Annotated in this window: 54 protein-coding genes, 1 other RNA gene and 1 other annotated feature (2 of these 56 running past the window's edge); of the genes, 34 read left to right on the top strand and 21 right to left on the bottom strand. The window is 55.1% G+C overall.

Annotation, left to right across the window (positions count from 1 at the left end):
- From cyoA to KGA69_RS00525, 3 genes are all read right to left on the bottom strand, one after another.
- Positions 1–494: the 5' portion of a cytochrome o ubiquinol oxidase subunit II gene (gene cyoA / locus KGA69_RS00535; RefSeq protein WP_015704588.1), read on the bottom strand. 451 nt of this gene lie to the left of the window's left edge; the window shows 494 of its 945 coding nt (coding positions 1–494); its start codon is at positions 492–494; the stop codon falls past the left edge of the window.
- Positions 495–974: 480 nt separating this feature from the next.
- Positions 975–2,450: a muropeptide MFS transporter AmpG gene (ampG, locus tag KGA69_RS00530; protein ID WP_213292729.1), complete on the bottom strand. Its 1,476-nt coding sequence runs from the start codon at positions 2,448–2,450 to the stop codon at positions 975–977.
- Positions 2,451–2,494: 44 nt separating this feature from the next.
- Entirely contained in the window at positions 2,495–3,073 is a 579-nt protein-coding gene (locus KGA69_RS00525; RefSeq protein ID WP_045390841.1) for a lipoprotein, read from the bottom strand.
- A 381-nt stretch (positions 3,074–3,454) separates the two neighbouring features.
- Here KGA69_RS00525 and bolA point away from each other — a divergent pair, with 381 nt between their 5' ends.
- From bolA to KGA69_RS00480, 9 genes are all read left to right on the top strand, one after another.
- Positions 3,455–3,772: a transcriptional regulator BolA gene (gene bolA, locus KGA69_RS00520; protein WP_015367954.1), complete on the top strand. Its 318-nt coding sequence runs from the start codon at positions 3,455–3,457 to the stop codon at positions 3,770–3,772.
- Positions 3,773–4,117: 345 nt separating this feature from the next.
- Positions 4,118–5,416, top strand: coding sequence for a trigger factor (tig, locus tag KGA69_RS00515; RefSeq protein WP_015367952.1), 1,299 nt, complete (start codon positions 4,118–4,120; stop codon positions 5,414–5,416).
- A 312-nt stretch (positions 5,417–5,728) separates the two neighbouring features.
- Positions 5,729–6,352 (top strand): ATP-dependent Clp endopeptidase proteolytic subunit ClpP, encoded by a 624-nt coding sequence (clpP, locus tag KGA69_RS00510; RefSeq protein WP_003021624.1) that lies wholly within the window; start codon positions 5,729–5,731, stop codon positions 6,350–6,352.
- A gap of 134 nt (positions 6,353–6,486) precedes the next feature.
- On the top strand, positions 6,487–7,761 hold the full coding sequence (gene clpX / locus KGA69_RS00505; protein ID WP_015704591.1) for an ATP-dependent protease ATP-binding subunit ClpX: 1,275 nt from the start codon (positions 6,487–6,489) through the stop codon (positions 7,759–7,761).
- A gap of 183 nt (positions 7,762–7,944) precedes the next feature.
- Positions 7,945–10,299, top strand: coding sequence for an endopeptidase La (gene lon, locus KGA69_RS00500; protein WP_015367948.1), 2,355 nt, complete (start codon positions 7,945–7,947; stop codon positions 10,297–10,299).
- Positions 10,300–10,505: 206 nt separating this feature from the next.
- The gene (gene hupB, locus KGA69_RS00495) at positions 10,506–10,778 is read left to right on the top strand and encodes a nucleoid-associated protein HU-beta (RefSeq protein WP_002444653.1); all 273 of its coding nucleotides are present in this window, start codon (positions 10,506–10,508) and stop codon (positions 10,776–10,778) included.
- 214 nt (positions 10,779–10,992) lie between these two features.
- Complete coding sequence (gene ppiD, locus KGA69_RS00490) at positions 10,993–12,867, top strand: peptidylprolyl isomerase (RefSeq protein ID WP_045390838.1); 1,875 nt, start codon at positions 10,993–10,995, stop codon at positions 12,865–12,867.
- A gap of 148 nt (positions 12,868–13,015) precedes the next feature.
- The gene (locus KGA69_RS00485; RefSeq protein WP_045390835.1) at positions 13,016–13,381 is read left to right on the top strand and encodes a helix-hairpin-helix domain-containing protein; all 366 of its coding nucleotides are present in this window, start codon (positions 13,016–13,018) and stop codon (positions 13,379–13,381) included.
- Between the two features lie 110 nt (positions 13,382–13,491).
- Positions 13,492–13,893 (top strand): YbgC/FadM family acyl-CoA thioesterase, encoded by a 402-nt coding sequence (locus tag KGA69_RS00480; RefSeq protein ID WP_020079469.1) that lies wholly within the window; start codon positions 13,492–13,494, stop codon positions 13,891–13,893.
- Positions 13,894–14,813: 920 nt separating this feature from the next.
- On the opposite strand, the gene queC is transcribed toward KGA69_RS00480, so the two are convergent.
- Together queC and KGA69_RS00470 are read right to left on the bottom strand one after the other, a co-directional pair.
- Positions 14,814–15,524 (bottom strand): 7-cyano-7-deazaguanine synthase QueC, encoded by a 711-nt coding sequence (gene queC, locus KGA69_RS00475; protein WP_045393589.1) that lies wholly within the window; start codon positions 15,522–15,524, stop codon positions 14,814–14,816.
- Positions 15,525–15,590: 66 nt separating this feature from the next.
- Positions 15,591–17,291 carry an SgrR family transcriptional regulator gene (locus KGA69_RS00470; RefSeq protein WP_045393586.1) on the bottom strand — a complete coding sequence of 567 codons (1,701 nt, stop codon included), beginning with the start codon at positions 17,289–17,291 and terminating at the stop codon, positions 15,591–15,593.
- 107 nt (positions 17,292–17,398) lie between these two features.
- Between KGA69_RS00470 and cof the strand changes: the two genes are divergently transcribed.
- The gene (cof, locus tag KGA69_RS00465) at positions 17,399–18,217 is read left to right on the top strand and encodes an HMP-PP phosphatase (protein ID WP_213292728.1); all 819 of its coding nucleotides are present in this window, start codon (positions 17,399–17,401) and stop codon (positions 18,215–18,217) included.
- 44 nt (positions 18,218–18,261) lie between these two features.
- Here the strand turns inward: cof and KGA69_RS00460 are convergent, their stop codons facing one another.
- Entirely contained in the window at positions 18,262–19,314 is a 1,053-nt protein-coding gene (locus tag KGA69_RS00460) for a PLP-dependent cysteine synthase family protein (RefSeq protein ID WP_213292727.1), read from the bottom strand.
- A gap of 115 nt (positions 19,315–19,429) precedes the next feature.
- Here KGA69_RS00460 and KGA69_RS00455 point away from each other — a divergent pair, with 115 nt between their 5' ends.
- From KGA69_RS00455 to amtB, 5 genes are all read left to right on the top strand, one after another.
- Entirely contained in the window at positions 19,430–19,888 is a 459-nt protein-coding gene (locus tag KGA69_RS00455) for an Lrp/AsnC family transcriptional regulator (protein ID WP_015367940.1), read from the top strand.
- Positions 19,889–19,931: 43 nt separating this feature from the next.
- On the top strand, positions 19,932–21,701 hold the full coding sequence (locus KGA69_RS00450) for a SmdA family multidrug ABC transporter permease/ATP-binding protein (protein WP_047050757.1): 1,770 nt from the start codon (positions 19,932–19,934) through the stop codon (positions 21,699–21,701).
- A complete protein-coding gene (locus tag KGA69_RS00445; RefSeq protein WP_213292726.1) occupies positions 21,694–23,472 on the top strand; it encodes a SmdB family multidrug efflux ABC transporter permease/ATP-binding protein in 1,779 nt (592 codons plus the stop codon). Before KGA69_RS00450 ends, KGA69_RS00445 begins: the two co-directional genes overlap by 8 nt.
- A gap of 241 nt (positions 23,473–23,713) precedes the next feature.
- Positions 23,714–24,052, top strand: coding sequence for a P-II family nitrogen regulator (gene glnK / locus KGA69_RS00440; protein WP_015367937.1), 339 nt, complete (start codon positions 23,714–23,716; stop codon positions 24,050–24,052).
- A 32-nt stretch (positions 24,053–24,084) separates the two neighbouring features.
- Positions 24,085–25,374, top strand: coding sequence for an ammonium transporter AmtB (amtB, locus tag KGA69_RS00435; RefSeq protein WP_045393574.1), 1,290 nt, complete (start codon positions 24,085–24,087; stop codon positions 25,372–25,374).
- Positions 25,375–25,438: 64 nt separating this feature from the next.
- Here amtB and KGA69_RS00430 read toward each other — a convergent pair whose 3' ends face one another.
- Positions 25,439–26,926, bottom strand: coding sequence for a UbiD family decarboxylase (locus tag KGA69_RS00430; RefSeq protein ID WP_045393572.1), 1,488 nt, complete (start codon positions 26,924–26,926; stop codon positions 25,439–25,441).
- 119 nt (positions 26,927–27,045) lie between these two features.
- Here KGA69_RS00430 and KGA69_RS00425 point away from each other — a divergent pair, with 119 nt between their 5' ends.
- A complete protein-coding gene (locus tag KGA69_RS00425) occupies positions 27,046–27,936 on the top strand; it encodes a LysR substrate-binding domain-containing protein (RefSeq protein WP_045393570.1) in 891 nt (296 codons plus the stop codon).
- 33 nt (positions 27,937–27,969) lie between these two features.
- Here the strand turns inward: KGA69_RS00425 and tesB are convergent, their stop codons facing one another.
- A complete protein-coding gene (tesB, locus tag KGA69_RS00420; RefSeq protein WP_213292725.1) occupies positions 27,970–28,833 on the bottom strand; it encodes an acyl-CoA thioesterase II in 864 nt (287 codons plus the stop codon).
- Between the two features lie 220 nt (positions 28,834–29,053).
- Here tesB and KGA69_RS00415 point away from each other — a divergent pair, with 220 nt between their 5' ends.
- Entirely contained in the window at positions 29,054–29,566 is a 513-nt protein-coding gene (locus KGA69_RS00415; RefSeq protein ID WP_045393566.1) for a YbaY family lipoprotein, read from the top strand.
- 38 nt (positions 29,567–29,604) lie between these two features.
- Here the strand turns inward: KGA69_RS00415 and KGA69_RS00410 are convergent, their stop codons facing one another.
- Both KGA69_RS00410 and KGA69_RS00405 read right to left on the bottom strand, forming a co-directional pair.
- Positions 29,605–29,919, bottom strand: coding sequence for an MGMT family protein (locus KGA69_RS00410; protein ID WP_015367931.1), 315 nt, complete (start codon positions 29,917–29,919; stop codon positions 29,605–29,607).
- A 60-nt stretch (positions 29,920–29,979) separates the two neighbouring features.
- On the bottom strand, positions 29,980–30,378 hold the full coding sequence (locus KGA69_RS00405) for a hypothetical protein (protein WP_045393563.1): 399 nt from the start codon (positions 30,376–30,378) through the stop codon (positions 29,980–29,982).
- Positions 30,379–30,632: 254 nt separating this feature from the next.
- Between KGA69_RS00405 and ffs the strand changes: the two genes are divergently transcribed.
- From ffs to KGA69_RS00390, 3 genes are all read left to right on the top strand, one after another.
- Positions 30,633–30,729, top strand: an RNA gene (gene ffs, locus KGA69_RS00400) — signal recognition particle sRNA small type.
- 313 nt (positions 30,730–31,042) lie between these two features.
- Positions 31,043–31,300 (top strand): hypothetical protein, encoded by a 258-nt coding sequence (locus tag KGA69_RS00395; protein ID WP_015367929.1) that lies wholly within the window; start codon positions 31,043–31,045, stop codon positions 31,298–31,300.
- On the top strand, positions 31,297–31,512 hold the full coding sequence (locus KGA69_RS00390; protein ID WP_045393560.1) for a hypothetical protein: 216 nt from the start codon (positions 31,297–31,299) through the stop codon (positions 31,510–31,512). The genes KGA69_RS00395 and KGA69_RS00390 overlap by 4 nt, the downstream gene beginning before the upstream one ends.
- Before the next feature lie 132 nt (positions 31,513–31,644).
- Here the strand turns inward: KGA69_RS00390 and KGA69_RS00385 are convergent, their stop codons facing one another.
- Positions 31,645–33,072 (bottom strand): MocR-like transcription factor YczR, encoded by a 1,428-nt coding sequence (locus KGA69_RS00385; RefSeq protein ID WP_045393557.1) that lies wholly within the window; start codon positions 33,070–33,072, stop codon positions 31,645–31,647.
- Positions 33,073–33,159: 87 nt separating this feature from the next.
- Here KGA69_RS00385 and KGA69_RS00380 point away from each other — a divergent pair, with 87 nt between their 5' ends.
- Positions 33,160–33,774: a membrane protein YczE gene (locus tag KGA69_RS00380; RefSeq protein ID WP_045393554.1), complete on the top strand. Its 615-nt coding sequence runs from the start codon at positions 33,160–33,162 to the stop codon at positions 33,772–33,774.
- An 88-nt stretch (positions 33,775–33,862) separates the two neighbouring features.
- On the top strand, positions 33,863–34,216 hold the full coding sequence (locus KGA69_RS00375) for a DUF1428 domain-containing protein (protein ID WP_015367925.1): 354 nt from the start codon (positions 33,863–33,865) through the stop codon (positions 34,214–34,216).
- Between the two features lie 41 nt (positions 34,217–34,257).
- Here the strand turns inward: KGA69_RS00375 and KGA69_RS00370 are convergent, their stop codons facing one another.
- Complete coding sequence (locus tag KGA69_RS00370; protein ID WP_045393551.1) at positions 34,258–35,817, bottom strand: EAL domain-containing protein; 1,560 nt, start codon at positions 35,815–35,817, stop codon at positions 34,258–34,260.
- A 219-nt stretch (positions 35,818–36,036) separates the two neighbouring features.
- Between KGA69_RS00370 and KGA69_RS00365 the strand changes: the two genes are divergently transcribed.
- Together KGA69_RS00365 and ykgO are read left to right on the top strand one after the other, a co-directional pair.
- Positions 36,037–36,297, top strand: a complete 261-nt coding sequence (locus KGA69_RS00365; RefSeq protein WP_015367923.1) for a type B 50S ribosomal protein L31 — start codon at positions 36,037–36,039, stop codon at positions 36,295–36,297.
- Positions 36,298–36,299: 2 nt separating this feature from the next.
- Entirely contained in the window at positions 36,300–36,440 is a 141-nt protein-coding gene (gene ykgO, locus KGA69_RS00360; protein ID WP_003859006.1) for a type B 50S ribosomal protein L36, read from the top strand.
- On the opposite strand, the gene KGA69_RS00355 is transcribed toward ykgO, so the two are convergent.
- Complete coding sequence (locus KGA69_RS00355; protein ID WP_045393548.1) at positions 36,437–37,147, bottom strand: GNAT family N-acetyltransferase; 711 nt, start codon at positions 37,145–37,147, stop codon at positions 36,437–36,439. The genes ykgO and KGA69_RS00355 overlap by 4 nt on opposite strands.
- 102 nt (positions 37,148–37,249) lie before the next feature.
- Between KGA69_RS00355 and KGA69_RS00350 the strand changes: the two genes are divergently transcribed.
- Positions 37,250–38,704, top strand: a complete 1,455-nt coding sequence (locus tag KGA69_RS00350) for a MocR-like pyridoxine biosynthesis transcription factor PdxR (protein WP_213293123.1) — start codon at positions 37,250–37,252, stop codon at positions 38,702–38,704.
- On the opposite strand, the gene KGA69_RS00345 is transcribed toward KGA69_RS00350, so the two are convergent.
- The 6 genes from KGA69_RS00345 to acrA all read right to left on the bottom strand — a co-directional run bounded on the left by KGA69_RS00345 (position 38,679) and on the right by acrA (position 45,424).
- Positions 38,679–39,143 carry a YlaC family protein gene (locus KGA69_RS00345; protein WP_047047056.1) on the bottom strand — a complete coding sequence of 155 codons (465 nt, stop codon included), beginning with the start codon at positions 39,141–39,143 and terminating at the stop codon, positions 38,679–38,681. The two genes, KGA69_RS00350 and KGA69_RS00345, sit on opposite strands and share 26 nt — an antisense overlap.
- Positions 39,144–39,271: 128 nt before the next feature.
- A complete protein-coding gene (gene maa / locus KGA69_RS00340) occupies positions 39,272–39,832 on the bottom strand; it encodes a maltose O-acetyltransferase (protein WP_045393539.1) in 561 nt (186 codons plus the stop codon).
- A 131-nt stretch (positions 39,833–39,963) separates the two neighbouring features.
- Positions 39,964–40,182 (bottom strand): HHA domain-containing protein, encoded by a 219-nt coding sequence (locus KGA69_RS00335; protein ID WP_015367918.1) that lies wholly within the window; start codon positions 40,180–40,182, stop codon positions 39,964–39,966.
- A gap of 26 nt (positions 40,183–40,208) precedes the next feature.
- A complete protein-coding gene (gene tomB, locus KGA69_RS00330; RefSeq protein WP_045393536.1) occupies positions 40,209–40,583 on the bottom strand; it encodes an Hha toxicity modulator TomB in 375 nt (124 codons plus the stop codon).
- Between the two features lie 472 nt (positions 40,584–41,055).
- Positions 41,056–44,202 carry a multidrug efflux RND transporter permease subunit AcrB gene (acrB, locus tag KGA69_RS00325; RefSeq protein WP_045393534.1) on the bottom strand — a complete coding sequence of 1,049 codons (3,147 nt, stop codon included), beginning with the start codon at positions 44,200–44,202 and terminating at the stop codon, positions 41,056–41,058.
- A gap of 22 nt (positions 44,203–44,224) precedes the next feature.
- Complete coding sequence (gene acrA, locus KGA69_RS00320; protein ID WP_045393531.1) at positions 44,225–45,424, bottom strand: multidrug efflux RND transporter periplasmic adaptor subunit AcrA; 1,200 nt, start codon at positions 45,422–45,424, stop codon at positions 44,225–44,227.
- A 141-nt stretch (positions 45,425–45,565) separates the two neighbouring features.
- Here acrA and acrR point away from each other — a divergent pair, with 141 nt between their 5' ends.
- Together acrR and mscK are read left to right on the top strand one after the other, a co-directional pair.
- Complete coding sequence (gene acrR, locus KGA69_RS00315) at positions 45,566–46,216, top strand: multidrug efflux transporter transcriptional repressor AcrR (RefSeq protein WP_045393528.1); 651 nt, start codon at positions 45,566–45,568, stop codon at positions 46,214–46,216.
- A gap of 129 nt (positions 46,217–46,345) precedes the next feature.
- Positions 46,346–49,690: a mechanosensitive channel MscK gene (gene mscK, locus KGA69_RS00310; protein WP_045393525.1), complete on the top strand. Its 3,345-nt coding sequence runs from the start codon at positions 46,346–46,348 to the stop codon at positions 49,688–49,690.
- A 37-nt stretch (positions 49,691–49,727) separates the two neighbouring features.
- On the opposite strand, the gene rsmS is transcribed toward mscK, so the two are convergent.
- Both rsmS and priC read right to left on the bottom strand, forming a co-directional pair.
- Complete coding sequence (rsmS, locus tag KGA69_RS00305; protein WP_015704613.1) at positions 49,728–49,901, bottom strand: pleiotropic regulatory protein RsmS; 174 nt, start codon at positions 49,899–49,901, stop codon at positions 49,728–49,730.
- A 12-nt stretch (positions 49,902–49,913) separates the two neighbouring features.
- Positions 49,914–50,441 (bottom strand): primosomal replication protein N'', encoded by a 528-nt coding sequence (gene priC / locus KGA69_RS00300; RefSeq protein ID WP_045393522.1) that lies wholly within the window; start codon positions 50,439–50,441, stop codon positions 49,914–49,916.
- 69 nt (positions 50,442–50,510) lie between these two features.
- On the opposite strand from priC, the gene KGA69_RS00295 reads away from it, so the two are divergent.
- The 7 genes from KGA69_RS00295 to adk all read left to right on the top strand — a co-directional run.
- Positions 50,511–50,888, top strand: coding sequence for a DUF454 family protein (locus tag KGA69_RS00295; protein ID WP_213292724.1), 378 nt, complete (start codon positions 50,511–50,513; stop codon positions 50,886–50,888).
- 150 nt (positions 50,889–51,038) lie between these two features.
- Complete coding sequence (gene apt / locus KGA69_RS00290; RefSeq protein ID WP_045393521.1) at positions 51,039–51,590, top strand: adenine phosphoribosyltransferase; 552 nt, start codon at positions 51,039–51,041, stop codon at positions 51,588–51,590.
- Between the two features lie 92 nt (positions 51,591–51,682).
- Entirely contained in the window at positions 51,683–53,593 is a 1,911-nt protein-coding gene (dnaX, locus tag KGA69_RS00285) for a DNA polymerase III subunit gamma/tau (protein WP_045393520.1), read from the top strand.
- Positions 52,926–52,990: a sequence feature (DnaX frameshifting element), on the top strand. It overlaps the preceding gene by 65 nt.
- A 56-nt stretch (positions 53,594–53,649) precedes the next feature.
- Positions 53,650–53,982 (top strand): YbaB/EbfC family nucleoid-associated protein, encoded by a 333-nt coding sequence (locus KGA69_RS00280; protein ID WP_008805448.1) that lies wholly within the window; start codon positions 53,650–53,652, stop codon positions 53,980–53,982.
- Positions 53,982–54,587: a recombination mediator RecR gene (gene recR, locus KGA69_RS00275; protein WP_015367906.1), complete on the top strand. Its 606-nt coding sequence runs from the start codon at positions 53,982–53,984 to the stop codon at positions 54,585–54,587. Before KGA69_RS00280 ends, recR begins: the two co-directional genes overlap by 1 nt.
- 114 nt (positions 54,588–54,701) lie before the next feature.
- A complete protein-coding gene (htpG, locus tag KGA69_RS00270) occupies positions 54,702–56,576 on the top strand; it encodes a molecular chaperone HtpG (protein WP_045393519.1) in 1,875 nt (624 codons plus the stop codon).
- Positions 56,577–56,813: 237 nt separating this feature from the next.
- Position 56,814 carries a 1-nt sliver of an adenylate kinase gene (gene adk, locus KGA69_RS00265; RefSeq protein ID WP_015367904.1) on the top strand. 644 nt of this gene lie beyond the right edge of the window, so just 1 of its 645 coding nucleotides falls inside the window; the start codon is cut by the window's right edge — 1 of its three bases falls inside, at position 56,814; its stop codon lies off the right edge, out of view.

Genomic DNA, 56,814 nt, shown 5'->3' with positions numbered 1-56,814 from the left:
ACTTTAAAGTGTACCGGTACGTTCGCCGGGAAGGCGATTTCGTTGACGGTAGCGATACCCTGTTCCGGGTAAATAAAGAACCATTTCCAGTCCATCGATACTACTTCGATGGTGATTGCTTTCTCGTCGTGGACAAGCGGTTTGCTTGGCTCCAGAGCGTGAGTGGTTTTCCAGGTCAGAACGGCCAGGAACAGGATGATCAGAATAGGAACCGTCCAGACCACAGCTTCAACTTTGTTGGAGTGTGACCAGTTCGGGCTATACTTCGCATCTTTATTGCTCGCGCGATACTTCCAGGCAAATCCTACTGCCATTAAGACGGCGGGAATAACGACAATCATCATCAGGCCGAATGCCGTCAGAATCAAAGAGCGTTGCTCCAGTCCAATCTGTCCTTTTGGGTCGAGGAGTGCAGAATCACAACCACTGAGTAATACAGTACCTGCGATTAATGACATCCATCCCAAACTTTTATTGTATTTCCTGAGTCTCATTGAACGACCTCAATTCCACGGGATCTGGTGGCGTTTAAAGTGTACGGGCATTTTACGGTAAGGTTGCATTACTGTAAACACGATTGGATCTGTGTCAGTTCTGTGTTAGCGGGTTCTGCTTGGATTGTCACATATGTTACGGAATGTGACGTAATTGCTTGCAAAGCCTGATTTACGCTGGATCTATAACGAAAGGGATAAGAAAGGGAATGCTTATGGGGATACGGATATAAACATCGTAAAAATAACACAAATAATTAACAATTAATTATCAAATAAAAGACATAAAGAAAACGTTAAAATAAAGTAACGCTGCTGAATCGGTTAAATTAATTAAAGAATCGCGTAAAAATTGTCAATAATTTCCAGAAATCTAAAACGCACAAAACAACAAATCAGTTCTCAGGAAAAATAAAATCGCTAATAAGCCGTTATAATTACCTCAGGTAATTAAAACGGCTATTAACGGTTTGGCGAAAATTAAATCAGCTGCGTTTTGCGTAGCGCCATATAGTCCAGAATCGCGCCGAGCAAAATACCACCGATAGCGGTCAATGCGGCGACTTCCAGCAGGCCTGGCAGGAAGGAAAAAGAGGTGTAATCCAGCGCGTTCATCGCCAACAGCAGCAGCCATATCGCCAGCATCAAACAACCTACCGCCAGGATAACCAGCGCCAGAGCATAAGTTTGCGGGTATTGCGTGCGCGGCAAGAAGCTTTCCGTTCGCTGCGTATATTCCAGCGTACGCCGACACAGAAGCAGGAGCAAAATCCCCGGCACGGCGGCTACGACGGAGAAAAGATAAAACGTCGGCCAGCCGTTCGCTTCAACAAACCAGCCGGCAATCGGACCAACGTAAACGCGACCCACCGCCGACAGTGCCGACAGCAGCGCGAACTGAGTGGCGGAAAACGACTTGTTGCATAGCGTCATTAACAGCGCGACAAATGCCGCGGTGCCCATCCCGCCGCACAGGTTTTCAAAAAATACCGCCGCCGCCATCGAATAAAGATGTTTATCGGTTACCGAGAGGAGCCAGTATCCGGCGTTGGAGGCTCCCTGCAGCAGGCCAAAGATCAGCAGGGCGCGGAACAGCGTCAGGCGCTGCATCAGTACGCCGCCGTAGAGTGCGCCGACGATGGTGGCGAACAGGCCCAACGTTTTATTCACCATTCCGACTTCGCCGGCATCAAAACCGACGCCGCGTATAAGGAAAGTGGTGGTCAGGCTCATGGCGAAGGCATCACCGAGCTTATAAAGGACAATTAACAGCAGGATAAGCCAGGCGTTGTTGCGACCGAAGAAATCGCGCAGCGGCGCGGCGACGGCCTGTTCAAGAGATTTGGGCACCGGAATGACGTCGCTGGGCTCCGGCGCTAACAGCGTGGCGATAATGCATGGAATAAGTAACGCGGCCATCAGCCAGTACATACCTTGCCAGCCCAGCCAACGGTCGGCCAGCCAGAGCGCTAACCCTCCGGATACCAGCATCCCCAGGCGATAGCCGAGCACGCTGATGGCCGCACCGGCGCCGCGCTCTTCCGCCGGGAGGACGTCGGTTTTCCAGGCATCAAAGACGATATCCTGCGAGGCGGAGCAAAAAGCGATAACCACAGCCAACGCCGCCATCCAGCGCAACTGCGTTGCGGGTTCAAGAAAGCCCATCGCGGCGATGGCGACGAGTAGCGCTATCTGCGTCGTCAGCAGCCAGCCACGGCGACGGCCTAAAAACGGCGGCGTGTAGCGGTCCATTAATGGCGACCACAAAAATTTAAATACGTATGCCTGTCCGACGAGAGAGAAGAAGCCGATAGTTTTTAAATCGATATTTTCGACGGTCATCCACGCTTGCAGCGTGCCGGAGGTCAGCGCGAGAGGTAAACCAGAAGCAAAGCCAAGGATCAGCAAAATAGCTGATTTGGGCTGCTGAAAAATACGCAAATAGTGATTGGACATGGCATATAGAGCAGACCCGGCCTGATACCGGGCCTGCTATTTTATTAACGAGCGTTTTGTTTGATGAAGTCGTGAATGCTGGTGTCCTGCGCCATATCGGCGATGGTATCGGTCAGCACGCTATTAACCGCGTTTGCAATGTTCTCGTTGGAAGCCTGGAAAGCGCCCTCAACGGAGTAGCTGGAGCGGTAGTTTTTGGTCATCTTGTTGCCATTAGCTGCGGTGGCGATGATGGCGATATCCGCTTTAGTGGCGATGTTGTAACGCACGTTGCCCTGCGAGACGTCAGCATACAGTTTGTTAACAATGATCTGCAGATCGACGGCGCCATTTGGACCAATCATGTAGCCACGCGCGGTCATCTGCTTCTCAAGCACTTCCTGCAGCAGGAAGCGCAGATCGCGAGAGGCGGTCAGGGTGACCAACTGGTTGTTGCGGGTGACTTTCGCCAGCGCCTGATCGGTACGCTGGTCTGCGCCATTGATGCTGACGGTAACGCCCATCAGGCTCGGATCCTGCTGCGGCAGGGTGATTTTCGGCGATACTTCAATGGTCGTCGGCGGGGTGGCGCATCCTGCGAGTACAAACATCGCGACCAACGGGAATAGAATTTTCTTCAGCATGTTCAGGGTCTCAACGCACGGTGTTGTTATACCCGTCATAATTCAGGTTTCAGGCGCTACGGGGAATCGCGGGCGCTTTTTTCTGCAACTCGAAGTAGTTAGGGTGTTTAAGGAAAATTCCCGCCATCATAACATCGCCAACGGTGAGGGGAAGTGGCTACGAGTGGAAAATCATCGTGTTGTGCGTTTTATGACCTCGTCCCATTTCCGGTGGCGATTTGGCCGGGAGATTTAGCATTCATCATCAGTAAACCTGATACTTTTGCGTGAAAATATCAGAGGAATGCTAATTTTTTGTTGTTTTCTGCCAATGGAAGCGGTAAAAGCGGCTAACATTTAAAGGGAAAGGCGGCATCTCAGCGTTGTCGGAGGAGAAAATTCATGATGATACGTGAGCAGATCGAAGCAAAACTAAGAGCAGCGTTCGACCCGATGTATCTGGAAGTCGTGGATGAAAGCTATCGGCACAACGTCCCTGCGGGCTCTGAAAGTCATTTTAAAGTGGTGTTGGTGAGCGACCGCTTCACCGGCGAACGTTTCCTTAATCGTCATCGTATGATTTACGGTACGTTGACCGAGGAGCTGTCAAGCACCGTGCACGCCCTGGCGCTGCATACTTACACGATTAAAGAGTGGGAAGGGCTACAGGATACCGTCTTTGCCTCTCCGCCATGCCGCGGAGCGGGGAGCATCGCGTAAAAATCACATTTGCAACCGCTGGCGCTTTTCCAGTATGTTGCGTGAAGATTTAGCAAAAACGGCCTGCGGGCCGTTTTCTTTTGCCTGGAAAATGCGCAAAGTTCGCGCTTTTGCAGACAAATTTGAGCGGGAAATGTGAAAAACGCCGCAGCAGTAGGCGACAACCGTTCTCGACTCACAAAAGTGATGCCGCTATAATGCCGCGTCTTATATATGAATGTCTTCGGGATGATTCTGACGACAGGGAATGTGTTTCTGATTTGAAGAGGGCATCCCGGTTCTGCGAAGCCACCTACACGCGCTTCCAGAGTTGACCGAGCACTGTGATTTTTTTGAGGTAACAAGATGCAAGTTTCAGTTGAAACCACTCAGGGCCTTGGGCGCCGTGTAACGATTACTATCGCCGCTGACAGCATCGAGAATGCTGTCAAAAGCGAGCTGGTCAACGTAGCGAAAAAAGTTCGCATTGACGGCTTCCGTAAAGGCAAAGTGCCGATGAATGTTGTTGCTCAGCGTTATGGCGCTTCCGTTCGCCAGGACGTGCTGGGCGACCTGATGAGCCGTCATTTCGTTGACGCGATCATCAAAGAGAAAATTAATCCGGCTGGCGCGCCGAACTACGTTCCGGGCGAATACAAGCTGGGCGAAGACTTCACCTACGCGGTAGAGTTCGAAGTGTATCCGGAAGTTGAGCTGAAAGGTCTGGACGCAATCGAAGTTGAAAAACCGGTTGTTGAAGTTACCGACGCTGACGTTGACGGCATGCTCGACACCCTGCGTAAGCAGCAGGCGAACTGGAAAGAAAAAGAAGGCGCCGTTGACGCTGAAGATCGCGTTACCATCGACTTCACCGGTTCCGTAGACGGCGAAGAGTTCGAAGGCGGTAAAGCGTCTGACTTCGTACTGGCGATGGGCCAGGGCCGTATGATCCCGGGCTTCGAAGACGGTATTAAAGGCCACAAAGCTGGCGAAGAATTCACCATCGACGTGACCTTCCCGGAAGAGTACCACGCTGAAAACCTGAAAGGTAAAGCCGCTAAGTTCGTTATCAACCTGAAAAAAGTTGAAGAACGCGAACTGCCTGAACTGACTGCAGAATTCATCAAACGTTTCGGCGTTGAAGATGGTTCCGTAGAAGGTCTGCGCGCGGAAGTGCGTAAAAACATGGAACGCGAGCTGAAAGGCGCCGTGCGTAACCGCGTGAAATCTCAGGCTATCGAAGGCCTGGTGAAAGCGAACGACATCGACGTTCCTGCTGCCCTGATCGACAGCGAAATCGACGTACTGCGTCGTCAGGCCGCTCAGCGTTTCGGCGGTAACGAGAAACAGGCTCTGGAACTGCCTCGCGAACTGTTCGAAGAGCAGGCTAAACGCCGCGTAGTTGTTGGCCTGCTGCTGGGCGAAGTGATTCGCACCAACGAGCTGAAAGCTGACGAAGAGCGCGTGAAAGGCCTGATCGAAGAGATGGCTTCCGCGTACGAAGATCCGTCAGAAGTGGTTGAGTTCTACAGCAAGAACAAAGAGCTGATGGACAACATGCGCAACGTGGCGCTGGAAGAGCAGGCTGTTGAAGCCGTGCTGGCGAAAGCTAAAGTGTCTGAAAAAGCCACTTCCTTCAACGAACTGATGAACCAGCAGGCGTAATTTCGTCCGGCTGTTTAAAGTTCGCGCAAAAGCCCGTTGCCGAAAGGCGGCGGGTTTTTTTTATTGCAATGATAGGCTTAGGATGAGTGCTAAAACACATTTTCAGTGATAGCGTTACTCCAAAAGGTTGTTATGCTTGAATTATGGCTGCGCCATCCCCATAACCGGGTGACGTATCTGCATCCGCAGCGTCAGGAATAATGACCAGCTCAACGTATCAGTGCCCTGCGGATAGAAACTCTGGCTGATAATCCGTCCATAAGGTTACAATCAGTGCAGCAGGTTTTTTCAAAATTAATCCAGGAGACGGAAATGTCATACAGTGGCGAACGAGATAACTTTGCACCCCATATGGCCCTGGTGCCGATGGTCATTGAACAGACCTCACGCGGTGAACGTTCTTTTGATATCTATTCCCGTCTGCTCAAGGAACGCGTTATCTTCCTGACCGGCCAGGTGGAAGATCACATGGCTAATCTGATCGTGGCGCAGATGCTGTTTCTGGAAGCGGAAAATCCAGAAAAAGATATTTACCTGTACATTAACTCTCCGGGCGGCGTGATCACCGCCGGGATGTCAATTTACGACACCATGCAGTTCATCAAGCCGGATGTCAGCACTATCTGTATGGGGCAGGCGGCTTCGATGGGGGCCTTCCTGCTGACCGCTGGGGCGAAAGGCAAGCGTTTCTGCCTGCCGAACTCCCGCGTGATGATTCACCAGCCGCTGGGCGGCTATCAGGGTCAGGCGACGGACATCGAAATCCACGCCCGTGAAATTCTGAAAGTGAAAGGGCGCATGAATGAACTGATGGCGCATCACACGGGTCAATCCCTTGAGCAGATCGAGCGTGATACCGAGCGCGATCGCTTCCTGTCGGCGTCGGAAGCGGTGGAATACGGACTGGTAGATTCCATCTTGACCCATCGTAATTGATGCCCGTGGCGTAAGGGTGCCGCTATACTTGTTTTAACAACTGGGCGGCACAACGCGTCACCGCGACTTGCGCCTGAGAATGGCATTTGCGTCGTCATCTGCGGCACAAAGAACTTAAGAAGAGGTTTGGACTCATGACAGATAAACGCAAAGATGGTTCGGGCAAACTGTTGTACTGCTCTTTTTGCGGCAAAAGCCAGCATGAAGTGCGTAAGCTGATCGCCGGGCCGTCCGTGTATATCTGCGACGAATGCGTTGATTTATGTAACGACATCATTCGCGAAGAGATTAAAGAAGTCGCTCCGCATCGTGAGCGCAGCGCGCTGCCGACGCCGCACGAAATTCGCCATCATCTGGACGATTATGTTATCGGCCAGGAACAGGCGAAAAAAGTGCTGGCAGTGGCGGTATACAACCACTACAAACGTCTGCGTAACGGCGATACCAGCAACGGCGTAGAACTGGGTAAAAGCAACATTCTGCTGATCGGGCCGACCGGTTCCGGTAAAACGCTGTTGGCGGAAACGCTGGCGCGTCTGTTGGATGTTCCGTTTACCATGGCCGATGCCACCACCCTGACCGAAGCGGGTTACGTGGGTGAAGACGTAGAAAACATCATTCAGAAGCTGCTGCAGAAATGCGATTACGATGTGCAGAAAGCGCAGCGCGGCATCGTGTACATCGATGAAATCGACAAAATTTCCCGTAAATCGGATAACCCGTCGATTACCCGCGACGTGTCCGGCGAAGGCGTTCAGCAGGCGCTGTTGAAGCTTATCGAAGGCACCGTAGCCGCTGTTCCGCCGCAGGGCGGACGTAAACATCCGCAGCAGGAGTTCCTGCAGGTTGATACCTCCAAGATTCTGTTTATCTGCGGTGGCGCGTTCGCCGGCCTGGACAAAGTGATTTCCCACCGCGTAGAAACCGGCTCCGGCATTGGTTTTGGCGCGACGGTTAAAGCGAAATCTGACAAAGCCAGCGAAGGTGAACTGCTGGCGCAGGTCGAGCCGGAAGATCTGATCAAGTTTGGTCTGATCCCGGAATTTATCGGCCGTCTGCCGGTTGTTGCGACGCTGAATGAACTGAGTGAAGAAGCGCTGATTCAGATCCTGAAAGAGCCGAAAAACGCCCTGACTAAGCAGTATCAGGCGCTGTTTGGCCTCGAAGGCGCGGAGCTGGAATTCCGTGATGAAGCGTTGGATGCGATCGCGAAGAAAGCGATGGCGCGTAAAACCGGCGCCCGTGGCCTGCGTTCAATCGTTGAAGCCGCGCTGCTCGACACCATGTACGATCTGCCTTCCATGGAAGATGTCGAAAAAGTGGTGATTGACGAGTCGGTAATCGAAGGTCAGAGCAAACCGCTGCTGATCTACGGCAAGCCGGAAGCGCAGCAGGCATCTGGCGAATAATTCGCCAATCGACACAAGCAGTTAAGCAAAAAGGGGGGATTTTATCCCCCCTTTTATTTTTCCTGTGTTCCCGCCGTTGAATGTATGGAATACATCCCCATATACTGGATTACATATTAACGGCGACGCGTTAATGAAGGTGTCGTCGGCTACCTGGCGGACTTTAAACTAAGAGAGAGCTCTATGAATCCTGAGCGTTCTGAACGCATTGAAATCCCCGTATTGCCGTTGCGCGATGTGGTGGTTTATCCGCACATGGTCATACCCCTGTTTGTAGGGCGGGAAAAATCTATCCGTTGTCTGGAAGCGGCCATGGACCATGATAAAAAAATCATGCTGGTCGCACAGAAAGAAGCGTCGACGGATGAGCCGGGTGTAAACGATCTTTTCACCGTCGGGACCGTGGCGTCAATTTTGCAAATGCTGAAGCTGCCTGATGGCACCGTGAAAGTGCTGGTGGAAGGCTTGCAGCGTGCGCGTATTACTGCGCTGTCCGATAACGGCGAACACTTCTCCGCCAAAGCAGAGTACCTTGCTTCTCCGGTCATTGAAGAGCGTGAGCAGGAAGTGCTGGTGCGTACGGCTATCAGCCAGTTTGAAGGCTACATCAAGCTGAACAAAAAAATCCCACCGGAAGTGCTGACGTCGCTGAATAGCATCGACGATCCCGCACGTCTGGCGGATACCATCGCTGCGCATATGCCGCTTAAGCTGGCGGACAAACAGTCCGTGCTGGAGATGTCCGACGTGAACGAACGTCTGGAATATCTGATGGCGATGATGGAATCTGAAATCGATCTGCTGCAGGTTGAGAAACGCATTCGCAACCGCGTGAAAAAGCAGATGGAAAAATCTCAGCGTGAGTATTATCTGAATGAGCAAATGAAAGCCATCCAGAAAGAGCTCGGCGAGATGGATGACGCCCCGGACGAAAACGAAGCGCTGAAGCGTAAGATCGACGCGGCGAAGATGCCGAAAGAGGCGAAAGAAAAAACCGAAGCGGAACTGCAAAAGCTGAAGATGATGTCCCCGATGTCGGCGGAAGCCACCGTCGTGCGCGGCTACATCGACTGGATGGTGCAGGTGCCGTGGAATGCCCGCAGCAAGGTCAAAAAAGATCTGCGTCAGGCGCAGGAGATCCTCGATACCGACCACTATGGTCTGGAACGAGTCAAGGACCGCATCCTTGAGTATCTTGCGGTGCAGAGTCGCGTTAACAAGCTGAAAGGGCCGATCCTGTGCCTGGTTGGACCGCCGGGGGTAGGTAAAACCTCGCTGGGTCAATCTATTGCCAAAGCCACCGGGCGTAAGTACGTGCGCATGGCGTTGGGCGGCGTGCGTGATGAAGCGGAAATCCGTGGTCACCGCCGTACCTATATTGGTTCCATGCCGGGTAAACTGATCCAGAAAATGGCGAAAGTCGGGGTGAAAAACCCGCTGTTCCTGCTGGATGAGATCGACAAAATGTCCTCCGACATGCGCGGCGATCCGGCCTCAGCGTTGCTGGAAGTACTGGACCCGGAACAGAACGTGGCCTTTAACGACCACTATCTGGAAGTGGACTACGATCTCAGCGACGTCATGTTCGTGGCGACCTCCAACTCCATGAATATTCCGGCTCCGCTGTTGGACCGTATGGAAGTCATTCGTCTCTCCGGTTATACCGAAGATGAAAAACTGAACATTGCTAAGCGCCACCTGCTGCCGAAGCAGATCGAACGCAACGCGCTGAAAAAAGGCGAGCTGACGGTCGACGATAGCGCCATTATCGGCATTATTCGTTACTACACCCGTGAAGCGGGCGTTCGTAGCCTGGAGCGTGAAATCTCCAAACTGTGTCGTAAGGCCGTTAAACAGCTGTTGCTGGATAAATCGCTGAAACACATCGAGATTAACGGTGAAAATCTGCATGATTATCTTGGCGTGCAGCGCTTTGACTATGGCCGTGCGGATAGTGAAAACCGCGTAGGTCAGGTGACCGGTCTGGCGTGGACGGAAGTGGGCGGCGATCTGCTGACCATCGAAACCGCCTGCGTTCCGGGCAAAGGCAAGTTAACCTATACCGGTTCACTCGGCGAAGTCATGCAGGAGTCGATTCAGGCTGCGCTGACCGTGGTGCGCGCGCGTGCTGAGAAGCTCGGTATCAATCCGGACTTCTACGAAAAACGCGATATTCACGTGCACGTGCCGGAAGGGGCAACGCCAAAAGATGGTCCGAGCGCCGGTACGGCGATGTGCACCGCGTTGGTTTCCTGTCTAACCGGTAACCCGGTACGCGCCGATGTGGCGATGACAGGGGAAATCACCCTGCGCGGCCAGGTGCTGCCGATCGGCGGTCTGAAGGAAAAACTGCTGGCGGCGCATCGTGGGGGCATTAAGACTGTTCTGATTCCTTACGAAAACAAGCGTGACCTTGAAGAAATTCCGGAAAACGTTATCGCCGATTTGGATATCCATCCGGTACAGCGAATCGAGGAAGTTCTGACACTTGCTCTGCAAAATGAACCATTTGGCATGCAGGTTGTAAGCGCAAAATAGTGATATCGCGCAAATAGCGTTAAGAAAAGTGGGGCTGGTAAGTAAATTCGTACTTGCCAGCCTTTTTTTGTGTAGCTAACTTAGATCGCTGGCAGGGGTCATCGACAACTCTGTTGTAAGGGCATGACAGTCCTGATATAACTGCTGCGCGGTCGCGCCATGAAGGATTCTGGTGCGATATAAATTATAAAGAGAGGAAGAGAACAGTGAATAAATCTCAACTGATTGACAAAATTGCTGCGGGTGCGGACATTTCTAAAGCTGCAGCTGGACGTGCGTTAGATGCTTTGATCGCTTCTGTTACTGAATCTCTGCAAGCTGGGGATGATGTTGCGCTGGTAGGGTTCGGTACTTTTGCTGTTAAAGAGCGTGCTGCCCGTACTGGTCGCAACCCACAAACAGGTAAAGAAATTACCATTGCTGCCGCTAAAGTACCGGGCTTCCGTGCAGGTAAAGCGCTGAAAGACGCGGTAAACTAATCGGCTCTCCCGTCAGGGAATGTGACGAAGTACAAGGGCGCATCGCGAGATGTGCCTTTTTTATTTGTCCAGAACGCGACTTTATGTGTGTTTATGCGCACTTGTGGGCTGACAATTGCCCCGTTTTCTTGTCAAAATACGTCCTCACGCGCGGCAGCCATCACGTGCTATGCTGCGCGAGCAAAAGTCATCTACAGCGGAGCGTTGTTACACCATGATGGACAACCTACGCACGGCCGCCAACAGCGTCGTGCTCAAGATTATTTTCGGTATCATTATCGTCTCGTTCATTTTGACCGGGGTGAGTGGTTACCTGATTGGCGGCGGCAACAACTATGCCGCAAAAGTGAATGGTCAGGAGATTGGCCGCGCGCAGTTTGAAAATGCCGTTGCCAGCGAGCGTAACCGCATGCAGCAGCAGCTAGGCGATCAGTTCTCCGAACTGGCGGCCAACGAAAACTACATGAAGACCATGCGTCAGCAGGTGTTGAACCGCCTGATCGACGAATCGCTGCTGGACCAGTATGCTCGTCAACTGGGCCTTAGCATCAGCGACGACCAGGTGAAACAGGCCATCTTCCAGACCCAGGCCTTCCAGTCGAACGGCAAGTTTGATAACGAACGTTTCACCGGTATCGTGAATCAAATGGGCATGACCACCGATCAATACGCGCAAGCGCTGCGTAACCAGCTGACCACTCAGCAGCTGATCAACGCGGTAGCCGGTACCGATTTCATGTTACCGGGCGAGTCCGATCAACTGGCGGCGCTGGTCTCCCAGCAGCGCGTGGTTCGTGAAGCAACTATCGATGTTAACGCTCTGGCGGCGAAACAGACCGTTAGCGATGAAGAGATTAACGCCTTCTGGCAGCAGAACCAGGCCCGTTTTATGGCGCCGGAGCAGTTCCGCGTGAGCTACATCAAGATGGATGCCGCCAGCATGCAGGAAAACGCCTCTGACGAAGAAATTCAGTCATGGTACGACCAGCATAAAGATCAGTTCACTCAGCCGCAGCGTAATCGCTACAGCGTGATTCAGACTAAAACTGAAGCTGATGCGAAAGCGGTACTGGCCGAACTGCAAAAAGGCGCCGACTTCGCCACGCTGGCAAAAGAGAAATCCACCGACATCATCTCCGCGCGTAACGGCGGCGATATGGGCTGGATGGAAGAGGCTTCCACCGTGCCTGAGCTGAAAGATGCCGGCCTGAAAGACAAAGGCCAGCTTTCCGGGGTGATCAAATCTTCCGTAGGCTTCCTGGTGGCGCGCCTGGACGATGTTCAGCCGGCGCAGGTCAAACCGCTGGCCGACGTGCGTAACGACATCGCGGCAAAAGTGAAACAGGAAAAAGCGCTGGATGCTTACTACGCGCTACAGCAGAAGGTCAGCGACGCGGCCAGCAATGATAACGAATCCCTGGCGGGGGCCGCGCAGGTCGCCGGCCTGAAAGTGGTTGAGACCGGCTGGTTCGGTCGTAACAACTTACCGGAAGAGCTGAACTTCAAGCCGGTTGCCGATGCTATCTTTAATGGCGGTCTGGTGGGTGAAAACGGCGCGCCGGGTAATAACTCCGACATCATTACCGTTGACGGCGATCGCGCCTTTGTCCTGCGTATTAGCGAGCACAAAGCGGAAAGCGTTAAACCGCTGGCGGAAGTGAAAGCGCAGGTGACGGATATCGTGAAGCGCAACAAAGCGGAACAGCAGGCGAAACTGGATGCCGATAAACTGTTGGCCGACCTGAAAGCGGGCAAAGGCGATGAAGCGATGAAAGCCGCCGGCCTGAGCTTCGGCGCGGCGCAGACGCTGTCCCGTACCGGCCAGGATCCGCTGAGCCAGGCAGCCTTCTCCCTGCCGCTGCCGCAGAAAGATAAAGCGAGCTACGGCGTGGGCAACGATGCCAAAGGCAACGTAGTATTGTTGGCGCTTGATGAAGTGAAAGCGGGTTCTATGCCAGAAGAGCAGAAGAAAGCGATGGTGCAGGGTATTACCCAGAATAATGCGCAAATCGCATTCGAAGCGCTGATGAGCAACCTGCGTAAAGACGCCAAAATCAAGCTTGGCGACCTCGTCGACCAGCAGCAATAATTTCGCGCCGCCTCGCAAAACGAGGTAACGCGATGCAATACTCAAAGGCCGCTTTCGCGGCCTTTTCCATTTCCGCAATCTGCCTTTTGTACTCCGTTTTCGCAGCCGTTATCGTGACCTTGCTGTCTACAAACAAGGAGATAACAGCATGAACAGAGGAATGAAAATGGTTATTGTCGCCGTGTTGCTGGCTTGTACGGCGGGTTCTCAGGGGGCGCTGGCGGCATCGGCGAGCGGCAAGGCGGCATCGGCAAAAGAGACTATTCAGGCGCCGCAGACGAAAATGCCGGAGGAAGGGAAAACGACGGATAACGTCGGCGCGCGGGTCAGCATCAATAATGCCAGCGCGGAGGAGCTAGCACAGGCCATGAACGGCGTTGGGCTTAAGAAAGCGCAGGCAATCGTCAGCTACCGCGAAGAGTACGGGCCGTTTAAGACTCTCGACGATCTTAAACAGGTTCCGGGGATGGGCAGTTCGCTGGTAGAGAGAAATCTGTCACATCTGACGCTCTAATTTCACCCGCTGGTTTGCACAGTGGCAAATCTTTGCCATGCTAAAGAGGTTATGCCATCTGGTGTGACCTCTTACCTGATTAACAACAATAATAGTAAGGCATGTGCGCTATGCAGACTCAAATTAAAGTTCGCGGTTATCATCTGGACGTTTACCAGCACGTTAACAATGCTCGTTATCTGGAGTTTCTCGAAGAGGCGCGCTGGGATGGGCTGGAGAGTAGCCCGGCGTTTCACTGGATGACCAGCCATAACATCGCTTTTGTAGTGGTCAATATCAATATCAATTATCGCCGCCCGGCGGTACTCGGGGATGTACTTACCGTGACCAGTAAGCTGGAGCAGTTGAACGGTAAAAGCGGCACCTTAAGTCAGGTGGTGACCCTTAATCCTAACGGTGAAGTGGTGGCCGATGCGCTGATTACCTTTGTTTGCATTGATCTGAAAACGCAGAAGGCGCAGCCGCTGGAAGGGGAGTTGCGCGAAAAGCTCGACCAGATGAATTTACGCTAACAACAGCCGGACCGCGGAGAGCGGTGAATCCGTAGCCCCGGTAAGCGAAGCGCCACCGGGGAGGTTGAACTCAGGCTTCGTGCCAATTGTTTCCCGGAGGCGGCGCCTGACGCGCCTTTTCCGGGCTACCGGCTGGTGGGATGTTGTGAATTCGTAGCCCCGGTAAGCGAAGCGCCACCGGGGAGGTTGAACTCAGGCTTCGTGCTAATCGATTCCCGGAGGCGGCGCCTGACGCGCCTTGTCCGGCTACCGGCTGGTGGAATGCGGTGAATCCGTAGCCCCGGTAAGCGAAGCGCCACCGGGGAGGTTGAACTCAGGCTTCGTGCCAATCGATTCCCGGAGGCGGCGCCTGACGCGCCTTGTCCGGCTACCGGCTGGTGGGACGCGGTGAACCCGTAGCCCCGGTAAGCGAAGCGCCACCGGGGAGGTTGAACTCAGGCTTCGTGCCAATTGTTTCCCGGAGGCGGCGCCTGACGCGCCTTTTCCGGGCTACCGGCTGGTGGGATGTTGTGAATTCGTAGCCCCGGTAAGCGAAGCGCCACCGGGGAGGTTGAACTCAGGCTTCGTGCCAATCGATTCCCGGAGGCGGCGCCTGACGCGCCTTTTCCGGGCTACCGGCTGGTGGGATGTTGTGAATTCGTAGCCCCGGTAAGCGAAGCGCCACCGGGGAGGTTGAACTTAAGCTTCGTGCCAATCGATTCCGGGAGGCGGCGCCTGACGCGCCTTTTCCGGGCTACCGGCTGGTGGGATATTGTGAATCCGTAGCCCCGGTAAGCGAAGCGCCACCGGGGAGGTTGAACTCAGGCTTCGTGCTAATCGATTCCCGGAGGCGGCGCCTGACGCGCCTTGTCCGGCTACCGGCTGGTGGAATGCGGTGAATCCGTAGCCCAGGTAAGCGAAGCGCCACCGGGGAGGTCAATTTAAGCTTCGTGCCCCTGGCCCAGACCGGTTTTTTGCTTCATGATCGCCATCACGCCGGCCTTATTGCCCAGATACTGATTCAGGCCGTTGGCGCGCAGGTTGCAGGCCGCACACTGGCCGCAGCCGTCGCCCTTGATGCCGTTATAGCAGGTGAGCGTTTCGCGGCGAACCAGATCCAACTGGCCCCAATAATCGGCCAGCGCCCAGGTTTCGGCTTTGTTGAGCCACATCAGCGGCGTCTCAAAACGTATATCTTTTGCCATGCCAAGGCTAACCGCGTGGTGCAGCGCTTTAACAAATTCGTCGCGGCAGTCCGGGTAACCGGAGAAGTCGGTCTCGCAAACGCCGGTAATAATTGCTTCAGCCTTAACCTGATAGGCGTAGATCGCCGTCAGGGTTAAAAACAGAATATTGCGACCTGGAACGAAGGTATTCGGAATACCATCGGCATCCGGCTCGTAATCCGGTACCGGAATGCTATCGCGCGTCAGGCTGCTCACCGCCAGTTCGTTAAGCAGCGTAACGTCCAGCACTTTATGCGCCACCGCGCCCAGTTTTAGCGCCAGCTCGCGAGCCACGTCAATCTCGGCGCGGTGGCGTTGGCCATAATCAAAAGTGACGCAATGCACTTCGTCATACTGTTCCAGTGCCTGCACCAGGCAGGTTGTTGAGTCTTGTCCTCCGCTGAAGACCACTACGGCGCGTTTCATAGCAATTCCTGACTAAATAAGTGAGAGCGATATGGTACCGTCAGACGCTCGCGGCGACCAGCTCTCTCACGCCGATGATGCCGGTAGCCAGGCGCTGGCGAAGTCGAACCACCCTCGGGCATTGAGGCGCAGGCCGTTAACACCCGGCGGCGCGCTGATGCGGTAATTGTATTTGAATAACGGCGTCATGATGGCGTCATCCATCAGCGTATTGAAGACGTTGCGCAGGGCATCGTTGCGGCTACGTGCTTCGGGCTGCGCCTGGACGGCATCTAATGTTGCCTGCAGGTGCGCATATTGCGCCCCGGTCAGCAAATTAGGCCATAGCGTGTCGCAGCGCAGCCACTGTTCAAGGGTATATTCCGGCGCTTCGCCAATCAGGCGGTCGCCCATCATCATATCGGCCTGCGCCAGATATCGGCAGCCGTCCCAATTTTTGGCGTCGTGAAAAATGAGCGTCAGTTCGCAGCCGAGAGAGGCGAGGCGCCGTTTCAGCTGCTCAGCCATAGTGTGTAATTCGACCGGCAAATGATAGAGCAGGGTAAGCTGGCGAGGCAGCGGTACCTCATGGTTTTCCGGGCCCTGAGGAATGGACCAGCCGGGCAGTACCTCATGGCTCGGCGTGATCAGATCTTCATCCAGCGGTAGCGTTTCCAGCAACGACGAGCGGTGGATAATCGAAATCAGCCGCTGGGCCTGCGCTTTACTGAGACGTGGACTCTGACGCAGGGTCAAATAGCAGAAGCCGAGGCTGATGCTATTGCTCACCTGGCGCAGATTATTGAGCTCCTCAGGATCGCCGATGGTGATCTGTACCGGATGGCGACAGCTGGTGCCGAGATCGCTTTCGAATAGCTGCGGCGTGATCCAGTATTCTACCGCCTGGATCAGCGGATGCTGTAAATGGTAGCGGGGATGGTTTTCCAGACGAACCAGATCCGGGCCAAAAAGTTTCAATCGGAACGGGCCGCTGCCGATTGCCGGATCGTCAGGATGTGCCAGCACGCTGCAATAGCTGGCTAAACGGAACGGTAGCCAGTAGTCCGGGCGATGCAGCGTAATCGTCAAACACTGGGCGTGGGTGACATCGATGCGGCTAATGCTGGCAAAAAGGGTGCGGAGAGCCGGCAGTTCCAGTAGCAACAGTAGTCTTTGCCGCAGCTGTGAGGTTTCCACGGTATCGCCGTTATGCCAGCACAGGGTCGAGCGGATATAAAAGTGCCACCGTAATCCATCGGGTGATACCTGCCAGTGGTGCGCCAGATCGCCCACCGGCGTATTATCGCTATCGTCGAAACGCGTCAGGCCGGAATAGATCTGCCCGGCCAAATGTTGTTCCGCGCGCCCGGGCAGAAAACCGGGGCGCAGCGGTTCCAGCGGCCGATAATAAGGGATACGCAGCGTCGGGGTATTGTTTTGCCACTGGCCGCCGAGGAAGGGGTGCAACAACGCTTTCAGCTCAACCGGCGCCAGCTGCGCCAGCTCCAGCGCGTTTTGCTGCTGACCCTTATTCAGCGCCTGTTCCATCATCTCGTTACGCAGGCTTTCCGGAGTTTTGTGAAAACAGAGCATTCCGCGCTTGCCGCGCCCGGAGCTGGCCTGCCAGCTTAACCAACCGGCCTCCTGGGCCTGGCGTAACAGCGTACGGATATGGCGCTCGCTACAAAAACAGCGCTCCGCCAGTTCGCCGACGGTCACCTGCTGCGGCGCGCCGGACGACGGCTGCCATAGCCGCTGGTACTGATTTAAACGGTTTAATAATCTCATTTGCGGAAAACCCGGAACAATAAAAAATATCTATTCACTATTACTTCCGTATATCTCAGGCGATACTGCAACACAAGCGAAACCCATCACACATCGGGGAAAATACCATGGCAAAACTGGCGGCATTTGATATGGACGGCACCCTGCTGATGCCGGACCATCGTCTCGGAGAACTGACCCTCACGGCGCTGAGACGGTTGCGTGAACGCGATATCGCCCTGACCTTTGCCACCGGTCGCCATGCTCTGGAAATGCACCATGTGATCGGCGAGTTTTCCCTTGATGCTTTTCTGATTACCGGTAACGGCACGCGCATCCATTCACTGGAAGGTGAAGAGCTTTATCGCCAGGATCTGAATCCGGAAGTGGCGGAAGAGGTGTTGCACAGCGCGTGGGATACTCAGGCGAGTATGCACGTTTTCAATGATGGGGGCTGGTTTACCGGCCAGGCAAGGCCGGAACTGCTCCGGGCTCACGCCTTCAGCGGCTTTCATTATCAACTGCGCGATCCGAAACGGATGCCGGCGCATCACGTCACCAAGATCTGTTTCTGCGGCGATCATGACGATCTGCGCCGTCTGCGGATCCAGCTAAATGACGTGCTAGGCGATCGCGCGTTTCTTTGTTTCTCGGCGATGGATTGTCTGGAGGTACTGCCGGTCGGCTGTAATAAAGGAGCCGCGCTGGCGGTGCTGAGCCAGCACTTAGGTTTCACTTTGCAGGACTGTATGGCATTTGGTGATGCAATGAACGATCGCGAGATGCTCGGTAGCGTAGGGCGAGGGTTCATTATGGGTAACGCGATGCCGCAGCTCAAAGCTGAACTGCCGCATCTACCGATCATCGGCGACTGCCGTCATCAGGCTGTTTCCCATTTTTTAACACATTGGCTGGATAATCCTGATCTTCCTTATTCCCCCGAATAGAGAGACCCTACCAGCAAGCCGGATAGCGTTCTATCCGGCTTTTTTTATTGCGCGTCACTCAGTTGCATAATCTGCGTCTGCCACGGGGTAATATCGCCGATATTCGCCGCGACCCACTGCGGGTTATAATAGCTTTCGAGGTAACGTTCGCCGCTGTCGCACAACAGGGTGACGATAGAGCCCGTACGTCCTTCATCGCGCATCCGTGCGGCCAGCTGCAGTACGCCCCACATATTGGTGCCGGTGGAGGCGCCGACTTTTCTTCCAAGCTGGGTTTCCAACCACAGGGCGGTGGCGACGCTGGCGGCATCCGGCACGCGCAACATTTCATCGACGACGTCGGGAATAAACGAGGGTTCGACGCGCGGGCGGCCAATACCTTCAATTTTGCTACCGACCGGGCTACGCAGGCTGGCGTCGCGGCTCTGCCAGTAATCGAGGAACACCGAATTCTGCGGGTCGACCACCATCAGTTGCGTCTCGTAGCCCTGACAGCGAATATAGCGGCCAATGGTCGCAGAAGTCCCGCCGGTACCGGCGCTCATGACGATCCACGACGGCTGCGGGTGCGGCTCGTGGGTCATCTGGCGGAAAATGCTGTCGGCAATATTGTTATTGCCGCGCCAGTCGGTGGCGCGCTCGGCGAAAGTGAACTGATCCATATAGTGGCCATTCAACTCGCGCGCCAGCATTTCAGAAGCGGCGTAAATTTCGCAGGCGTTGTCGACGAAATGACAGCGTCCGCCATAAAATTCAATCTGTTCGATTTTACGTTTCGCGGTGCAGGAGGGCATCACGGCAATAAACGGCAGGCCCAGCAGGCGAGCGAAATAGGCTTCTGAGACCGCCGTCGAACCCGAAGACGATTCGATAATCGTAGTGCCTTCTTTGATCCATCCGTTGCACAGTCCGTAGAGAAATAGCGAACGCGCCAGACGGTGCTTGAGGCTACCGGTTGGATGCGTACTCTCATCTTTCAGATAAATAGGGATACCCGGAAAACCAGGCAGCGTCAGGCGGATCAGGTGTGTATCGGCGGAACGCTGGTAGTCGGCGTTAATTTCACTAATGGCATGTTTTACCCAGGCGCTGTTCATCTCGGATTCCTGTTTGTCATTTTGTGCCCAGCTTAGCGGATTGTGCGGGAAAAATTGTTGCTATTTGGCCTTTCAATTACAATTACGGGAGTAAATTATTCTCTCTGGTGGCCTTATGCTAGATAAAATTGACCGTAAGCTGCTGTCGTTACTGCAAACTGACTGCACCCTCTCTTTGCAGGCGCTGGCGGATGCCGTTAATCTGACCACCACGCCCTGCTGGAAACGGCTCAAGCGCCTTGAGGACGAAGGTATCTTGCGCGAGCGCGTGGCCATTCTGGATGCGGAAAAGCTGGGGCTCGGACTAACCGCCTTCGTTTTGATAAAAACCCAGCATCACAGCAGTGACTGGTACTGCCGCTTTGTTAGCGAAGTGTCGCAAATGGCGGAAGTGCTGGGTTTCTGGCGTATGGCTGGCGAGTACGATTACCTGCTACGGGTGCAGGTCGCGGATATGAAGCGCTATGACGACTTTTATAAACGTCTGGTGAACAGCGTGCCGGGGCTGTCGGATGTCACTTCGAGTTTTGCCATGGAACAGATAAAATACACCACGGCCTTGCCTATTGATTAACGGCTTTTTGCCGCCACGAATTATACATTCAGGATTTTACCGTTTGCGATTATTTGCTCAACTTAGCTGGTACTTTCGCCGGGAGTGGCGCCGCTATCTCGGCGCCGTCGCTCTGCTTGCCGTTATTGCCATACTCCAGCTAATCCCGCCGAAAGTAGTGGGGATTGTGGTCGACGGCGTGACTAAAGAACATTACACCGCAGAGCAGGTGTGGATGTGGATCGGCGCGCTGGTCGTTATCGCGGTGATGATTTATCTGCTGCGCTATGTCTGGCGCGTGCTGCTATTCGGCGCCTCTTATCAACTGGCCGTTGAACTGCGTGAAGACTTCTATCGTCAGCTCAGCCGCCAGCATCCGGCCTTCTATCTGCGTCACCGTACCGGCGATCTTATTGCCCGCGCGACCAACGATGTTGACCGCGTCGTCTTCGCCGCCGGCGAGGGGGTCCTGACGCTGGTGGACTCACTGGTGATGGGTTGCGCGGTGCTGATTGTGATGTCGACGCAAATCAGCTGGCAGCTAACGCTACTGGCGCTGGTGCCGATGCCGTTTATGGCGCTGGCTATCAAGCGTAATGGCGATGCCCTGCATGAGCGCTTTCGTGTGGCACAGGCGGCTTTTTCCAGCCTTAACGATCGAACGCAGGAAAGCCTGACCAGCATACGTATGATTAAAGCGTTCGGCCTTGAGGATCGTCAGTCGGCGCAGTTTGCCGCCGATGCGGCGGATACCGGGGCGAAGAACATGCGGGTCGCGCGTATTGATGCCCGCTTCGACCCGACAATTTATATTGCCATTGGCGCGGCCAACCTGCTGGCAATCGGCGGCGGCAGTTGGCTGGTGTTGCAGGGCGAGCTGACCCTTGGCCAGTTAACCAGTTTTGTCATGTACCTTGGCCTGATGATTTGGCCAATGCTGGCGCTGGCGTGGATGTTTAATATCGTTGAGCGCGGTAGCGCCGCCTACGGACGTATTCGTTCGATGCTGGAAGAAGCGCCGGTAGTCAACGATGGCACCGAAACGGTGCCGGAGGGGCGCGGTTCGCTTAACGTGGCGGTGCGTGAATTTATCTATCCGCAGGCGGCGAAACCGTCGCTGGAGAAGGTTAACTTCACTCTGCGGCCGGGGCAGATGCTCGGTATCTGCGGTCCGACGGGAGCCGGGAAAAGCACCATTCTTTCCCTTATCCAGCGCCATTTTGATGTCACCGAGGGGGATATCCGTTTCCATGATATTCCGCTGACCCGCCTGCAGCTTGATAGCTGGCGAGGGCGACTGGCGGTGGTCAATCAAACCCCATTCCTGTTCTCCGATACCGTAGCGAATAACATTGCGTTGGGTAAACCGGACGCGAGCCGGGAGCAAATCGAGCGCGTCGCGCGGCTGGCCAGCGTGCATGATGATATTCTGCGCCTGCCGCAGGGCTATGAAACGGAAGTCGGCGAGCGCGGGGTGATGCTCTCCGGCGGTCAGAAACAACGAATTTCCATTGCCCGCGCTCTGCTGCTGGAGGCGGAAATCCTGATCCTCGATGACGCGCTGTCGGCGGTTGATGGACGGACGGAGCATGATATTTTGCATAACCTGCGCCAGTGGGGGGAGGGGCGGACGGTGATCATCAGCGCCCATCGCCTCTCAGCATTAACCGAAGCCAGTGAAATTTTGGTTTTGCAACACGGCCATATCGCGCAGCGCGGCCGCCACGAGCAGCTTGTCGTCCAGACGGGATGGTATCGCGATATGTATCGCTATCAGCAACTGGAAGCGGCGCTTGACGATGCGCCGCAGGATGAGGAGGCGGTTGATGCGTAATTTCGCTCATCTCTGGCCGACCCTTAAACGTCTGCTGGCCTACGGTTCGCCGTGGCGTAAGCCGCTTATCATTGCGGTCATCATGATGTGGATAGCGGCGGCTGCGGAAGTCAGCGGCCCGCTGCTGATAAGCTATTTCATTGATAACATGGTGGCGAAACAATCGCTGCCGGTGAAGCTGGTCAGCGGCCTGGCGGCGGCCTATATCTGTCTGCAGATCCTTGCCGCTACGCTGCACTATAACCAGGCGCTGCTGTTTAACCGGGCGGCGGTCGGCGTGGTGCAGCAGTTGCGCAGCGATGTGATGGACGCCGCGCTGCGCCAACCGCTCAGCGAGTTTGATACACAACCGGTCGGTCAACTGATTTCGCGCGTTACCAACGACACCGAAGTGATTCGCGACCTGTACGTGACGGTCGTGGCGACAGTGCTGCGCAGCGCGGCGCTGATTGGCGCGATGCTGGTGGCGATGTTTAGTCTCGACTGGCGAATGGCGCTGGTGGCGGTGGCTATCTTCCCGGCGGTGCTGATTGTCATGGCTATCTATCAGCGCTACAGCACGCCGATCGTGCGTCGCATGCGCGCCTGGCTTGCCGATATCAATGATGGCTTCAACGAAGTCATCAACGGCATGGGCGTTATTCAGCAGTTCCGCCAGCAGGCGCGATTCGGCGAGCGGATGCGTGAAGCCAGCTACGGTCACTATCTGGCGCGCATGCAGACGCTGCGTCTGGATGGTTTTCTGCTGCGCCCGCTGTTAAGCCTGTTTTCATCGCTGATCCTCTGCGGCCTGCTGATGCTGTTTGGTTTTAGCGCTTCCGGAAGTATCGAAGTCGGGGTGTTATACGCCTTCATTAGCTACCTCGGACGCCTGAACGAACCGCTGATCGAACTTACCACCCAGCAGTCGATGCTGCAGCAGGCGGTAGTGGCGGGCGAGCGCGTGTTTGAACTGATGGACCGTCCGCGCCAGAGCTGGGGTAGCGATACCGCGCCGTTACGCAGCGGCGCGGTGGCGATTGATAACGTCTCTTTCGCCTATCGCGACGACCGGCTGGTGCTGCAGGATATCAATCTGGATATTCCTTCGCGCGGTTTTGTGGCGCTGGTTGGCCATACCGGTAGCGGCAAGAGCACGCTGGCCAGCCTGATGATGGGCTACTACCCGTTGACTAAAGGCGAAATTCGCCTCGATGGCCGCCCGCTGTCGTCGTTAAGCCACAGCGCTTTACGTCGGGGCGTCGCGATGGTGCAACAGGATCCGGTGGTATTAGCCGATACCTTCTATGCCAACGTGACGCTGGGGCGCGATATCAGCGAGCCGCAGGTCTGGGAAGCGCTGGAGGCGGTGCAGCTCGCTGACCTTGCCCGCGAAATGAGCGACGGGATTTATACCCAACTGGGCGAGCAGGGCAACAACCTGTCGGTGGGCCAGAAACAGCTGCTGGCGCTGGCTCGCGTGCTGGTGGAAACGCCACAGGTGCTGATCCTCGATGAAGCGACAGCGAATATCGACTCCGGTACCGAGCAGGCTATCCAGCAGGCGCTGGCGAAAGTGCGCGAGCACACCACGCTGGTCGTCATCGCCCACCGTCTGTCGACTATCGTCGAGGCTGATACGATCCTGGTGTTGCACCGTGGCCAGGCCGTCGAGCGCGGAAACCATCAGCAATTGCTGGCGGCGAAGGGCCGCTACTGGCAGATGTACCAGCTACAGCTGGCTGGCGAAGAGCTAGCCGCCAGCGTTGAGGAGGAGTCGCTGAGCGCCTGATGCACCATCAGCAGGCATTGGTGCAGGGGTGACATGAAGTGGTGCAATTTGCTCACTAAGGGCGCACCGTATTGGTGCATTTTTGCGCATTAGCGGTCATTTGCCGTCTCGCCAGTAACATCCTCGCGTTTTTTTCTCCGTAAACGGGCCGATTCACGGCCCGTTTTCATTTTTGGCATATCCCTTGCTTTATCTCCTGTGTTAGCAGCGGCCACTATCAAATACTGACTGGAGGGGATTTATGAAGCTGGTTACCGTGGTAATCAAACCATTCAAACTGGAAGACGTTCGCGAAGCGTTGTCCTCCATCGGCATTCAGGGCCTGACGGTCACGGAAGTGAAAGGCTTCGGCCGCCAGAAAGGCCATGCTGAGCTCTATCGCGGCGCCGAATACAGCGTCAATTTCCTGCCAAAAGTAAAAATTGATATTGCGATTGCCGACGATCAGCTGGACGAGGTTGTCGAGGTGATAGGCAAGGCCGCCTGGACCGGAAAAATTGGCGACGGCAAAATTTTTGTCGCCGAACTGCAGCGCGTGATTCGTATTCGTACCGGCGAATCCGACGAAGCGGCACTGTAATTGCCTGACCACACAGCGATGGGGATGAAGAGATGATGAGAACGACGATGAAAACGGCTCTGGGAGCGCTGGCGCTGCTTCCGGGACTGGCGCTGGCGGCCGAACCGGCGGTGGCGGATAAAGCCGACAACGCTTTTATGATGATTTGCACCGCGCTGGTGCTGTTTATGACAATCCCCGGCATTGCGTTGTTCTACGGCGGCCTGATTCGCGGTAAAAACGTGCTCTCAATGCTGACTCAGGTCATTGTGACTTTTGGCCTGGTTTGCGTGCTGTGGGTTATCTATGGCTATACGCTTGCCTTCGGAAGCGGCGGTAGCTTCTTTGGCAGCTTCGACTGGGTCATGCTGAAAAATATTGAACTGAAAGCGTTAATGGGGTCGTTCTATCAGTATATCCATGTCGCTTTCCAGGGCTCTTTCGCCTGTATCACCGTGGGCCTGATCGTCGGCGCGCTGGCGGAACGTATTCGTTTCTCCGCGGTACTGATTTTTGTGGTGGTTTGGCTCACGCTCTCCTACGTGCCGATTGCGCATATGGTGTGGGGCGGCGGCCTGCTGGCGACCCATGGCGCGCTGGACTTCGCCGGCGGTACCGTCGTACACATCAACGCCGCGGTGGCGGGGCTGGTGGGCGCGTATATGATGGGCAAACGCGTGGGCTTTGGCAAAGAAGCGTTTAAACCGCATAACCTGCCGATGGTCTTTACCGGTACGGCGATTCTGTATGTTGGCTGGTTCGGCTTTAACGCCGGTTCCGCAAGCGCGGCCAACGAAATTGCCGCGCTGGCCTTCGTGAATACCGTCGTGGCGACCGCTGGCGCGATTCTGGCCTGGACCTTCGGCGAATGGGCCACTCGCGGTAAACCGTCGCTGCTGGGTGCCTGCTCCGGCGCGATTGCCGGCCTTGTCGGCATTACTCCGGCGTGCGGCTACGTTGGCGTTGGCGGCTCGCTGATTATTGGTATCATCGCCGGCCTGGCCGGGCTGTGGGGCGTCACGGTGCTGAAACGCTGGCTGCGCGTCGATGACCCATGCGATGTGTTTGGCGTTCACGGCGTGTGCGGCATCATCGGTTGTATCCTGACCGGCATCTTCGCCTCTACCACCCTTGGCGGGGTCGGCTATGCGGAAGGCGTAACGATGGGGCATCAGTTACTGGTACAGCTGGAAAGTATCGGCATTACCGTGGTGTGGTCCGCCGTCGTCGCGTATATCGGCTTCAAAGTGGCGGCGATGACCGTCGGCCTGCGCGTGCCGGAAGAGCAGGAGCGCGAAGGGCTGGACGTCAACAGCCACGGCGAAAACGCCTACAACGCCTGATAAAGCGAGCAATCTCCATAAGCGTCAAAGCCTCCCGTCCGGGAGGCTTTTCTTTGCGTGGAATTTATTTCTTACTGAAGCCAGGGATAAAGCGATCAACATCCACTTCCATAAACTGGCTGCGCTGGAAGTGGGCTTTCATATTCCACGGAACGGTGCAGTCGAAAATGGTTTTGCAGGCAATACCGCTATCGCGAATCGATGGGCTGAAGGCCGGGTCGGATGATGGATCCAACGGATGGCAACGTACGCCGGGAATAAACACGGTGCTGACATCGCCCTGATAGCGGGTGGTCATCGCCCACATGACGTCGTTGATGTCGAATACATCGACGTCCTCATCGACCAGCATCACGTGCTTCAGCTCAGAGAAGGCGGAAAAGGCCAGTAGCGCCGCCTGGCGCTGACGGCCCTCATCGCTTGGCGTGCGTTTCTTCACCTGCAGCACGGCGAGATATTTACCCGTCCCCGGAGAGGGGCAGTGGACGTTTTGTACGAAGCCTGGAAGCGCGCGCTCTACCATTTGCAGAATGCTGGCTTCGGTCGGGATCCCGGCCAGATTGGTATGCTCATCGCTCGGCCCGATACAGGTTTGCAGAATCGGGTGGCGGCGGTGGGTAATCGCTTTAACTTTTATCACCGGCACTTCCGCCTGAGCGCTACCGGTGTAGCCGGGGAACTCCGGCATGGCTTTGCCGCTGTTGGTATTCTGGTCTTCGCGTACCCGCACGCCAGGCAGCAGTTCACCTTCAATAACGATTTCGGCATTGGCGATGGCGCGGGCGTTGACGCTCACGCATTCGCTGAGCTCGACCGCCTGATTACGCAGAGCGCCGGCGATAGAGAGTTCGTCAAACCCGAGAGGAGTGGTCGGTGGTTCAAAGCAGGCGCCAATTTCAATCGCCGGATCCACGCCGATGCTAATCGAGATGGGCAACGCTTTCCCGGCAGCCTCGGCTTTTTGCCTGAAGGTGTCGAGATGACGACCCGGTACGAAATACATTGAGATTTCGTCTTTGCTCTGTACGCACAGGCGGTGGATGGTGACGTCATGATCGCCGGTTTCCGGATCCGCGGCATAGCACATACCGAGGGTAAAGTAGGGGCCGGCGTCTTCCGGGGTGTTAGTCGGCGCGGGTAATATTTTGAGAATATCGAAATCAGGATCGCTTGCCAGATGCACCACTTCCTGGCAGGCCGCTCGTTCACGCGGGATAGTGATTGGCGCGATAGGATTCGCTACGGAGTCTTTGAGCATAAACGCCAGATTTTCCGGCGTGGTGCCAAACAGGCGCGCAACGCGCTGCCGCGAACACAGCAGGCCAATGAGCACCCTGACATCATCATAGCCTTTGACCTTGTTAAAGATCATCGCCGGGCCAACGCGGGTCGGGCGCTGAACGGTGCCGTGGGCGCCAACGTAGCGATATACGCCGGAGAGTTCGGCAATGGGGTCGACGGGTTCGTCGGTGTAGATCAGTTCATTATCGTACTGACTTAATAGCGCCAAAGCAGAACGCAGATCGGTTACTTTTACATGTTGTTCAGACATCGTGCTTCCTTCAGTTTTCTGGCAATGGCTATTAATTCTCACCAGATACCGATAAGAGTCCAATCACATTTCCCCTTATTTTAATAAGAGATTATTATCAGTGTTTTCGGGAGGGCGTGATGGATTATCGACAACTACAGGCATTTACGGTTCTGGCGGAAGAGTTGCACTTTGGCCGGGCGGCGCAGCGTCTGCATATCACGCAACCAGCGCTGACCCAGCAGATTAAAAGTTTCGAAAGCGCGCTGGAGCTACCGCTGTTCACTCGCGATCGACGCAACGTCGCCCTGACCGCCGAAGGGCAATTTTTACTGGCCGAGGCGCGAATGATTCTCGGCCACTGCGATAAATTTCGCGAGAATGCGCGCAGTTTGCGACAGGGGCGTAAAGGGCAGTTGAAAATTGGCTACGTTGGCTCGGCTATTTTTGACCCGGCGCTGAGCGTGTTAATACGAAATTATCGTCAACGCCAACCCGAAGCCGATTTGCTAATTGAAGAGCATAACGTTAACGATCTGATAACCGGTTTATTAAGCGAAACGGTCGACCTGGCGTTTATCCGCTCGCCAGGCGCGCAATATGATGAACTGGAGTCGCTGGATATTGCGACCCGGCCGCTGGTGGCGGTGGTGCCTCGCCATCATGCGCTCGCCAGCAGGCGCGCAATTCCACTCGCGGCGCTGGCGGAAGAGACGTTTTTCATTCAGCAGGATCCCAGCGGCGTCGGATTGGGATGGTCAGCCATCAGCGCCTGTCGGCAGGCGGGTTTTACACCCCGTAAGATTCAGTACACGCGTGATGTCTCCACGGCGATTGGCCAGGTATCGATGGGGATGGGGGTGACGTTGGTGCCCGAGACGCAAAGCGCCATGCTGGTGTCGGAAGTCAGTTATTGCCTGTTAGAAGAGACCTTTGCCGTAACGACGCTCACGTTATGCTGGCGGCGGCAGAGTCGCAACGGACTGCTGGGGGATTTTATTGCCGATGCGCGCGAATTGCTTGGCCGTTAAAGGTAAGCGGGCCCGTTGTGGGCCCGTCGCGAATTAGTTATTGCGGTTACGCATGACGCCTTCCTGCACCGTCGAGGCGACCAGAATACCGTCCTGGGTATAGAATTCGCCGCGAACAAAGCCGCGGGCGCTGGAGGCAGAGGTGCTTTCGACGCTGTACAGCAGCCATTCGTTGATGTTGAACGGGCGGTGGAACCACATTGAGTGGTCAATGGTGGCGACCTGCATACCTGGTTCAAGGAAGCCGACGCCGTGCGGCTGCAGCGCAACCGGCAGGAAATTAAAATCAGATGCATAGCCCAGCAGCGACTGGTGGACACGAATATCATCCGGCACTACGCCGTTGGCGCGGATCCACACCTGGCGGGTGGGTTCGGCAACGTGGCCTTTCAGCGGGTTATGGAACTCTACCGGGCGAATTTCCAGCGGTTTGTCGCTGAGAAACTTCTCTTTCGCCTGCGGCGGCAACAAATGCACCAGCTTACGGGCGATATCGGTTTCAGAGGGCAGACCTTCCGGCGAAGGCGCTGCCGGCATTGCTTTTTGATGTTCGTAGCCCGGTTCCGGCGCCTGGAACGAGGCGGTCATGTAAAAGATGGGTTTACCGTGCTGGATAGCCGCCACCCGGCGAGCGCTGAAGCTGTTGCCGTCTCGTAGTACTTCAACATCATAAACGATAGGTTTCTGGCTATCGCCAGGACGCAGAAAGTAACTATGAAAGGAGTGAATCAGGCGGCCCTCAGGCACGGTTTCTTTGGCGGCATACAGCGCCTGACCGACCACCTGACCGCCGAAGACCTGACGTAAGCCGAGATCTTCGCTCTGCCCGCGAAACAGCCCTTCTTCAATTTTTTCCAGATTTAATAATGCCAGCAGATTGGTTAGAGCCTGACTCATAGATACCCTCAATTAATGATAGCGGCGCTGACGCAGCGCATATTGAGGGCAAGTATAACCTGGAATCTCAAGTGGTCCGATGGGTGTAATAATCTGAATAAATGCCCCTTTCCGGGAATTATTCTGAGATCTGTGCCACACTTATTCACGATACTAATGTCTTAGCCATCGTGATGGCAGGACGTACTCCTGTGACTAAAGGGATGAAAAGGAGAACATAATGAAATTTGCCTATATGTTAAGTGCTATCGCCGTTGCTGCGGCCTTATCCGCCTGTGCGAATAATTCGAACAGCAACGCCGCTCATCAGACGACGGCACCCGATCCTTACGGCATTGCCTCACTGAGCTCCTCGCAGCAACAGCCTAATGTTTCCGGGACTATCAATATTCGCCAACGGGTAGCGTTACCGCCGGATGCGGTACTGACCGTGACGTTGTCTGATGCGTCGCTTGCCGATGCGCCAGCCCGCGTATTGTCGCAAAAAGCGGTCCGCACAGAAGGTAAGCAGGCGCCGTTCAACTTTGTTCTGCCGTATAACCAGGCGGATATCAAACCGAACGCGCGGATCCTGCTGAGTTCGGCGATCACCGTAAATGGCCAGCTGATGTTTATTACCGATACCGTGCAGACCGTGGTAACCCAGGGCGGTAACCGCGCCGATCTGGTATTGGTGCCGGTGCAGCATGCGCCAGTGCCGGTGGCTAATGATATGGCGCCGATGGCGCAATAAACGTCTTCATGCCCCTGTTCAGGGGCATTTTTTTGCCCTTAATAAACCCAGCGATAGTGTTGCAGGTCGATATGCCCGCTGCCGGAGACCTGGACGCCTTCCGCCAGCAGCGCCTGACGTTGGCGCTGCAGGTCGGGGCCGGTCAGCGAAATATCGCCGTGGCGATTCACCACCCGGTGCCATGGCAGGGTTGAGCCTTCCGGTAGGCGCTTTAACACGCCGCCTACCTGTCGCGCCGCGCGCGGCGAACCCGCCAGCAGAGCGACATCGCCGTAGGTGGTGACATACCCTTCCGGAATTGAGGCGACTATCTGCCAGACCCGCTGGGGAAAGCTGTCGTGGGCGTCCTCCATCATCACTCCTTCACGCGAGAAAAGCTCAGAATAAGCGCTTGACCGCGTGCTGTACAGCCGTCACAGGACGGTGAATTCCAGCGCCAGCCCGAGGATCTGCATACCGTGAATATTGTCATGCGGGCTGGTGGCGATCAGGCTTTCGAGGAATTTTAGCCGCTGCGATTGCGCATTGATAATGAGCTTGCCGCGCAGCGTCGGGTATTTGAGCGATGAGATGGGATAGACCACCCGGCCTTTGACCTCAACGGGCAGCTTACGCAGCTCGACGTGTTGCAACACGCCCACCGTGGAAAAGAGCAGGGCAACGGGGGTCACCGACAGCAGCGGCGCGCTACTGATGCTGACGAAATCCAGCAGCAGCTCGGGGCGTAGAAAATTCATGCCGTGAAAGGGGACGGTTACGCCATCAATGGCGGGCATGGGCAAGGTGGTGGTGGGGCGTGGCGATTGAGTCATGCGATTACCGTAGCGACAACACGTTGAAAAGACACAGGACGAACAAGTATGGCGGGTTGCGGTAAACTGTGCCGCGATGGGGCTCGCAATCTCTCTCATTGCTGGGGCGTTAGGCCGGGTAAAGGCACTATTTGCCGGGAAATCCGACGTTTTGCATAATAAACCAGCAGCTGGACGCGAGTGGCTTGCAATTCAGGAGTGCTATAGGGATAATGCGCCAGCGCGTTGGTTATCAACGCTCTCAATGGGGGCTCTGTTGGTTCTCCCGCAACGCTACTCTGTTTACCAGGTCAGGTCCGGAAGGAAGCAGCCAGAGCAGACGACGTGTGTGCCGGGATGTAGCTGGCAGGGCCCCCACCCAATTCCGGGTACCCTGATTTAATCTCCCTTCATTTGCTGTGCTTTTATTCTCTGCTACTATTATAAGCAATCTCACTTCATTTATTGTTTTACGTTACTAAAACGACGCTTTTTCATTCCTTAATTGTGCATTGTCATAAATGTGAAATAATAATGACATACTAATGTCATCTTCATGTCATATATAATGTGCAAATTATTTCCTGGAATTACCAGATATTATTAAGGATAAATAATATCTCTGGATCAAGATGTTAACTTCGTGTATTAATTATGATGATTTTATTGCACGGGAAGCGTGATCATGACCACAGTAGTTCTGAATGTGAAAATTGACGCAGAGTTAAAAGATAAACTGCGTCATTATGCGGAAGTCAATAACGAGAATTTAGGCACGGCAACGGAGAAGCTGCTGCAATTGGCGCTGGCGGCCATTGATTCAGCAGACGAGGCGGGGGTTTCGCATGAGGATATTGATAACCAGCATACCGAAGAGGAAGCGTCGCCGTTAACCCCTAAAGAAATCAAAGCATTACGCAAACTTCTGAAGAAGAAAAGATGAAACAACAATTCTCTACAGCCAGCAGTTACAGTGAAGCCTGTGACCTGCTGCGTTCCGGGTACGTTAAGCACGTGCGCCTGAACTGGAATATCGGTAGTGATGAGTTTTTTCGCATTGCTTCCGACTGGTGTGAAACCGGCGCAAAAATAAAAAAAGATGACGATGGCTTTATTATTTCGCTAAAAGGTATTCCCATTCCGCGCCAGCATTAATGAAATGATTACGCGGTTGTCATTTTAATGACATGCGGCGTAGGCAAGATGGCACTGCAATTTTATAAAACATCTCATATTCATCATGGATGGTGGTTTTTGACGGGCTGATTCCAGCCCGTCGATATTTTATTATATTATTTTACGCATTCGCGTCATTTCTTTCTGTTGCGTAAGGGACTGCCACAGCGGTTGTAAAATGCTGAAGGCGTTGCGCAATTCCGTATCCGGCAGTGTGAAAGGCAAACGTAAATAACGATCGAAGGCCCCCTCCAGGCCGAAACGCGTACCGGTACCGATATGAATGCCGGCATTCTCCGCACGTACTGAGAACTGTGTCGCTAACATTTCCGGCAGCTCGACCCAAAATGACAGCCCGCCCTCGGGGACGCAAAAGCGCCAGTGGGGAAAATATTCCGCCATTAATGCGGCGCACATATCGCGACGCGCGGCCAGCATCGCACGCCGTTGCGGCAATAACGCCTTTTCGTTTTCCAGTAGCCAACGGCAAGCCAGCTGCTCCAGCAGCGGCGAGCCGAGATCGAGCGTATCCCGCGCCTGGATGAGCGAGGCGATAGTCGACGCGGGCGCGCGGATCCAGCCAACTCGCAGTCCACCCCAGAACGTTTTCCCCGCGGAACCAATAGTGATTATCGGCGCTTCAGGATTGAAAGCCGCCAGCGGCGGCGGCGGCGGGGCGTTGTACCATAAATCCACCATCGTCTCGTCGGCGACCAGCGTCGTTCGCGTGCTGGCGGCCAGATTGGCGACGCGCTGTCGAGTCTCGCTATCCATGCAGCGGCCGGTGGGATTATGAAAATCCGGCATCATAAAGGCCAGCCGCGGCGAGGTTTGCGCAATGGTTGCCGCCAGTCCGTCGCAGTCCCAGCCCTTTTCCGGTAACGCCACGCCTACTGGCCGGCAGGAGGCGCCGCGAATGGCGTTAATTGCCATCGGATAGGAGGGAGCGTCAACCACCACCCGGTCGCCTGGCCCGGTTAACAAACGCAGTACCAGGGCAAATCCGCTCAGCGCGCCATTTACGATCATGATTTCATCTGCCTGCGTCGGCAGTCCGCGTTCGCTATAGCGGCGGGCAATCACCGTGCGTAAATCGACTAACCCCTGCTGATCGTACCCGGTATAGGACAAATACTGCGGCATCAGCGTCAGCGCGTGGCTGTAGGCTTGATGAATTTCCGGTCCGGCGCTGAGGGCGGCGGTGGCGAGATTGACCGAAGGCGCCGAAAGCGTCTGTTCACCGGGCAGCAGAGGGCCTGCAGGTAGCGCAATGCGTGAACCACTCCCCTGGCGACTTTGCAGATAGCCTTCTTCTCGCAATAACCCCAGCGCGCTGGCGATAGTGGTGCGGCTAACATTTAGCGCCGTCGCCAGTTCTCGTTCGCCGGGCAAACGGGTCTCCAGCGCCAGCCGTCCATCAAGGATCAACAGACGCAGCGCTTCCGCCAGCTGCCGCCACAGCGGCGCGCGCGAGGAAGGGGCCTGCCAGTTGCCGAGCAGGCGTACCAGCGATTGTGTTCCAAAACGACGTACTGACATAGCGATCCACTTTTCAAAAACTGGCCATTAATTACCAATCCATTTTTGCTGATGATGGGGGTATTCGCAATACATACTGAGGTGTTTATGGTCCGTCGTTTGCTACAACTTTATATCGGTCTGGTTCTCTATGGCGTGTCGACGGCGTTATTCGTCCATGCCAACCTGGGGGCCGATCCGTGGGATGTGTTTCATCTGGGGGTGGCGAAACAGCTTAATATCAGTTTCGGCACGGTGATTATTGTGACCGGCGCCGCGGTGCTGCTACTGTGGATCCCGCTGCGCCAGATGCCGGGTCTCGGCACCATTAGCAATGTCATCGTGCTGGGCCTTGCGGCCGATGCCACGCTCGCGGTACTTCCGCCGCTGGAATCGCTGCCCGCGCGTAGCCTGCTGCTAGCCGGCGCGGTGGTGATGAATGCGATAGCGACCGGGATGTATATCGGCGCCGGTTTTGGCCCCGGACCGCGCGATGGCCTGATGACCGGATTGCACGCGCGGACCGGCTGGTCGCTGCGTGGTATCCGTACCGCCATCGAAGTCTCGGTGCTGCTAATTGGCTGGCTGCTGGGCGGTAAAGTCGGGGTTGGCACCGTGGTTTACGCCTTTGCTATCGGCCCGCTGATCCAGCTATTTTTGCCCTGGTTCCGTCAACCGCGGCCAGTCAGTGCGGCGGCTAAAAGCCGTGAACTGGCGTCCTGAAATCGCCGTTCGCAATAGCAGCGACTAAACTTATCACTCAGACGCCGACGGATATGCCGCCGGCGCTGTTCACTTCGGAGACTCACTCATGAAGTATGTTGATGGTTTTGTCGTTGCCGTCCCTGCGGAAAATAAGGAGGCATACCGCGAACTGGCAGCAAAATCGGCGCCGTTGTTTAAAGAGTTTGGCGCCACGCGCGTGGTGGAGTGTTGGTCGGATGATGTCCCGGAAGGGAAGCTGACGGATTTCCGCATGTCGGTTAAAGCGCAGGCGGATGAGGAAGTGGTATTCAGTTGGATCGAGTACCCGTCTAAAGAGATCAGGGACGCGGCCAATGCGAAAATGATGAGCGACCCGCGGATCAAAGCGCTTAGCGATAGCTTGCCCTTTGACGGCAAGCGCATGATCTTCGGCGGTTTTGCGCCGATTCTTGACGAGTAAATCCGGCGGCGCGACTGGTTGCCAGCGCGCCGCACATGATATTAATGCGCTTTAATATTATTTTCCGCCCACTGAATAAATTCCTCTTTCGGCAGCGCCTTACAGTACAGCCAGCCTTGCGCGTAATTGACGCCATGCGCGCGCAGCCAGTCGCGCTGAGCGGGGGTTTCCACCCCTTCGGCGACGATCGCCAGATTCAGCGCCTTCGCCATGTCAATGATATGTGGCGTGAGAGGTTTATATTCCAGGGTATCGACAAATGACTTATCGATCTTCAGCGTATCCACATCCAGCGTCTGCAGGTAGCTGAGGCTGGAATAACCGGTGCCGAAATCATCAATCGAGATCCGGTGTCCCGCCTGGCGATAGCCAATAATCACCGGCAGGGTGGTTTGCGGATCGACAAAGCCGCGTTCGGTAAGCTCAAGGGGGATCTGTTCCGCGTTGATTCCCCAGCGCGCCAGCTGCTCCTTGAGTAGTTTGGGTAGCGTGGGCGAGCGTAGGTCATCCACCGACAGATTAATAGAAATGTGCATCTGCGGATGATGGCGCAGCCAGGGACCGAGATCGGAAAAGATTTTACGCACAATATCCTCGGTCAACCGGGTGATAAGCCCGGTTTGCTCGGCTAGCGGGATGAAAATATCCGGTGATAAAAAGGTCCCATCCGGCTGCTGCCAGCGGGCCAGCGCTTCGGCGCCGGCGATTTTACCATCCTCCAGCGAGACGATCGGCTGATAGTAAACCTGGATGGCATCAGACTGTAGCGCATCCAGCATGCCATAACGCGGCGAGCGTAATCTGCGCAGCAGGCGCAGAAGTAAAAAAGAGGTCAACAGGCTGGTAAAGAGCCCAATCGGTAGCCATAGCAGTAGCTGCTGGCGAAGGCGCGCATCCAGTGGCTGCGTGGACGACCAACTGGCGACGCCAAGACCCAGTTCAGGGATGATATGCACGCGATAGACGGTGTCATTCAGCGTCAGCGTCTCGCTATGGAGGTTTTTAATTCGCGTCCAAACCGCGGGATCGATCGGTTGGCTACTGATCACCACCTGATCGTGCTCGGTGCCGAATAATATCGTGTGGATCTTTTCCTGACCGGTGGCGATAACATCAATAAACGACACCGGGTCGATCATCACAATATGATTTTTATTGCCGAAAGCGGTCATGCGATGCTGCAGGCCGAGGTCATTGATCGAGGTAAGCCAGGTGCTGTAACCGTCGGCAGTCACGTGGTCGGGGGGCGGAAACGTGACTGAGACCTGGTGATCCTCAAGCGATGAGCACATCGGTACCGAATTACGCAGCCAGAGTACTTCCTGCACATAGCGATGGGTGTAGGCAATGCGGCGCATATTCAACAGATGTTCTGGTGAACAGGCGGTGGCGCTATGCGCATCGGCTTCTTGTAATGCTTCTTTGGCCTGAGCGGCGACCTGTTCCACGCGCATCACAATGCGTTTTGAGTAGTGGTCGAGCTCGCTATAAAACTGCGCCTGCGCCTGACGCATTGCCAGCCAGATACTTAAGGCGATGGGCAGCACGATGGCGAGAATAAGTACCCCTGTAACCAGACTCATTAAATGGCGAGTCGTCATGGGTATGTCCTTATTTTAACGGGGAATTGCTCTGAGTATACGCGAAAGCGAAAAAAAGACCCGGATCGCGAATGCCGCGATTTGGGAGAAGGGGGTAAATCATCGCCTCCTGAGACACCGCGTGGTTCTTGCTGAAACCGCTAATTTCCTGTGGTTGATCTTTGGCGTTCAACGGTGTACCTTAATTGTTATGTTATAACATATTGATTGAGGTTCACTATGAAAGCTAATATTCATCCGCACTACCGTACCGTCGTTTTCCACGATACGAGCGTGAACGAGTACTTCAAAGTGGGATCCACTATTAAAACCGAGCGTGAGATTGAACTGGATGGCGTGACCTATCCGTATGTCACCTTAGATGTTTCGTCTAAATCCCATCCGTATTACACCGGTAAGCAGAAAACGCATGCCACCGAAGGTAGCGCCGCTCGTTTCCGTCAGCGCTTCGGTGGTTTTATTGATGCCAAAAGGAGCTAAATATGCAGGTACTGAACTCATTGCGTAGCGCTAAACAGCGCCACCCGGATTGCCAGATAGTGAAACGCAAAGGGCGGCTGTACGTTATCTGCAAAAGCAATCCGCGTTTTAAAGCGGTGCAGGGACGTAAAAAACGGCGTTAATTCGTAGGCTTGCGGAAGCTCTCCAGCGTGCGATATTGCTGGCCGTTGGCATCAAAATTACCGGCGGCCAGCCACTGGCGCATCGCGCTATCCACCTGCGGCCACTCGCTATCGATAATGGAAAACCAGTCGGTATCGCGATTGTGGCCTTTTATCACCAGCGCTTGTCGAAAGCGCCCCTCGAACTGAAAGCCTAAGCGCAGCGCCGCGCGCCGCGATGGTTCATTCAGGCTATTGCATTTCCACTCATAGCGACGATAGCCGAGCGACTCAAAGACATAACGCATCAGCAACCACTGTGCCTCGGTGGCCATCGCTTTGCGGCTCAGCAGCGGCGAAAAGTGAACATGGCCGACTTCAACGACGCCGTTTTTGGCGTCAATACGCATTAGCGCTAACGATCCGACCGGCTGCCCACTCTGTTCATCAATTACCGCGAAGTGAAGCGGGTCGTTAAGCTCGCTGATGCTGGCAATCCAGGCGCTGAACTCGGCAACGCTGTTTTCCGGTTCACGCAAAAGCCAGGTCCAGGCGCGGGTATCAGGCGCCTGTCGATAGGCGTTGAACAGCGCTTGCGCGTGTTTAACGGCAAGCGGTTCCAGGCGGCATGACTGTCCTTGTAAGGTCTGGCGCTGCGGCCATGGGCGTGGCTGCCAGTCAGGTAAAGCGTCGCCAACGAGTTGGTTAAATTGGTTGTATTGCGTCATCAGTCAAGTCCTGTTTGCGGGAAGAGTCCTGAGATTAAACGTCTGCTGGTTCCATAAAAAGTGCCATCCTGGTATCTTTTCATGGTGCCACGAGGAGCAATGATGAATATACCGGACGATGCTTTTTTTGCCTTGCTGACGCGCGGGATACAGCAGCGGGGAGACGCGACGCTACAGCGCGCGCTGTATCAGACGCTGCGCGAGGCCATTTTACAGGGCGAATTACTTAGCCATAGCCGGTTGCCGGGCGCCCGCGTTATTGCTCAACGTGCTGGCGTATCGCGCAATACCGTAAACAGCGCCCTGGAGCAGCTGGCGATAGAGGGATATCTGAACCGCAGTCGTCAGGGGACGTATGTCGCGGCGCTCAATATGCTGGCGGAAAGCGAGCCGACGCCGCCAACGTTTGTTTTACCTGAGCGCTTGCGCACGCTACCGCAGCCGGGTCGACGGGATTCTCCGGCACTGTTGTTGACTACCGGAATGCCCGCGGTGAACTACTTCCCGCTGGCTATCTGGCGTCGTTTGCTCGATCGGGTACTGCGCGAGAACGGCAGTACGATTCTTGGGTATGGGGAGGCGGCCGGTGAACCAGCGCTGCGCGAGGCGATTGCCCGTCATCTGACCTTATCCCGGGGCATACGCTGCACAGCGCGGCAAATTGTGATTACTGAAGGCGCGCTGGAGGGGGTTAATCTTTGCACGCATCTGCTGAGCGAGGCGGGGGATCCCGCCTGGGTCGAAGAACCCGGTTATTTCGGCGCCAAAAGCGTGTTTATTAAAGCCGGATTGCAAATAAAAGGGATTGCGGTTGATAGCGATGGCATGCGGCCAGATATCGCGGACGAGCCGCCGCCACGGCTTATTTTTACCTCACCTTCGCACCAGTACCCGAGCGGGGCGGTGATGAGCGCCGGCCGCCGTCTGGCGTTGCTGGAGTATGCCCGCCAGCATAACGTGTGGATTATTGAAGACGACTATGACAGTGAGTTTCGCTACAGCGGCGAACCCATTCAGGCGATGCTCGGCATGGTGACGCAGGCGCCGGTGGTTTATCTTGGCACCTTCAGTAAAACGCTTTTCCCGTCACTGAGAATAGGATTTGCGGTAATGCCTCCTGCGTTGGCCGAGGCGGCGCAGGAGGCGATCGGCGCGCTGTTGCGCGGCGGCCATCGACTGGAACAGCGCGCGCTGGCGCTGTTCATCGAAGAGGGGCATTATGCGCGCCATCTGGCTTCAATGCGCCGATTGTATCGTCGGCGTCAGCAGCTGTTACGCGAGGCGGTCGCAAGCGAATTCGAGCTGGCGAATGAGATTTGGGGCGGAGAGGGCGGGCTGCATTTAACCGTCGCCATTGATGGCATCGACGATGTGCAAATTGTCGAGCAGGCGCGACGGTATCAAATGGCGCCAGCGGCGCTAAGCCGCTTTTATCTTAACCCACAGACCGCGCGTAGCGGCCTGGTATTGGGTTATGGTAATACGTCCGCGGCGCATTTCGTCGCGTCGCTGCGGACGTTGAACCGGCTAATCAGGCAGCAACGCGGGTCAGGGTGAAGACATCGTAGAACGAGAGTTCCCCTTTGGTAGCGATCATTTTCTGCAACTGGGCTTTCTGTTCATGGCCGACCTGCGGCGATTGCAGAATGCCGTCAATTAGCTGCTCAGGTACGAAGCGGGTGTTATACCATTCACCGTTATAACAGACGCGAAAATCGAGCACGTCGATATCTTCATAACGGTAGCGCGGGTAGACGTCAAAGAAGAAGAAGCCATTCAACAGGACAAACAGGACGACCAGTAGCCATACGGAATCAACCAGCGTCTCAGAGCGCAGCATGACGACGAGCGTGGCCAAAAAGGCGGCGTACATGGCGACAAATAGCCACGGGTGATTGCGAATAAAACTGATACTAAAACGCGGGCGATTATCGCGTTTTTCTTTTTCGTTCAGTTCCTCAATGGTGTTGGTTAGCAGGCGCTGTATTTCTGTCATTTTAGTCCCCGAATTCTTCGCAGAGCCCGGCATTTCAGGCTCTACGGCTCAGTTTGGCGGTTATTTTATGTTGCCGGAGACTAGGGTTAAAGTAACAGATCAGTTACAGAAAAGCATAACAGTTACTATTATTCGGTTAATAGCAGCTTGATGATTTGTGCAGGATTACCGCCGACTACCGCATTGGCCGGCACATCTTTTACCACCACGGCACCGGATGCGATAACCGCGTTGTCACCGATGGTGACGCCGGGGTTGATGACCGCCCGGCCGCCAATCCACACGTTATGGCCGATAACCACCGGTTTTCCATACTCGATACCGCTATTACGCTCCGTCGGATCGAGCGGATGGGTCGCGGTATAGATGTGAACGCCCGGCGCCAGCATACAGTTATCACCAATCCGAATCGGGCAAACATCAAGCATTACGCAGTCAAAGTTAGCGTAAAAATTGGCGCCGAGGCTGATGTTATAGCCATAATCGCAGCGGAAAGTGGGCTCGATATACGCGTCGGTGGGCTTGCCAAATAGTTCGCTCAGCAGTGCCGCACGCGATTCGCGTTCATCCGGAGCAGAGTGGTTATAGCGGTGCAGTACCTGCCTTGCATACAGGCGGTCTGCTTTTAGCGTTGCGTCTCCAGCAAGGTAAGGTTCGCCGGCGATCATTTTCCTTTTTTCTTCGCTCATGGTCTTCTCCTGGTTAAAGAAGAAACAGTATAAAGCGAAACCGGTTTCATATGCAGCAATATGGGACTCAGGCGTTTAATATCCCGAGTGATCCCTGTTGACGCGCCGTGGTATTAATGACAGAAAATGAACTAGCGGATAAATTTCCATACTGAAGTTGGGATTTTGTCGTATAGCTTATTCATGGTCAATTCAGCAAGGCGATGATCGGCTGCTGAGTAAAATACCGCCAATTCATTGTCGGAAAGTTCATATTTATTCTTTTCAATTACGCGCTCCAGCGTATCAATTGTCTGACAGCGGCGTAAACGCATCAAATAGTCTGTTTTAGTTAATGGTTTACCAGACATCATTTCACCTTTTGAATGTAATAATTCTAACAAGAAAGACTTACCGGGTTCTCCCGGCTGGCGTTCACAAAGCACCGGAATAAGCGATTGCCGGATTTACGCCATTTTTGGAGATCGCTTGTGTTTATGCCATAGCTACTGAACAGCATAAAAGTGTCATCCAGGTATTCGTCAAGCTGAGAAATCAGCTTATTATCCTCAGCATACTTAATTTTATAATTAAGCGCGTAAGTTGCTATGTGCTCGATCAATTCATTTAATTGAAGATTCACCGCCGAAGTGGGATCGTTAACCCAGCCGCGGTTGCTCTCTTCCAGGTTTGCAAGGCAGTCATGATACAGGGTTTCGCAGAGAAATCTAAGCTGCGCGATATCATGTCTTTTTGGCGAGTACTCGTCCATAACACATCCCCTTGTAAGTGGTTTAAACGACGACTAACAAACACCGTTGTGGGATGAAGACCAGGCTCAAACATTGTAATCCTGTGATTTAACTATAATCCAGTCTCAAAAACATTTCACCGTGCTATTACGAAAAATTACAATAAATACGGTTAATTTATCTTAAAAAAACAGATCCTATTATACGAATTCCTTTTATGTTTGGCGAAACTGGAACGTCAGCCTTATATATCATCAGGTTATCTGATTGACGCCTGCCTGCAGCGAAAAGGTTGTTGGGAGGTTGTTGGTAATTAAGAATATTCTGAATGAAGCCTGATGGTGAAGCCAATAACGGAAATCTTAATAAAGATAGAACAACGTTCATCAATGTATATTATATGTCAGAACGTAAAATAAACAATAACAATGTGTGCGTTTAAAAACCCCTAAAGAAAAAGGGCCGCAAATGCGGCCCTTAGCTTAAGCAAGATTAATGATGCTCAACCGGATGGTTATGCTCAATATCTTCAGTTTTCTTACTGAAGCGGCGACGAACCACCACGAAGAATACCGGCACGAAGAAGATGGCCAGAACCGTCGCGGTCACCATCCCGCCCATTACGCCAGTACCGACGGCGTTCTGCGCGCCGGAACCTGCGCCGGAGCTGATAACCAGCGGCATTACCCCAAGGATAAACGCCAGAGAGGTCATCAGGATTGGACGCAGACGCATACGTACTGCTTCCAGCGTCGCTTCAATCAGGCCTTTGCCTTCTTTTTCCATCAGGTCTTTGGCGAATTCAACGATAAGTATCGCGTTCTTCGCCGACAGACCGATGGTCGTCAGCAGGCCGACCTGGAAGTAAACGTCGTTAGTCAGCCCGCGGAAGGTTGCCGCTAACAGCGCGCCGACAACACCCAACGGTACCACCAGCATGACGGAGAACGGAATCGACCAGCTTTCGTACAACGCCGCCAGACACAGGAAGACGACGATAAGCGAAATGGCGTACAGCGCCGGGGCCTGGTTGCCGGACAGGCGTTCCTGATAGGACATACCGGTCCAGTCGTAGCCGACGCCAGAAGGCAGTTTGCTTGCCAACTGTTCCATCATCGCCATCGCTTCACCCGTACTGCGTCCCGGTGCGGCCTGACCGAGGATTTCCATCGATGGCAGACCGTTGTAACGCTCCAGACGCGGTGAACCATATTCCCAATGGGAAGTGGAGAAGGCGGAGAACGGCACCATCTGACCATCGCTGCCGCGTACATACCAGTTGCCGATGTCTTCTGGCAGCATACGGTATTTCGCTTCAGACATGACGTACACTTTCTTCACGCGACCGCGGTCGATGAAGTCGTTGACGTAGCTGCCGCCCCAGGCCGCGCCAAGGGTAGTGTTGATGTCGCTAATTGAAACGCCAAGCGCCTGCGCTTTTTCCTGATCGATATCGATCTTGAACTGCGGCGTATCTTCCAGGCCGTTAGGACGCACGCCAACCAGAAGGTCAGGATGCTGAGCGACCATACCAAACAGCTGGTTACGCGCCTGAGTTAATTTCTCATGCCCTAAACCACCCTGATCGATGAGCTGGAAGTCAAAGCCGGTAGCGGTACCCAGTTCGACGATCGCCGGCAGGTTAAAGGCGAAGACCATCGCATCTTTAATCTGCGAGAAACGGGCCATCGCGCGACCGGTAATCGCTTCAACTTTGTTTTCTGAACCCGGGCGTTGGCTCCAGTCTTTTAACGACACGAAGGCGATACCGGTGTTCTGACCGCGACCCGCAAAACCAAAGCCGTTAACCGCGAACACCGATTCAACGTTGTTCTTCTCTTTGGTCAGGTAGTACTCAGTCATCTCATCGAGGACTTTCTGCGTACGTTCCTGACTCGCGCCCGCCGGAAGCTGCGCCATACTCAGGAATACGCCCTGGTCTTCATCCGGCAAGAAGGAGCTTGGCAGACGAACGAACAGGTAAGCCATACCGATGACGATAATCAGATACAGCACCAGGTAACGACCGGTACTACGCAGAATGTTGCCTACGCTGTCGGTGTAGTGGTGCGTGCTCTTATCGAACATGCGGTTAAACCAGCCAAAGAAGCCTTTGTGCTCGCCATGGCCGCCTTTCTGAATCGGTTTCAGCATGGTGGCGCACAGCGCTGGCGTCAGAATCAGGGCCACCAGTACCGACAGCGCCATCGCGGACACGATAGTAATCGAGAACTGGCGATAAATCGCGCCGGTTGAACCGCCGAAGAAGGCCATCGGGATAAATACCGCAGACAGCACCATCGCAATACCGACCAACGCGCCCTGAATCTGACCCATTGACTTACGGGTCGCTTCTTTCGGCGGCAATCCTTCCTCCGCCATCACGCGCTCGACGTTTTCTACCACCACGATGGCGTCATCCACCAGCAAGCCGATGGCGAGCACCATCCCGAACATCGTTAGGGTGTTTATCGAGAAGCCAAATACCGCCAGGATGGCGAATGTCCCGAGCAATACCACCGGTACCGCGATGGTCGGGATCAGCGTGGCGCGGAAGTTCTGCAGGAACAGATACATGACCAGGAACACCAGGATGATCGCTTCCACCAGCGTTTTTACCACTTCATGAATAGAGATCTTCACGAACGGGGTAGTATCGTACGGGTAGACGATTTTCAGGCCTGACGGGAAGTACGGTTCCATCTTCGCCAGCTCGGCGCGGATGGCGTTGGCGGTATCCAGGGCGTTAGCGCCGGTCGCCAGTTTAATCCCCAGACCGGAAGCCGGTTGGCCGTTGAACTTCGCGATGATGTCGTAGTTTTCGCCGCCGAGCTCAACTTTCGCCACATCGCGCAGACGAACCTGTGAACCATCCTGATTGACTTTCAGCAGGATTTTGCTGAATTCATCTGCGGAGGTTAAACGAGTCTGGGCGATGATCGAGGCGTTCAACTGCTGGCCTTTCACCGGCGGCGTACCGCCTAACTGGCCCGCCGCGACCTGGGCGTTCTGCGCTTTAATAGCGTTGATGACATCTACCGGAGTCAACTGGAAGTTGTTCAGCTTCGTGGGGTCCATCCAGATACGCATCGCGTACTGGGAACCGAACAGCTGAACGTCGCCGACGCCGGAGGTACGGCTGATGGCATCCTTCATATTGGCGCCCACGTAGTCGGAAATATCCTCCTGCGTCATGGTGCCGTTAGTGTTGATAACCCCGACAACCATCAGGAAGCTACTGGAGGATTTCTCCACGCTCACGCCCTGTTGTTGTACTTCCTGCGGCAGCAGCGGCATCGCCAGCTGCAGCTTGTTCTGCACCTGTACCTGGGCGATGTCTGCGTCAGTACCGGACTGGAAGGTCAGGGTGATCTGCACCGTACCGGTGGAGTCACTGTTTGAGGACATGTACATCAGGTTATCGATACCGTTCATGTTCTGTTCGATAACCTGTGTCACGGTATCCTGCACCGTTTTCGCATCAGCCCCCGGGTAGGTGGCCGAGATCGTCACTGCTGGCGGCGCAATCGTTGGATATTGCGCCACGGGGAGTTTCATAATCGAAAGCCCCCCGGCCAACATGATGATTATGGCGATCACCCATGCAAATATGGGGCGATCGATAAAGAAATTAGGCATGTCTTAACGGCTCCTGTTTAAGTTAAGACTTGGTTTGTTCAGACTGAGCGTTCGCGTTACCGGCGGTTTGCTGTTGGTTGTCTGAAGCTACTTCCTGCGCTTTTACCTGTACGCCTGGTTTGACTTTTTGCAGGCCAGCGACGATCACGCGATCGCCGGATTTCAGACCTTCGGTCACTAACCACTTATCGCCGATAGCTTGAGTCGCGGTGACCTGGCGAACTTCAACTTTGTCGCCTTCGCCAACCACCATCACGCTGGCATCGCCGCGCGGGGTACGGGTAACGCCCTGTTGCGGAACCAGCAGCGCATCCGGGTTAATACCTTCTTCCAGGCGTGCGCGGACGAACATCCCTGGCAGCAGGGTGTGGTCCGGGTTCGGGAAGATCGCGCGCAGCGTGATAGAACCGGTGGTCTGGTCAACAGTGACATCAGAGAATTCCAGCGTGCCGTCTTGCGGGTATTTCAGACCGTCGTTGGTCACCAGTTCGACTTTCGCTTTGCCGTTTTCTTGCTTCAGTTTACCGTTTGCCAGTTCCTGTTTCAGACGCAGGAAATCGTTGCTCGATTGGGTAACGTCAACATAAATAGGATCTAACTGTTGAACGGTCGCCAGCGCGGTAGCTTGCCCGTTTTGCACCAGCGCGCCCTCGGTGACCGCGGATTTACCAATGCGGCCGCTGATTGGCGAAGTCACTTTGGTATAAGCCAGGTTGATGCGCGCGGTTTCAACCGCGGCTTTTGCCGCGACGACGGCGGCGTTGCTTTGCTGAGCGTCGGCAACGGCGGTGTCGTAGTCTTGTTGACTGATGTATTTCGTGCCAAGCAGTTTCTGATAACGTTTGACCGTCAACTGAGCGATGTTTGCGGCGGCCTGGGCTTTCGCTAAGTCGCCTTTGGCGCTTTCATAGCTGGCCTGATAGGTTGCCGGATCGATCTGATAAAGAGACACCCCCGCCTGAATATCGCTGCCTTCAACGAAGTTACGTTTCAGAATAATGCCACTTACCTGAGGACGGACTTCTGCGACACGATAAGCATTGGTACGGCCAGGAAGTTCAGTGGTGATTTGTAGAGGTGCGGATTTGAGCGTGACAATGCCAACTTCCGGCATTTGCTGGGCTCCTTGTTGAGCCGGTTTATCGTCACATCCTGTTAGCGCTAAGCTGCCTGAGAGCATCAGAACGACCGCCAGAGGCGTTAACCCTCTGTTTTTGTTCATATGTAAACCTCGAGTGTCCAATTTCAAATTTTCAGTGGCTCAAACGTCCACAAACCCACTTCAGTCTTTCTATTATGGTCATGCTATGGTACATACATTCATAAATGTATGTAAACGCAACCTCTGTAAAGTCATCAACCTATGGCACGAAAAACCAAACAACAGGCACTTGAAACCCGGCAACTGATTCTTGACGTTGCCCTGCGTTTGTTTTCGCAGCAAGGCGTATCATCTACCTCGTTGGCCGCGATTGCAAAAGCTGCCGGAGTGACCAGGGGCGCGATTTACTGGCATTTCAAAAACAAATCCGATCTGTTTAATGAAATATGGAGTCTTTCGGACGCCAGCATTAGCGATCTCGAAGTTGAGTATCGGGCAAAATTCCCTAACGATCCACTGTCAGTTGTTCGCGAAATACTGGTCTATATCCTCGAAGCGACGGTAGTAGAGGAGCGTAGACGCCTGATGATGGAAATCATCTTCCATAAATGCGAATTTGTCGGAGAAATGGCCGTTGTCCAACAAGCACAGCGCAGTTTATGGCTTGAAAGCTACGATCGTATTGAGCAAACATTAAAAGAGTGTATCACTGCTCAACAATTACCTGCGAATTTACTCACTCGCCGTGCGGCAATTCTGATGCGTAGTTATCTTTCCGGATTAATGGAGAATTGGCTTTTCGCGCCTGAGACCTTTAATCTTCATGCGGAAGCTCGCGCTTATGTAGACACGCTCATTGAGATGTATCAAACCTGTCCATCGTTGCGTAGCCCGTCTGCAATTGTGGCCTGACGACCGGGAGTAAATAAAGGTAAATTTTACTTATCTCTGCCGCTATTCGCGCGCGGGGAGAAGTGCTATTCTGCGCGCTGCGACGACCCCCGGTATTCTCCGGCATTTGCAACCATTCATGTTAATACTATGCAGCATACAAATCGTTGGCCTCATGCTATTTCCACCATTGTCTTTGCACTGGTCCTTATAGTTGGCACTCTGAGCTTCAGCCAGGTTCAGGCTGCAGATTTACCTGACCGTTCTGACATTCAAAGCCAGCTCACTACGTTAAATAAGCAAAAAGAACTCACGCCGCAGGAAAAATTAGTTCAGCAGGACCTGACCCAGACTTTAGAAACGCTCGATAAGATTGAACGTATAAAGTCTGAAACTGTGCAACTGCGTCAGCAGGTTGAACAAGCGCCGGCGAAAATGCGTCAGGCGGTCGACAGCCTGAATGCGCTGAGCGACGTTCCTGATGATGAAGTCACCCGTAAAACCCTGAGCACGTTGTCGCTGCGACAGCTAGAGTCGCGCGTGTCGCAGGCGCTCGACGACCTGCAAAGCGCGCAGAACGATCTGGCGACCTACAACAGCCAGTTGGTCTCGCTGCAGACGCAGCCGGAACGCGTGCAGAACGCGATGTATTCCGCCTCTCAGCAATTACAGCAAATTCGTAACCGTCTCAACGGCACCGCGCCGGGCGAAGAGACGCTGCGCCCGACGCAGCAGGGGCTGTTGCTGGCGCAGCAGGCGTTGCTGAACGCGGAAATCGAACAGCAGCGTAAGAGCCTGGAAGGCAATACCGTCCTGCAGGATACGCTGCAGAAACAGCGCGACTACGTCACCGCCCATAGCAACCGGCTGGAACATCAGCTGCAACTGTTGCAGGAAGCGGTGAACAGCAAGCGACTGACGCTCACCGAGAAAACCGCTCAGGAAGCGGTCTCGCCGGAGGAGACCTCGCGGATCCAAAATAACCCGCTGGTCAAGCAGGAGCTTGAAGTTAACCACCAGCTCAGCGAAAAGCTGATTCAGGCGACGGAAAACGGCAACCAGCTGGTGCAGCGTAATATCAGAGTGAAAAACTGGCTCGACCGCGCGCTGCAGTCCGAACGCGATATCAAAGAGCAGATTTCCGTATTGAAAGGCAGCCTGCTGCTGTCGCGTATCCTCTATCAGCAGCAGCAAACGTTGCCATCAGCAGACGAGCTGCAGGATATGACCAACCGCATTGCCGATCTGCGCCTGGAGCAGTTTGAGGTTAACCAGCAGCGCGATGCGTTATTCCAGAGCGATGCCTTTGTGGCAAAGCTGGAAGAAGGCCATAGCAGCGAAGTCACGCCGGAAGTTCACGACGCCCTGTTGGAAGTGGTGGACATGCGCCGTGAATTGCTCGACCAGTTTAACAAACAGCTGGGGAACCAGTTGATGATGGCCATCAACCTGCAGATTAACCAGCAGCAGTTGATGAGCGTCTCCAGCAATCTGAAATCGATCTTGACCCAGCAGATTTTCTGGGTGAACAGCAATAAGCCGATGGATTGGGAGTGGATTAAATCCTTCCCGGAAGCGCTGAAAGGCCAGTTCAAATCGATGAAAATCACCGTCAACTGGGAAAAAGCCTGGCCGGCGGTGTTTATCGCATTCCTTGCCGGGCTGCCGCTGCTACTGATTGCCGGTCTGATCCGCTGGCGCCTGCAGTGGCTGCGCGATTACCAGGCGAAGCTGGCCTCTCAGGTAGGTCAGTTACGCAACGATACCCAGCTCAACACGCCAAAAGCGATCCTGATTGATTTGATCAGAGCGCTGCCGGTGGTGCTGCTCATCCTCGCCGTCGGGCTTATCCTGCTGACCATGCAGCTGAATGTCAGCAACCTGCTGTGGGCTTACAGTAAGAAACTGGCAATGTTCTGGCTGGTGTTCGGCCTGTGCTGGAAGGTACTGGAAAAAGATGGCGTGGCGGTGAAGCATTTCAATATGCCCGCGCAGCTGACCAGCCACTGGCGGCGGCAGATCGTCCGCGTCAGCCTGGCGCTGCTGCCGCTGAATTTCTGGTCGGTCGTCTCTGAGCTCTCTCCGCTTAATTTGATGGACGACGTACTGGGGCAGTTCGTTATTTTCGTCAACCTGCTGCTGATTGCGGTGCTGGTGTGGCCGATGTGCCGCGAAAGCTGGCGTGACAAAGAGTCGCATAGCCTGCGCTTGCTAACGGTGACCGTGCTGTCGATTGTGCCCGTCGCGCTGATGGTCCTCACGGCGACCGGTTACTTCTATACCACGCTGCGTCTGGCTGGCCGCTGGATTGAGACCGTCTATCTGGTGATGATGTGGAACCTGCTGTACCAGACCGTGTTGCGCGGCCTGAGCGTGGCGGCGCGGCGTATTGCCTGGCGTCGGGCGCTGGCGCGTCGCCAGCATCTGGTGAAAGAAGGGGCGGAGGGCGCCGAACCGCAGGAAGAGCCGACGATCGCGCTCGAACAGGTTAACCAGCAAACGCTACGTATCACCATGCTGGTGATGGTGGCGCTGTTCGCGGTGATGTTCTGGGCGATTTGGTCCGATCTGATTACCGTGTTCGCCTATCTCGACAGCATTACGCTCTGGCACTACAACGGCACCGAGGCCGGGGCCAGCGTGGTGAAAAGCGTGACCATGGGCAGCCTGCTGTTTGCGATTGTCGCCTCGATGGTCGCCTGGGCGCTGATTCGCAACTTGCCGGGCCTGCTGGAAGTGCTGGTGCTGTCGCGTCTTAATATGCGCCAGGGCGCCTCCTATGCCATAACGACGATCCTTAACTACGCGATTATCGCCATCGGCGCGATGACGGTATTCGGCTCGTTAGGCGTATCGTGGGATAAACTGCAGTGGCTGGCCGCAGCGCTGTCGGTTGGTTTAGGTTTCGGCTTACAGGAGATCTTCGGTAACTTCGTTTCCGGTCTGATCATTCTCTTCGAACGCCCGGTGCGTATCGGCGATACGGTGACTATCGGCACCTTCTCCGGCACCGTCAGTAAGATCCGCATTCGCGCGACGACCATCACCGACTTCGATCGCAAAGAGGTGATCATTCCGAACAAGGCCTTCGTGACCGAACGGCTGATCAACTGGTCGCTCTCCGATACCATCACCCGCGTGGTGATCCGCCTGGGCGTGGCCTACGGATCCGATCTCGATAAAGTGAAAGAGGTGCTGCTGCAGGCGGCGCATGAACATCCGAAAGTGATGCAGGAACCGGCGCCATCGGTCTTCTTTACCACCTTCGGCGCCAGCACGCTGGATCATGAACTGCGCCTCTACGTGCGTGAACTGCGCGATCGCAGCTACGCGGTGGACGAACTGAACCGTTCGATCGATCGCCTGTGCCGTGAAAACAATATCGATATTGCCTTCAACCAGCTGGAAGTTCATCTGCGTAACGAGAAGGGAGATGAAGTGACGGAAGTGAAGCGCGATAATAAAGGGGATGATACGGCGCCAGACGTCGCATAATCGCTAATCGGGGCGGCATATGCCGCCCCGAATCGTTTTATTCTTCAGACAAAGGCGCGTCAGGTTGGGCGTTTTTCAGTTTGTTTTCATAGTCGCGCTTAATAATATCCAACGCTCCCAGCACCGTTTTTGCGCTGACCCGGTTTTCTTCCAGCAACATGATTAAATCGACGGCCAGTTTGACTTCGTCTGGTGCATTTTCCAGCGACATAATCCTCTCCTGTTAGCGCGTTAAACGCGCCAGTACGTTTTCAATATTTTCCAGCGCATCGCGACAGCGGGCCAGGCGGCCGGCATAGGCCTCGACCTCTTTGGTCAGCCGCTGCTGTTCGGCAAGGGTTGTTGCCGACGCCAGCTGACGTTGGCGATCGTTGCGCATCGCCAGCAGGCGGCGCTCATACTCCTGGTGCTGCAGGCGGCGGCGTTGCCAGCGGTTTAGCGTCGGCGAGGCGCTATCCCAGTGGCGTAACGACCAGGTCGCCGTCTCGCGGCTAATGGCGGCAATCTGCGCTACCAGCCGTTCGGCAAGCCAGGCGACCTGGGGCAGATGCTGATGTTCGACGGCATGCTGGAGCTCGGTAAAATTATGCCGCGCTTCGTCAAGGTAAGCCTGCATCTGCGTGTCGCGGGTACGGAACAGCTGGCGGTCGAAACGCGGGCTCAGCGTGGCGTGATTGGCGAACGGCGCCACCTGAAGCGCCAGCTCGGCCAGCTGACTTTCCAGCGTTTGTAAAAGCCGGGTTGTTTTCAAATAACTCCTCCATTCCCTACTCAGCAACTGTGCTACAGTAGCGACATCTGCTTGATAACGATTCGCATTATGCCACGTATTATTTTAATCATCATTGGCTGGCTGGCGGTAGTGCTGGGGATGCTGGGCGTCTTCTTACCGCTGTTACCAACAACGCCATTTATTCTACTTGCCGCGTGGTGTTTTGCCCGCTCGTCGCCGCGCTTTCACCACTGGCTACTTTATCGCTCGTGGTTTGGCGGCTATCTTCGCCACTGGCAGCAGTACCGGGCGATGCCGCCGGGGGCCAAGCCGCGAGCCATTATCATGATTTTACTGACCTTTGCCATTTCTCTGTGGCTGGTTAAGCTTATGTGGGTGCGCATCCTGCTGCTGGCGATCCTCGCCTGCCTGCTGATATTTATGTGGCGCATTCCGGTGGTTGACGCAAAGCAACAAAAGCACTGATGCGCAATAATGCCTGTTGCAATTGTTGGCGACAGCCAGTAAATTCTGGCGTTTTCGAGCGCGGGTAAGCCTGGTCAAAGGTTAAACAAATGTTTCTTTGGCCCATTTTGCACGCCCGTGGGTAACACCGTTTCAATCAGGCATAAACTTATGACCGCAACTGCACAGCAGCTTGAATATCTGAAGAACAGCATCCAAAGCGTCCAGGATTATCCGAAACCGGGCATCCTTTTCCGCGATGTCACCAGCTTGCTGGAAGACCCTAAAGCCTACGCGCTTAGCATTGAACTGCTAACCGAGCGTTATAAAGACGCCGGCATCACCAAAGTGGTGGGGACCGAAGCGCGTGGTTTTCTGTTCGGCGCCCCGGTTGCGTTGGCGCTGGGCGTTGGCTTTGTTCCGGTTCGTAAGCCGCGCAAGTTGCCGCGCGAAACCATCGCCGAAAGCTATGAGCTTGAATATGGCACCGATCAGCTGGAAATCCACGTTGATGCCATTAAAGAAGGCGATAAAGTGCTGGTCGTTGACGACCTGCTGGCGACCGGCGGCACCATTGACGCCACCGTGAAGCTGATTCGTCGCCTGGGCGGCGAAGTTCACGATGCCGCTTTTATTATCAATCTTTTCGATCTGGGCGGCGAACAGCGCCTGGAAAAACTGGGTATCCACTGCTTTAGCCTGGTGCCTTTCCCGGGCCACTAAGCAAATCCCGACACATAGCCTCGCCGATCCGGCGGGGCTGTGATAGCATTACCCCCTCGTGAATTCACCTTCCAGCGTTTCAGAGCCAGCCCATGAGTTATCAGGTCTTAGCCCGTAAATGGCGCCCACAAACCTTTGCTGACGTCGTCGGCCAGGAACATGTGCTGACCGCACTGGCGAACGGCTTATCGTTAGGGCGCATCCATCACGCATATCTCTTTTCCGGCACCCGCGGAGTAGGGAAAACCTCCATCGCCCGGCTGTTGGCGAAGGGGTTAAACTGCGAAAGCGGTATTACCGCGACGCCGTGCGGCGTCTGCGACAACTGTCGCGAAATAGAACAAGGCCGCTTTGTCGATCTGATCGAGATCGATGCCGCCTCGCGCACCAAAGTGGAAGACACCCGCGATCTGCTGGATAACGTTCAGTATGCGCCGGCCCGCGGCCGCTTCAAGGTCTACCTGATCGATGAAGTGCACATGCTGTCGCGCCACAGCTTCAACGCGTTATTAAAAACGCTGGAGGAGCCGCCCGCGCACGTCAAATTCCTGCTGGCGACTACCGATCCGCAAAAGCTGCCGGTGACGATTTTATCCCGCTGCCTGCAGTTCCACCTCAAGGCGCTGGATGTCGAACAGATCCGCCATCAGCTTGAACACATTCTTGGCGAAGAGCAGATCGCGTTTGAGCCGCGCGCGCTGCAACTGCTGTCGCGCGCCGCGGATGGCAGCTTGCGCGATGCGTTAAGCCTGACCGATCAGGCGATCGCCAGCGGCGATGGCCGCTTAAGCGCACAGTCCGTCAGCGAAATGCTCGGCACCCTCGACGACGATCAGGCACTATCCTTGATAGAAGCGCTGGTGGCCGCCGACGGCGAGCGCGTGATGGCAGGCGTCAGCGACGCCGCCGCGCGCGGCGTTGAGTGGGAAGCGCTGCTGGTGGAAATGCAAAGTCTGCTGCACCGTATCGCGATGGTCCAGCTCTCGCCATCGGCGCTGGGGGCGGATATGGCCGCCGTCGAGCTACGAATGCGCGAACTGGCGCGTACCGTGCCGCCGGCCGACGTTCAGCTTTACTATCAGACGCTGCTGATTGGCCGTAAAGAGCTGCCTTATGCGCCGGACCGGCGTATGGGCGTTGAGATGACGCTGCTGCGCGCGCTGGCGTTTCATCCTCGCCAGCCGCTGCCAGAGCCGGAAGTGAAGCCCGTTCAGGTTCCAACCTCTGCGCCGGTACAACAAGCGGCACCGCCCGTATCGTCGCCATCAGCGCCGCCGCAGAATCTGCCGCAAAGCACCAGCCAGGTGCTGGCGGCGCGCAGTCGGCTGCAGCGAACCCCGGGAGCGACCACCCCAAAAAAGAGTGAACCGGCAGCCGCATCCCGCGCGCGGCCGGTGAATAACGCTGCGCTGGAACGACTGAGTTCGATTACCGAGCGCGTACAGGCTCGTCCGGCGGCGGCCGCGCTTGAGCAGGCCCCGGCGAAGAAAGAAGCCTACCGCTGGAAATCGACGGCGCCGGTTGAAGAAACCTTAGTCGAGGTCGCCACGCCGAAAGCGCTGAAAAAGGCGCTGGAGCATGAAAAAACGCCAGAACTGGCGGCGAAACTGGCGGTTGAAGCGGTCGAGCGCGATAGCTGGGCGGCGGAAGTGAGCCAACTGGCGGTACCGAAATTGGTTGAGCAGGTCGCGCTGAACGCGTGGAAAGAGCAGGACGGCAATCGCATTTGCCTGCATCTGCGCCCCAGTCAGCGGCATCTTAATTCCGCCGGCGCACAGCAGAAACTGGCTGAAGCGCTGGGCGTGTTGTACGGCGCGCCGGTTGAATTGACCATCGTTGAAGACGATAATTTGGCGATGCGCACGCCGCTGGAGTGGCGGCAGGCAATTTATGAAGAGAAGCTCGCGCAGGCGCGCGAGGCGATTATTGCGGATAACAACATCCAGACCCTGCGGAGATTCTTCGATGCCGATCTGGATGAAGAGAGTATCCGACCCATTTGATCGCCAGTCGGACTGGCGATCGGTACCTTAACGATGACTTACTGAGAGAGAAGCCTATGTTTGGTGGAAAAGGCGGCCTGGGTAACCTGATGAAACAGGCCCAGCAGATGCAAGACAAAATGCAGAAAATGCAGGAAGAGATCGCGCAGCTGGAAGTGACCGGTGAGTCCGGCGCGGGTCTGGTAAAAGTGACCATCAACGGCGCGCACAACTGCCGTCGCGTGGAAATCGACCCAAGCCTGCTGGAAGACGACAAAGAGATGCTGGAAGATCTGGTGGCTGCCGCGTTCAATGATGCCGCGCGCCGCATTGAAGAGACCCAGAAAGAGAAAATGGCCTCCGTTTCTGCCGGCATGCAGCTGCCGCCAGGCTTCAAGATGCCGTTCTGATGCAAACCAGCCCGCTGTTAACTCAGCTTATGGAAGCGCTGCGCTGTCTGCCGGGCGTTGGCCCGAAGTCGGCGCAGCGCATGGCGTTTACGCTACTGCAGCGCGATCGCAGCGGCGGTATGCGTCTGGCGCAGGCGCTGACGCGCGCGATGTCGGAAATCGGCCACTGCGCCGATTGCCGCACCTTCACCGAGCAGGAGGTGTGCAATATTTGCAGCAATCCGCGTCGTCAGGAAAACGGTCAGATCTGCGTGGTGGAGAGTCCGGCGGACATTTACGCCATTGAGCAGACCGGGCAGTATTCCGGCCGCTACTTCGTGCTGATGGGCCACCTGTCGCCGCTTGACGGTATCGGGCCGGATGACATCGGGCTCGATCGCCTCGAACAGCGTCTTGAAGCGGAGTCGATAAGCGAGCTGATCCTCGCCACCAACCCAACCGTTGAAGGCGAGGCGACGGCCAACTACATCGCTGAGCTTTGCGCGCAGTATGGCGTTGACGCCAGCCGCATCGCCCACGGCGTACCGGTTGGCGGGGAGCTGGAAATGGTCGACGGCACCACGCTGTCGCACTCTCTCGCAGGCCGCCACAAGATTATTTTCTGAACAAATGGAGGCTGCGTTCGCCGCCTCCGCTTGAAAAATCCCACCTCTATCCCCATCTCCTCCCCAACACGTTATTTCCATTAATAATAAATGGCATTGTTGAGGTCGACTTACATGAAAGGACAAGAAACCCGTGGTTTCCAGTCAGAAGTGAAACAGCTTCTGCACCTGATGATCCATTCTCTTTATTCCAACAAAGAAATCTTCCTGCGCGAGCTCATCTCTAACGCCTCGGATGCGGCGGATAAGCTGCGTTTCCGCGCGCTGTCCCAGCCGGATCTGTATGAAGGCGACGGCGAGCTGCGCGTACGCGTATCGTTTGATAAAGACAACCGCACGCTGACCATCGCCGATAACGGTATTGGTATGAACCGCGATGAGGTTATTGACCATCTCGGCACCATCGCCAAATCCGGCACCAAGGCGTTCCTCGAATCGATGGGCTCCGATCAGGCGAAAGACAGCCAGCTGATCGGCCAGTTCGGCGTCGGCTTCTATTCGGCCTTTATCGTTGCCGACAAAGTCACCGTGCGCACCCGCGCCGCGGGCGACAAGCCGGAGAACGGCGTGTTCTGGGAATCCGCTGGCGAAGGCGAATATACCGTTGCCGATATCACCAAAGCCGATCGCGGAACTGAAATTACGCTGCATCTGCGTGAAGGCGAAGACGACTTCCTCAACGACTGGCGCGTGCGCTCGATCATCAGCAAATATTCTGATCATATCGCGCTGCCGGTTGAGATTGAAAAACGCGAAGAAGTGGACGGCGAAACCGTTATTTCGTGGGAGAAAATCAACAAGGCGCAGGCGCTGTGGACCCGCAGCAAGTCTGAAGTCAGCGATGACGAATACAAAGAATTCTATAAGCATATTGCCCATGATTTCAGCGATCCGCTGACCTGGAGCCACAACCGCGTCGAAGGTAAGCAGGAGTATACCAGCCTGCTGTATATTCCGTCGCAGGCGCCATGGGATATGTGGAACCGCGATCATAAGCACGGCCTGAAGCTGTACGTGCAGCGCGTCTTCATCATGGATGACGCCGAGCAGTTTATGCCGAACTACCTGCGTTTCGTGCGCGGCCTGATAGACTCCAACGACCTGCCGCTGAACGTGTCGCGTGAAATCCTGCAGGATAGCAACGTCACCCGCAACCTGCGTACCGCGCTGACCAAACGCGTGCTGCAGATGCTTGAAAAACTGGCGAAAGACGACGCCGAAAAATATCAGACCTTCTGGAAACAGTTCGGCCTGGTGCTGAAAGAAGGCCCGGCGGAAGATGCCTCCAACCAGCAAGCCATTGCTAAGCTGCTGCGCTTCGCCACTACTCATACCGATTCTTCCGCGCAGACCGTGTCGCTGGAAGAGTACGTCTCGCGCATGAAAGAAGGGCAGGAGAAGATCTACTACATCACCGCCGACAGCTATGCGGCGGCGAAGAGCAGCCCGCATCTCGAGCTGCTGCGTAAGAAAGGTATCGAAGTTCTGCTGCTGTCCGATCGCATTGACGAGTGGATGATGAGCTACCTGACCGAGTTCGACGGTAAAGCGTTCCAGTCGGTCGCTAAAGCCGACGAGTCGCTGGAGAAACTGGCGGACGAAGTTGACGAATCCGCCAAAGAAGCTGAAAAAGCGCTGGAGCCGTTCGTTGAGCGCGTGAAAGGCCTGCTGGGCGAGCGTGTGAAAGAGGTGCGTCTAACGCATCGTCTGACCGACACTCCGGCGATTGTCACCACCGATGCCGACGAAATGAGCACCCAGATGGCGAAGCTGTTCGCCGCTGCCGGTCAGGCGGCGCCGGAAGTGAAATACATCTTCGAGCTGAACCCGGCGCATCCGCTGGTCAAACGCGCCGCCGATACCCAGGACGACGCGCAGTTTGGCGAGTGGGTTGAGCTGCTGCTGGATCAGGCGCTGCTGGCGGAACGCGGTACGCTGGAGGATCCTAACCAGTTCATCCGTCGTATGAACCAGCTGCTGGCGTCCTAAGCTTTACCCTCACCCTAACCCTCTCCCTAAAGGGAGAGGGGACTGCTCCCAGCTGGGGGGCTTTTCTCCCTCTCCCTGCGGGAGAGGGCCGGGGTGAGGGCCTTAATCTTCCCCAACCGTAAAATATCTCACCATTAACCGTTTCAGCCGCACCGCCTTCCTTGAGCCATGGCCGTTCTGGTGGTATGGTTTAGCGTTTTTTGAAAAATTGAAACGACATTTGAGGGGATTTTCGTAA

The sequence above is a fragment of the Klebsiella sp. A52 genome (genome assembly GCF_018388785.1).
Lineage (GTDB): Bacteria > Pseudomonadota > Gammaproteobacteria > Enterobacterales > Enterobacteriaceae > Klebsiella > Klebsiella aerogenes.
This window is presented reverse-complemented; position numbering and strand designations above follow the sequence as displayed.

What these genes read in the sequence shown, in the direction of transcription:
- ampG (WP_213292729.1), bottom strand. Translation starts at nt 2,450, where the DNA reads ATGTCCAATCACTATTTGCGTATTTTTCAGCAGCCCAAATCAGCTATT.
- KGA69_RS00525 (WP_045390841.1), bottom strand. Translation starts at nt 3,073, where the DNA reads ATGCTGAAGAAAATTCTATTCCCGTTGGTCGCGATGTTTGTACTCGCA.
- bolA (WP_015367954.1), top strand. Translation starts at nt 3,455, where the DNA reads ATGATGATACGTGAGCAGATCGAAGCAAAACTAAGAGCAGCGTTCGAC.
- tig (WP_015367952.1), top strand. Translation starts at nt 4,118, where the DNA reads ATGCAAGTTTCAGTTGAAACCACTCAGGGCCTTGGGCGCCGTGTAACG.
- clpP (WP_003021624.1), top strand. Translation starts at nt 5,729, where the DNA reads ATGTCATACAGTGGCGAACGAGATAACTTTGCACCCCATATGGCCCTG.
- clpX (WP_015704591.1), top strand. Translation starts at nt 6,487, where the DNA reads ATGACAGATAAACGCAAAGATGGTTCGGGCAAACTGTTGTACTGCTCT.
- lon (WP_015367948.1), top strand. Translation starts at nt 7,945, where the DNA reads ATGAATCCTGAGCGTTCTGAACGCATTGAAATCCCCGTATTGCCGTTG.
- ppiD (WP_045390838.1), top strand. Translation starts at nt 10,993, where the DNA reads ATGATGGACAACCTACGCACGGCCGCCAACAGCGTCGTGCTCAAGATT.
- KGA69_RS00485 (WP_045390835.1), top strand. Translation starts at nt 13,016, where the DNA reads ATGAACAGAGGAATGAAAATGGTTATTGTCGCCGTGTTGCTGGCTTGT.
- KGA69_RS00480 (WP_020079469.1), top strand. Translation starts at nt 13,492, where the DNA reads ATGCAGACTCAAATTAAAGTTCGCGGTTATCATCTGGACGTTTACCAG.
- queC (WP_045393589.1), bottom strand. Translation starts at nt 15,524, where the DNA reads ATGAAACGCGCCGTAGTGGTCTTCAGCGGAGGACAAGACTCAACAACC.
- KGA69_RS00470 (WP_045393586.1), bottom strand. Translation starts at nt 17,291, where the DNA reads ATGAGATTATTAAACCGTTTAAATCAGTACCAGCGGCTATGGCAGCCG.
- cof (WP_213292728.1), top strand. Translation starts at nt 17,399, where the DNA reads ATGGCAAAACTGGCGGCATTTGATATGGACGGCACCCTGCTGATGCCG.
- KGA69_RS00460 (WP_213292727.1), bottom strand. Translation starts at nt 19,314, where the DNA reads ATGAACAGCGCCTGGGTAAAACATGCCATTAGTGAAATTAACGCCGAC.
- KGA69_RS00455 (WP_015367940.1), top strand. Translation starts at nt 19,430, where the DNA reads ATGCTAGATAAAATTGACCGTAAGCTGCTGTCGTTACTGCAAACTGAC.
- KGA69_RS00445 (WP_213292726.1), top strand. Translation starts at nt 21,694, where the DNA reads ATGCGTAATTTCGCTCATCTCTGGCCGACCCTTAAACGTCTGCTGGCC.
- glnK (WP_015367937.1), top strand. Translation starts at nt 23,714, where the DNA reads ATGAAGCTGGTTACCGTGGTAATCAAACCATTCAAACTGGAAGACGTT.
- amtB (WP_045393574.1), top strand. Translation starts at nt 24,085, where the DNA reads ATGATGAGAACGACGATGAAAACGGCTCTGGGAGCGCTGGCGCTGCTT.
- KGA69_RS00430 (WP_045393572.1), bottom strand. Translation starts at nt 26,926, where the DNA reads ATGTCTGAACAACATGTAAAAGTAACCGATCTGCGTTCTGCTTTGGCG.
- KGA69_RS00425 (WP_045393570.1), top strand. Translation starts at nt 27,046, where the DNA reads ATGGATTATCGACAACTACAGGCATTTACGGTTCTGGCGGAAGAGTTG.
- tesB (WP_213292725.1), bottom strand. Translation starts at nt 28,833, where the DNA reads ATGAGTCAGGCTCTAACCAATCTGCTGGCATTATTAAATCTGGAAAAA.
- KGA69_RS00415 (WP_045393566.1), top strand. Translation starts at nt 29,054, where the DNA reads ATGAAATTTGCCTATATGTTAAGTGCTATCGCCGTTGCTGCGGCCTTA.
- KGA69_RS00410 (WP_015367931.1), bottom strand. Translation starts at nt 29,919, where the DNA reads ATGGAGGACGCCCACGACAGCTTTCCCCAGCGGGTCTGGCAGATAGTC.
- KGA69_RS00405 (WP_045393563.1), bottom strand. Translation starts at nt 30,378, where the DNA reads ATGACTCAATCGCCACGCCCCACCACCACCTTGCCCATGCCCGCCATT.
- KGA69_RS00395 (WP_015367929.1), top strand. Translation starts at nt 31,043, where the DNA reads ATGACCACAGTAGTTCTGAATGTGAAAATTGACGCAGAGTTAAAAGAT.
- KGA69_RS00390 (WP_045393560.1), top strand. Translation starts at nt 31,297, where the DNA reads ATGAAACAACAATTCTCTACAGCCAGCAGTTACAGTGAAGCCTGTGAC.
- KGA69_RS00385 (WP_045393557.1), bottom strand. Translation starts at nt 33,072, where the DNA reads ATGTCAGTACGTCGTTTTGGAACACAATCGCTGGTACGCCTGCTCGGC.
- KGA69_RS00380 (WP_045393554.1), top strand. Translation starts at nt 33,160, where the DNA reads ATGGTCCGTCGTTTGCTACAACTTTATATCGGTCTGGTTCTCTATGGC.
- KGA69_RS00375 (WP_015367925.1), top strand. Translation starts at nt 33,863, where the DNA reads ATGAAGTATGTTGATGGTTTTGTCGTTGCCGTCCCTGCGGAAAATAAG.
- KGA69_RS00370 (WP_045393551.1), bottom strand. Translation starts at nt 35,817, where the DNA reads ATGACGACTCGCCATTTAATGAGTCTGGTTACAGGGGTACTTATTCTC.
- KGA69_RS00365 (WP_015367923.1), top strand. Translation starts at nt 36,037, where the DNA reads ATGAAAGCTAATATTCATCCGCACTACCGTACCGTCGTTTTCCACGAT.
- ykgO (WP_003859006.1), top strand. Translation starts at nt 36,300, where the DNA reads ATGCAGGTACTGAACTCATTGCGTAGCGCTAAACAGCGCCACCCGGAT.
- KGA69_RS00355 (WP_045393548.1), bottom strand. Translation starts at nt 37,147, where the DNA reads ATGACGCAATACAACCAATTTAACCAACTCGTTGGCGACGCTTTACCT.
- KGA69_RS00350 (WP_213293123.1), top strand. Translation starts at nt 37,250, where the DNA reads ATGAATATACCGGACGATGCTTTTTTTGCCTTGCTGACGCGCGGGATA.
- KGA69_RS00345 (WP_047047056.1), bottom strand. Translation starts at nt 39,143, where the DNA reads ATGACAGAAATACAGCGCCTGCTAACCAACACCATTGAGGAACTGAAC.
- maa (WP_045393539.1), bottom strand. Translation starts at nt 39,832, where the DNA reads ATGAGCGAAGAAAAAAGGAAAATGATCGCCGGCGAACCTTACCTTGCT.
- KGA69_RS00335 (WP_015367918.1), bottom strand. Translation starts at nt 40,182, where the DNA reads ATGTCTGGTAAACCATTAACTAAAACAGACTATTTGATGCGTTTACGC.
- tomB (WP_045393536.1), bottom strand. Translation starts at nt 40,583, where the DNA reads ATGGACGAGTACTCGCCAAAAAGACATGATATCGCGCAGCTTAGATTT.
- acrB (WP_045393534.1), bottom strand. Translation starts at nt 44,202, where the DNA reads ATGCCTAATTTCTTTATCGATCGCCCCATATTTGCATGGGTGATCGCC.
- acrA (WP_045393531.1), bottom strand. Translation starts at nt 45,424, where the DNA reads ATGAACAAAAACAGAGGGTTAACGCCTCTGGCGGTCGTTCTGATGCTC.
- acrR (WP_045393528.1), top strand. Translation starts at nt 45,566, where the DNA reads ATGGCACGAAAAACCAAACAACAGGCACTTGAAACCCGGCAACTGATT.
- mscK (WP_045393525.1), top strand. Translation starts at nt 46,346, where the DNA reads ATGCAGCATACAAATCGTTGGCCTCATGCTATTTCCACCATTGTCTTT.
- rsmS (WP_015704613.1), bottom strand. Translation starts at nt 49,901, where the DNA reads ATGTCGCTGGAAAATGCACCAGACGAAGTCAAACTGGCCGTCGATTTA.
- KGA69_RS00295 (WP_213292724.1), top strand. Translation starts at nt 50,511, where the DNA reads ATGCCACGTATTATTTTAATCATCATTGGCTGGCTGGCGGTAGTGCTG.
- apt (WP_045393521.1), top strand. Translation starts at nt 51,039, where the DNA reads ATGACCGCAACTGCACAGCAGCTTGAATATCTGAAGAACAGCATCCAA.
- dnaX (WP_045393520.1), top strand. Translation starts at nt 51,683, where the DNA reads ATGAGTTATCAGGTCTTAGCCCGTAAATGGCGCCCACAAACCTTTGCT.
- KGA69_RS00280 (WP_008805448.1), top strand. Translation starts at nt 53,650, where the DNA reads ATGTTTGGTGGAAAAGGCGGCCTGGGTAACCTGATGAAACAGGCCCAG.
- recR (WP_015367906.1), top strand. Translation starts at nt 53,982, where the DNA reads ATGCAAACCAGCCCGCTGTTAACTCAGCTTATGGAAGCGCTGCGCTGT.
- htpG (WP_045393519.1), top strand. Translation starts at nt 54,702, where the DNA reads ATGAAAGGACAAGAAACCCGTGGTTTCCAGTCAGAAGTGAAACAGCTT.